Source organism: Pseudomonas sp. Tun-23181, from assembly GCF_057415455.1.
In genome coordinates this window covers 5,458,855-5,515,957 of the sequence record NZ_CM171630.1, presented here as the reverse complement: position 1 = coordinate 5,515,957, position 57,103 = coordinate 5,458,855, and the positions used below count along the sequence as shown (strand labels likewise).

50 protein-coding genes and 1 other RNA gene (2 of these 51 running past the window's edge) are annotated in these 57,103 nt (G+C 64.9%); 35 read left to right on the top strand and 16 right to left on the bottom strand.

The window, feature by feature from the left end:
• Positions 1 to 281 carry the 5' end (the start) of an alpha/beta family hydrolase gene (locus ACDI39_RS26115; protein WP_225789877.1) on the bottom strand. Its footprint begins 418 nt before the window's first position, so only the first 281 of its 699 coding nucleotides appear in the window; it begins with the start codon at positions 279 to 281; its stop codon lies off the left edge, out of view.
• 49 nt (positions 282 to 330) lie between these two features.
• On the opposite strand from ACDI39_RS26115, the gene ccoN (ACDI39_RS26110) reads away from it, so the two are divergent.
• The 16 genes from ccoN (ACDI39_RS26110) (at position 331) to ACDI39_RS26035 (ending at position 15,968) form a co-directional block, all read left to right on the top strand.
• Positions 331 to 1,755, top strand: a complete 1,425-nt coding sequence (ccoN, locus tag ACDI39_RS26110) for a cytochrome-c oxidase, cbb3-type subunit I (RefSeq protein WP_225789878.1) — start codon at positions 331 to 333, stop codon at positions 1,753 to 1,755.
• A gap of 13 nt (positions 1,756 to 1,768) precedes the next feature.
• Positions 1,769 to 2,377: a cytochrome-c oxidase, cbb3-type subunit II gene (gene ccoO / locus ACDI39_RS26105; RefSeq protein WP_023381403.1), complete on the top strand. Its 609-nt coding sequence runs from the start codon at positions 1,769 to 1,771 to the stop codon at positions 2,375 to 2,377.
• A 3-nt stretch (positions 2,378 to 2,380) separates the two neighbouring features.
• Positions 2,381 to 2,578: a cbb3-type cytochrome oxidase subunit 3 gene (locus tag ACDI39_RS26100; RefSeq protein ID WP_410045696.1), complete on the top strand. Its 198-nt coding sequence runs from the start codon at positions 2,381 to 2,383 to the stop codon at positions 2,576 to 2,578.
• A complete protein-coding gene (ccoP, locus tag ACDI39_RS26095; protein WP_225789879.1) occupies positions 2,575 to 3,516 on the top strand; it encodes a cytochrome-c oxidase, cbb3-type subunit III in 942 nt (313 codons plus the stop codon). The genes ACDI39_RS26100 and ccoP (ACDI39_RS26095) overlap by 4 nt, the downstream gene beginning before the upstream one ends.
• Positions 3,517 to 3,939: 423 nt before the next feature.
• Positions 3,940 to 5,382, top strand: coding sequence for a cytochrome-c oxidase, cbb3-type subunit I (gene ccoN / locus ACDI39_RS26090; RefSeq protein WP_225789880.1), 1,443 nt, complete (start codon positions 3,940 to 3,942; stop codon positions 5,380 to 5,382).
• Positions 5,382 to 5,990 carry a cytochrome-c oxidase, cbb3-type subunit II gene (gene ccoO, locus ACDI39_RS26085; protein ID WP_225789881.1) on the top strand — a complete coding sequence of 203 codons (609 nt, stop codon included), beginning with the start codon at positions 5,382 to 5,384 and terminating at the stop codon, positions 5,988 to 5,990. Before ccoN (ACDI39_RS26090) ends, ccoO (ACDI39_RS26085) begins: the two co-directional genes overlap by 1 nt.
• A 5-nt stretch (positions 5,991 to 5,995) precedes the next feature.
• On the top strand, positions 5,996 to 6,193 hold the full coding sequence (locus tag ACDI39_RS26080) for a cbb3-type cytochrome oxidase subunit 3 (protein WP_225789882.1): 198 nt from the start codon (positions 5,996 to 5,998) through the stop codon (positions 6,191 to 6,193).
• The gene (gene ccoP / locus ACDI39_RS26075) at positions 6,190 to 7,173 is read left to right on the top strand and encodes a cytochrome-c oxidase, cbb3-type subunit III (RefSeq protein WP_225789883.1); all 984 of its coding nucleotides are present in this window, start codon (positions 6,190 to 6,192) and stop codon (positions 7,171 to 7,173) included. The genes ACDI39_RS26080 and ccoP (ACDI39_RS26075) overlap by 4 nt, the downstream gene beginning before the upstream one ends.
• 270 nt (positions 7,174 to 7,443) lie before the next feature.
• Positions 7,444 to 8,859 carry a cytochrome c oxidase accessory protein CcoG gene (ccoG, locus tag ACDI39_RS26070; protein WP_225789884.1) on the top strand — a complete coding sequence of 472 codons (1,416 nt, stop codon included), beginning with the start codon at positions 7,444 to 7,446 and terminating at the stop codon, positions 8,857 to 8,859.
• Between the two features lie 14 nt (positions 8,860 to 8,873).
• Positions 8,874 to 9,404, top strand: a complete 531-nt coding sequence (locus tag ACDI39_RS26065; protein ID WP_225789885.1) for a FixH family protein — start codon at positions 8,874 to 8,876, stop codon at positions 9,402 to 9,404.
• Positions 9,405 to 9,414: 10 nt separating this feature from the next.
• On the top strand, positions 9,415 to 11,889 hold the full coding sequence (locus tag ACDI39_RS26060) for a heavy metal translocating P-type ATPase (RefSeq protein WP_486537165.1): 2,475 nt from the start codon (positions 9,415 to 9,417) through the stop codon (positions 11,887 to 11,889).
• Positions 11,868 to 12,092, top strand: a complete 225-nt coding sequence (ccoS, locus tag ACDI39_RS26055; protein ID WP_225789887.1) for a cbb3-type cytochrome oxidase assembly protein CcoS — start codon at positions 11,868 to 11,870, stop codon at positions 12,090 to 12,092. The genes ACDI39_RS26060 and ccoS overlap by 22 nt, the downstream gene beginning before the upstream one ends.
• On the top strand, positions 12,085 to 12,768 hold the full coding sequence (locus tag ACDI39_RS26050) for a sulfite exporter TauE/SafE family protein (protein WP_225789888.1): 684 nt from the start codon (positions 12,085 to 12,087) through the stop codon (positions 12,766 to 12,768). The genes ccoS and ACDI39_RS26050 overlap by 8 nt, the downstream gene beginning before the upstream one ends.
• 298 nt (positions 12,769 to 13,066) lie before the next feature.
• On the top strand, positions 13,067 to 14,449 hold the full coding sequence (gene hemN / locus ACDI39_RS26045) for an oxygen-independent coproporphyrinogen III oxidase (RefSeq protein ID WP_225789889.1): 1,383 nt from the start codon (positions 13,067 to 13,069) through the stop codon (positions 14,447 to 14,449).
• Between the two features lie 183 nt (positions 14,450 to 14,632).
• On the top strand, positions 14,633 to 15,367 hold the full coding sequence (fnrA, locus tag ACDI39_RS26040) for a Crp/Fnr family transcriptional regulator FnrA (protein WP_225789890.1): 735 nt from the start codon (positions 14,633 to 14,635) through the stop codon (positions 15,365 to 15,367).
• A gap of 52 nt (positions 15,368 to 15,419) precedes the next feature.
• Positions 15,420 to 15,968: an adenine phosphoribosyltransferase gene (locus ACDI39_RS26035; protein ID WP_225789891.1), complete on the top strand. Its 549-nt coding sequence runs from the start codon at positions 15,420 to 15,422 to the stop codon at positions 15,966 to 15,968.
• Positions 15,969 to 16,183: 215 nt separating this feature from the next.
• Here the strand turns inward: ACDI39_RS26035 and recR are convergent, their stop codons facing one another.
• The 3 genes from recR to dnaX form a co-directional block, all read right to left on the bottom strand.
• A complete protein-coding gene (gene recR / locus ACDI39_RS26030) occupies positions 16,184 to 16,786 on the bottom strand; it encodes a recombination mediator RecR (RefSeq protein WP_225789892.1) in 603 nt (200 codons plus the stop codon).
• 491 nt (positions 16,787 to 17,277) lie between these two features.
• Positions 17,278 to 17,604, bottom strand: coding sequence for a YbaB/EbfC family nucleoid-associated protein (locus tag ACDI39_RS26025; protein ID WP_225789893.1), 327 nt, complete (start codon positions 17,602 to 17,604; stop codon positions 17,278 to 17,280).
• 64 nt (positions 17,605 to 17,668) lie between these two features.
• Complete coding sequence (dnaX, locus tag ACDI39_RS26020) at positions 17,669 to 19,747, bottom strand: DNA polymerase III subunit gamma/tau (RefSeq protein ID WP_253167910.1); 2,079 nt, start codon at positions 19,745 to 19,747, stop codon at positions 17,669 to 17,671.
• Positions 19,748 to 19,878: 131 nt separating this feature from the next.
• On the opposite strand from dnaX, the gene ACDI39_RS26015 reads away from it, so the two are divergent.
• The gene (locus ACDI39_RS26015) at positions 19,879 to 20,667 is read left to right on the top strand and encodes a substrate-binding periplasmic protein (RefSeq protein WP_225789895.1); all 789 of its coding nucleotides are present in this window, start codon (positions 19,879 to 19,881) and stop codon (positions 20,665 to 20,667) included.
• Between the two features lie 76 nt (positions 20,668 to 20,743).
• Here ACDI39_RS26015 and ACDI39_RS26010 read toward each other — a convergent pair whose 3' ends face one another.
• The 7 genes from ACDI39_RS26010 to ACDI39_RS25980 form a co-directional block, all read right to left on the bottom strand.
• Positions 20,744 to 22,705, bottom strand: a complete 1,962-nt coding sequence (locus tag ACDI39_RS26010) for a DEAD/DEAH box helicase family protein (protein WP_486537164.1) — start codon at positions 22,703 to 22,705, stop codon at positions 20,744 to 20,746.
• A 30-nt stretch (positions 22,706 to 22,735) separates the two neighbouring features.
• Positions 22,736 to 23,170: a hypothetical protein gene (locus tag ACDI39_RS26005; RefSeq protein WP_225789897.1), complete on the bottom strand. Its 435-nt coding sequence runs from the start codon at positions 23,168 to 23,170 to the stop codon at positions 22,736 to 22,738.
• A gap of 172 nt (positions 23,171 to 23,342) precedes the next feature.
• An RNA gene (gene ffs, locus ACDI39_RS26000) (signal recognition particle sRNA small type) lies at positions 23,343 to 23,439 on the bottom strand.
• A 121-nt stretch (positions 23,440 to 23,560) separates the two neighbouring features.
• Positions 23,561 to 25,891: an NAD-dependent DNA ligase LigA gene (gene ligA / locus ACDI39_RS25995; protein WP_253167911.1), complete on the bottom strand. Its 2,331-nt coding sequence runs from the start codon at positions 25,889 to 25,891 to the stop codon at positions 23,561 to 23,563.
• 269 nt (positions 25,892 to 26,160) lie between these two features.
• Positions 26,161 to 27,033 carry a cell division protein ZipA gene (gene zipA / locus ACDI39_RS25990; protein ID WP_225789899.1) on the bottom strand — a complete coding sequence of 291 codons (873 nt, stop codon included), beginning with the start codon at positions 27,031 to 27,033 and terminating at the stop codon, positions 26,161 to 26,163.
• A 204-nt stretch (positions 27,034 to 27,237) separates the two neighbouring features.
• Positions 27,238 to 30,726 carry a chromosome segregation protein SMC gene (gene smc, locus ACDI39_RS25985; RefSeq protein WP_486537163.1) on the bottom strand — a complete coding sequence of 1,163 codons (3,489 nt, stop codon included), beginning with the start codon at positions 30,724 to 30,726 and terminating at the stop codon, positions 27,238 to 27,240.
• A gap of 3 nt (positions 30,727 to 30,729) precedes the next feature.
• Positions 30,730 to 31,389: a GntR family transcriptional regulator gene (locus tag ACDI39_RS25980; RefSeq protein ID WP_225789901.1), complete on the bottom strand. Its 660-nt coding sequence runs from the start codon at positions 31,387 to 31,389 to the stop codon at positions 30,730 to 30,732.
• A gap of 269 nt (positions 31,390 to 31,658) precedes the next feature.
• Between ACDI39_RS25980 and xdhA the strand changes: the two genes are divergently transcribed.
• From xdhA to guaD, 4 genes are all read left to right on the top strand, one after another.
• Entirely contained in the window at positions 31,659 to 33,113 is a 1,455-nt protein-coding gene (xdhA, locus tag ACDI39_RS25975) for a xanthine dehydrogenase small subunit (protein ID WP_225789902.1), read from the top strand.
• The gene (gene xdhB / locus ACDI39_RS25970; RefSeq protein ID WP_253167914.1) at positions 33,106 to 35,505 is read left to right on the top strand and encodes a xanthine dehydrogenase molybdopterin binding subunit; all 2,400 of its coding nucleotides are present in this window, start codon (positions 33,106 to 33,108) and stop codon (positions 35,503 to 35,505) included. Before xdhA ends, xdhB begins: the two co-directional genes overlap by 8 nt.
• A 74-nt stretch (positions 35,506 to 35,579) precedes the next feature.
• Entirely contained in the window at positions 35,580 to 36,425 is an 846-nt protein-coding gene (gene xdhC / locus ACDI39_RS25965; protein WP_253167915.1) for a xanthine dehydrogenase accessory protein XdhC, read from the top strand.
• A 10-nt stretch (positions 36,426 to 36,435) separates the two neighbouring features.
• A complete protein-coding gene (gene guaD, locus ACDI39_RS25960) occupies positions 36,436 to 37,740 on the top strand; it encodes a guanine deaminase (protein ID WP_225789905.1) in 1,305 nt (434 codons plus the stop codon).
• Positions 37,741 to 37,791: 51 nt separating this feature from the next.
• Here the strand turns inward: guaD and aqpZ are convergent, their stop codons facing one another.
• Together aqpZ and ACDI39_RS25950 are read right to left on the bottom strand one after the other, a co-directional pair.
• A complete protein-coding gene (aqpZ, locus tag ACDI39_RS25955; protein WP_225789906.1) occupies positions 37,792 to 38,496 on the bottom strand; it encodes an aquaporin Z in 705 nt (234 codons plus the stop codon).
• Positions 38,497 to 38,640: 144 nt separating this feature from the next.
• Positions 38,641 to 39,399 carry a GntR family transcriptional regulator gene (locus ACDI39_RS25950; protein WP_225789907.1) on the bottom strand — a complete coding sequence of 253 codons (759 nt, stop codon included), beginning with the start codon at positions 39,397 to 39,399 and terminating at the stop codon, positions 38,641 to 38,643.
• A 357-nt stretch (positions 39,400 to 39,756) separates the two neighbouring features.
• Here ACDI39_RS25950 and ACDI39_RS25945 point away from each other — a divergent pair, with 357 nt between their 5' ends.
• Entirely contained in the window at positions 39,757 to 41,106 is a 1,350-nt protein-coding gene (locus ACDI39_RS25945; protein WP_410045707.1) for an NCS2 family permease, read from the top strand.
• A gap of 471 nt (positions 41,107 to 41,577) precedes the next feature.
• Here the strand turns inward: ACDI39_RS25945 and uraH are convergent, their stop codons facing one another.
• Positions 41,578 to 41,931 carry a hydroxyisourate hydrolase gene (uraH, locus tag ACDI39_RS25940; protein WP_225789908.1) on the bottom strand — a complete coding sequence of 118 codons (354 nt, stop codon included), beginning with the start codon at positions 41,929 to 41,931 and terminating at the stop codon, positions 41,578 to 41,580.
• 391 nt (positions 41,932 to 42,322) lie between these two features.
• On the opposite strand from uraH, the gene puuE reads away from it, so the two are divergent.
• From puuE to ACDI39_RS25905, 7 genes are all read left to right on the top strand, one after another.
• Positions 42,323 to 43,249, top strand: a complete 927-nt coding sequence (gene puuE, locus ACDI39_RS25935; RefSeq protein WP_253081599.1) for an allantoinase PuuE — start codon at positions 42,323 to 42,325, stop codon at positions 43,247 to 43,249.
• Positions 43,249 to 43,764, top strand: coding sequence for a 2-oxo-4-hydroxy-4-carboxy-5-ureidoimidazoline decarboxylase (gene uraD / locus ACDI39_RS25930; protein ID WP_225789910.1), 516 nt, complete (start codon positions 43,249 to 43,251; stop codon positions 43,762 to 43,764). The genes puuE and uraD overlap by 1 nt, the downstream gene beginning before the upstream one ends.
• Positions 43,765 to 43,857: 93 nt before the next feature.
• The gene (locus ACDI39_RS25925) at positions 43,858 to 44,361 is read left to right on the top strand and encodes an ureidoglycolate lyase (RefSeq protein ID WP_133331566.1); all 504 of its coding nucleotides are present in this window, start codon (positions 43,858 to 43,860) and stop codon (positions 44,359 to 44,361) included.
• A gap of 45 nt (positions 44,362 to 44,406) precedes the next feature.
• Positions 44,407 to 45,723 carry a urate hydroxylase PuuD gene (locus ACDI39_RS25920; protein ID WP_225789912.1) on the top strand — a complete coding sequence of 439 codons (1,317 nt, stop codon included), beginning with the start codon at positions 44,407 to 44,409 and terminating at the stop codon, positions 45,721 to 45,723.
• A gap of 165 nt (positions 45,724 to 45,888) precedes the next feature.
• Entirely contained in the window at positions 45,889 to 47,244 is a 1,356-nt protein-coding gene (locus ACDI39_RS25915; RefSeq protein ID WP_253081600.1) for a nucleobase:cation symporter-2 family protein, read from the top strand.
• A 141-nt stretch (positions 47,245 to 47,385) separates the two neighbouring features.
• Positions 47,386 to 48,171, top strand: a complete 786-nt coding sequence (locus ACDI39_RS25910; RefSeq protein WP_486537162.1) for an outer membrane protein OmpK — start codon at positions 47,386 to 47,388, stop codon at positions 48,169 to 48,171.
• A 353-nt stretch (positions 48,172 to 48,524) separates the two neighbouring features.
• A complete protein-coding gene (locus ACDI39_RS25905) occupies positions 48,525 to 49,307 on the top strand; it encodes an outer membrane protein OmpK (RefSeq protein WP_225789915.1) in 783 nt (260 codons plus the stop codon).
• A 210-nt stretch (positions 49,308 to 49,517) separates the two neighbouring features.
• Here the strand turns inward: ACDI39_RS25905 and ACDI39_RS25900 are convergent, their stop codons facing one another.
• Positions 49,518 to 50,432 (bottom strand): DUF808 domain-containing protein, encoded by a 915-nt coding sequence (locus ACDI39_RS25900; protein WP_486537161.1) that lies wholly within the window; start codon positions 50,430 to 50,432, stop codon positions 49,518 to 49,520.
• 132 nt (positions 50,433 to 50,564) lie between these two features.
• Between ACDI39_RS25900 and ACDI39_RS25895 the strand changes: the two genes are divergently transcribed.
• Positions 50,565 to 51,176 carry a TetR/AcrR family transcriptional regulator gene (locus ACDI39_RS25895; RefSeq protein ID WP_225789917.1) on the top strand — a complete coding sequence of 204 codons (612 nt, stop codon included), beginning with the start codon at positions 50,565 to 50,567 and terminating at the stop codon, positions 51,174 to 51,176.
• A gap of 144 nt (positions 51,177 to 51,320) precedes the next feature.
• Here the strand turns inward: ACDI39_RS25895 and ACDI39_RS25890 are convergent, their stop codons facing one another.
• The gene (locus tag ACDI39_RS25890) at positions 51,321 to 51,761 is read right to left on the bottom strand and encodes a GlcG/HbpS family heme-binding protein (RefSeq protein ID WP_225789918.1); all 441 of its coding nucleotides are present in this window, start codon (positions 51,759 to 51,761) and stop codon (positions 51,321 to 51,323) included.
• Positions 51,762 to 52,017: 256 nt separating this feature from the next.
• On the opposite strand from ACDI39_RS25890, the gene gcl reads away from it, so the two are divergent.
• From gcl to pyk, 5 genes are all read left to right on the top strand, one after another.
• Entirely contained in the window at positions 52,018 to 53,793 is a 1,776-nt protein-coding gene (gene gcl, locus ACDI39_RS25885; RefSeq protein ID WP_486537160.1) for a glyoxylate carboligase, read from the top strand.
• 57 nt (positions 53,794 to 53,850) lie between these two features.
• Entirely contained in the window at positions 53,851 to 54,633 is a 783-nt protein-coding gene (gene hyi / locus ACDI39_RS25880) for a hydroxypyruvate isomerase (protein WP_253081823.1), read from the top strand.
• A 93-nt stretch (positions 54,634 to 54,726) separates the two neighbouring features.
• On the top strand, positions 54,727 to 55,620 hold the full coding sequence (locus ACDI39_RS25875; RefSeq protein WP_486537159.1) for a 2-hydroxy-3-oxopropionate reductase: 894 nt from the start codon (positions 54,727 to 54,729) through the stop codon (positions 55,618 to 55,620).
• 166 nt (positions 55,621 to 55,786) lie between these two features.
• Positions 55,787 to 57,061: a glycerate kinase type-2 family protein gene (locus tag ACDI39_RS25870; RefSeq protein ID WP_253081461.1), complete on the top strand. Its 1,275-nt coding sequence runs from the start codon at positions 55,787 to 55,789 to the stop codon at positions 57,059 to 57,061.
• Positions 57,058 to 57,103: the 5' portion of a pyruvate kinase gene (gene pyk, locus ACDI39_RS25865; protein ID WP_225789247.1), read on the top strand. 1,370 nt of this gene lie beyond the right edge of the window; 46 of the gene's 1,416 nt are visible here — the first part of the coding sequence; the start codon lies at positions 57,058 to 57,060; its stop codon lies beyond the right edge, outside the window. Before ACDI39_RS25870 ends, pyk begins: the two co-directional genes overlap by 4 nt.

Below are 57,103 nucleotides of genomic sequence, written 5' to 3'. Positions count from 1 at the left end.
ACCTTCTGCGGATTGGGCGGCCGCTTGCCGCCGCCCTGGCGCCGCTGGGCCATGTAGGGAAACTCGAAGCGCACCACGCCTACCCCTTGCGCCGCCAGCCTTTGCGCCATGTCCTGCATGAAATCGCTGTCCATCGGCGCCCCCGCGCCATGGGCCAGGACCAGGCAGCCAGCATAGCCCTGGTCCCCCCGGATGCGTGGGGGATCGCAGCGCAAGCCTGGGACATTTCCCACTTGCGCCCATTGATCCCCGTCAATACCGGCCATTTGCCCATTACTCATGCTTGCCTCGCTGTCTAGCCTGCCTATAACCGTGGATGGGAACCCATACATGAACACAACCAGCAGTACCGCCTACAACTACAAGGTGGTCCGCCAATTCGCCATCATGACGGTGGTGTGGGGAATCGTCGGGATGGGGCTCGGCGTTTTCATCGCCGCGCAACTCGTCTGGCCTTCCCTGAACTTCGACCTTCCCTGGACCAGCTTCGGTCGCCTGCGCCCGCTGCATACCAATGCGGTGATCTTCGCCTTCGGCGGTTGCGCCCTGTTCGCCACCTCCTATTATTCGGTGCAACGCACCTGCCAGACCACCCTGTTCGCACCGGGCCTGGCCGCGTTCACCTTCTGGGGCTGGCAACTGGTGATCCTGCTGGCGGCGATCAGCCTGCCGCTGGGCTACACCAGCTCCAAGGAATACGCCGAACTGGAATGGCCGATCGACATCCTGATCACCATCGTCTGGGTCTGCTACGCCATCGTGTTCTTCGGCACGCTGATGAAACGCAACACCAAGCACATCTATGTGGGCAACTGGTTCTTCGGCGGCTTCATCCTCACCGTGGCGATGCTGCACATCGTCAACAACCTGGAACTGCCGGTCAGCCTGACCAAGTCGTACTCGGTCTACGCCGGTGCCACCGACGCCATGGTCCAGTGGTGGTACGGCCACAACGCCGTGGGCTTCTTCCTGACTGCGGGCTTCCTGGGGATGATGTACTACTACGTGCCCAAGCAGGCCGAGCGCCCGGTGTATTCCTACCGGCTGTCGATCGTCCACTTCTGGGCGCTGATCACCCTGTACATCTGGGCCGGCCCGCACCACCTGCACTACACCGCCCTGCCCGACTGGGCCCAGTCGCTGGGCATGATCATGTCGCTGATCCTCCTGGCACCGAGCTGGGGCGGCATGATCAACGGCATGATGACCCTCTCCGGTGCCTGGCACAAACTGCGTAGCGATCCGATCCTGCGCTTTCTGGTGGTGTCCCTGGCGTTCTACGGCATGTCCACCTTCGAAGGCCCGATGATGGCCATCAAGACGGTCAACGCCCTGTCCCACTACACCGACTGGACCATCGGCCACGTGCATGCCGGTGCCCTCGGCTGGGTGGCGATGATCTCCATCGGCGCGCTGTACCACACCATCCCGAAAGTGTTCGGCAAGGAGCGCATGTACAGCATCGGCCTGATCAACGCGCACTTCTGGCTGGCGACCATCGGCACCGTGCTGTACATCGCCTCGATGTGGGTCAACGGCATCGCCCAGGGCTTGATGTGGCGCGCGGTCAATGCCGACGGCACGCTCACCTACTCCTTCGTCGAGACCCTGGTGGCCAGCCACCCTGGCTTCATCGTGCGCTTCGTCGGTGGCGCGATCTTCCTCAGCGGCATGCTGCTGATGGCCTGGAACACCTGGCGCACCGTGCGTGCCCCGGCCGCCGAGGCCGCCCCTGCGACCGCCCAGCTGGCCTGAGGAGACAAGCCTGATGAAACACGAAGTCATCGAGAAAAACGTAGGCCTGCTGGCCCTGCTGATGGTCTTCGCCGTCAGTATCGGCGGCCTGACCCAGATCGTCCCGCTGTTCTTCCAGGACGTCACCAACAAGCCGGTCGAAGGCATGAAGCCCTACACCGCCCTGCAGCTCGAAGGCCGCGACATCTACATCCGCGAAGGCTGCGTCGGTTGCCACTCGCAGATGATCCGCCCGTTCCGCGCCGAGACCGAGCGCTACGGCCACTACTCGGTGGCCGGCGAGAGCGTCTGGGACCACCCCTTCCTCTGGGGCTCCAAGCGCACCGGCCCGGACCTGGCCCGCGTCGGCGGCCGTTACTCCGACGACTGGCACCGCGCGCACCTGTACAACCCGCGCAACGTGGTACCGGAATCGAAGATGCCGTCCTACCCGTGGCTGGTCGCCCAGCAGGTCGACAACAGCCACACCGACACCAAGATGCGCACCCTGCGCACCCTGGGTGTGCCCTACACCGACGAGGACATCGCCGGCGCCCGCGACGCGGTCAAGGGCAAGACCGAGATGGACGCCCTGGTGGCCTACCTGCAGGTGCTGGGCACCGCGATCAAGAACAAGAGGTAAGCGATGGAACTGTCACTGGACATCGGCCTGATCCGTGGCCTGGGCACCCTGGTGGTGATGATCGCCTTCCTGGGCCTGTGCCTCTGGGTATTCAACCGTCGCCGCGACCGTGATTTCGCCGAAGCGCGCCTGCTGCCCTTCGTCGACGACCGCCTGCCCCCTGCTGGGCAGGAACCTGCCATGAGGAATAACCGGCAATGACCACCTTCTGGAGTACCTACATCAGCGTACTGACCATCGGCAGCCTGATCGGCCTGACCTGGCTGCTGCTCGCCACGCGCAAGGGCCAGAGCCACAACACCACCGACCAGACCATGGGCCACAGCTTCGACGGCATCGAGGAGTACGACAACCCGCTGCCCAAGTGGTGGTTCTGGCTGTTCGTCGGCACCCTGGCCTTCGGCGTGGGCTACCTGATCCTCTACCCGGGCCTGGGCAACTGGAAAGGCATCCTGCCGGGTTACGAGAACGGCTGGACCCAGGTCAACGAGTGGCAGAAGGAAATGGACAAGGCCGATGCACGCTTTGGCCCGATCTTCGCCAAGTACGCCGCCATGCCGGTGGAGGAAGTGGCCAAGGACCCGCAGGCGCTGAAGATGGGCAGCCGCCTGTTCGCCTCCAACTGCTCGGTGTGCCATGGCTCCGATGCCAAGGGCGCCTACGGCTTCCCCAACCTGACCGACAAGGACTGGCGCTGGGGCGGCGAGCCGGAGACCATCAAGGCCTCGATCATGGATGGCCGCCACGGCGTGATGCCGGCCTGGGCCGAGGTGATCGGCGAACAGGGCGTGGCCGACGTCGCCGCCTTTATCCTGACCAACCTGGACGGTCGCAGCCTGCCCGAGGGGGTCAAGGCCGATGCCGCCAAGGGCCAGGAGATCTTCGCCGCCAACTGCGTGGCCTGCCACGGCCCCGAAGGCAAGGGCACCCCGGCCATGGGCGCGCCTGACCTGACCCACCCGCAGGCGTTCATCTACGGTTCGAGCTTCGCCCAACTGCAACAGACCATCCGCTACGGTCGCCAGGGCCAGATGCCGGCCCAGCGCGACATCCAGGGCAACGACAAGGTCCACCTGCTGGCGGCCTATGTGTACAGCCTGTCGCAAGATGAAGCGGGCGACAACCTGACTGCCCGTTGATCTTTCGGGGCCGCAGTGCGGCCCCAACTCCCCGCCACACCTCCCTTCCTTGCACCCCCTCCGAACGGAACTAAGCTTGTTTGCCTAAGAGAGGCTTCGCTCGCAGCGACCGAAGCAGACGCGGTGCATGGCCTGACACCGCGCAACGACTTCGACATCGTTCGCCCATAGCGTCGGGAGGGGAGCCTTGCCTGCCCACCCTGAAAAAAAGCTTGACCGATCGATCAGAAAAAGGCGAAAAACGGTACACATTACAAACATTTATTTGTGTACAATCATCCAGCCCCCAAACCGCGGGACGGTGGTGGAAAGGGCCTGGACACGGGTCGGCGAGAGGTCTTGCGTTGCGATAACCCTGGTGGTTACCGATACTGGCGCCGATTTTCCAACCAACAAGAACACCCAAACCGTGGAACCTTAGCAATGAGCACTGCAATCAGTCCGACTGCTTATAACTATAAGGTCGTCCGCCAGTTCGCCATCATGACGGTGGTCTGGGGGATCCTTGGCATGGGGCTAGGCGTGTACATCGCCTCGCAACTGGTATGGCCCGAGCTGAACCTGGACCTGCCATGGACGAGCTTCGGCCGCCTTCGCCCGCTGCACACCAACCTGGTGATCTTCGCCTTCGGAGGTTGCGCGCTGTTCGCCACCTCCTACTACGTCGTGCAGCGCACCTGCCAGACCCGGCTGATCTCCGATGGCATGGCCGCCTTCAGCTTCTGGGGCTGGCAAGCGGTCATCGTCGGCGCGCTGATCACCCTGCCGATGGGCTACACCACCACCAAGGAGTACGCCGAGCTCGAGTGGCCGCTGGCGATCCTCCTGGCCATCGTCTGGGTCACCTACGCCCTGGTGTTCTTCGGCACCATCGTCAAGCGCAAGACCAAGCACATCTACGTCGGCAACTGGTTCTACGGTGGCTTCATCGTGGTCACGGCGATGCTGCACATCGTCAACCACATCTCCCTGCCGGTCAGCCTGTTCAAGTCGTACTCGGCCTATGCCGGGGCCACCGACGCCATGATCCAGTGGTGGTACGGCCACAACGCCGTGGGCTTCTTCCTGACCACGGGCTTCCTGGGGATGATGTACTACTTCGTACCCAAGCAGGCCGAGCGCCCGATCTACTCCTATCGCCTGTCGATCGTCCACTTCTGGGCACTGATCACCCTGTACATCTGGGCCGGCCCGCACCACCTGCACTACACCGCCCTGCCCGACTGGGCCCAGTCGCTGGGCATGGTGATGTCGATCATCCTCCTGGCACCGAGCTGGGGCGGCATGATCAACGGCATGATGACCCTCTCCGGGGCCTGGCACAAACTGCGCACCGACCCGATCCTGCGCTTTCTGGTGGTGTCCCTGGCGTTCTACGGCATGTCCACCTTCGAAGGCCCGATGATGGCCATCAAGACGGTCAACTCGCTGTCGCACTACACCGACTGGACCATCGGCCACGTGCATGCCGGCGCCCTCGGCTGGGTGGCGATGATCTCCATCGGCTCGCTGTACCACCTGATCCCGAAGGTCTATGGCCGCGAACAGATGCACAGCGTGGGCCTGATCAACGCGCACTTCTGGCTGGCGACCATCGGCACCGTGCTGTACATCGCCTCGATGTGGGTCAACGGCATCACCCAGGGCCTGATGTGGCGCGCCATCAACGACGACGGCACGCTCACCTACTCCTTCGTCGAAGCCCTGCAGGCCAGCCACCCGGGCTACATCGTCCGCGCCCTGGGCGGTGCGTTCTTCGCCTCCGGCATGTTGCTGATGGCCTACAACGTCTACCGCACCGTACGCGCCTCGAAGCCGGCCGACGCTGAAGAAGCCGCCAAGATCGTCGTCGTGGGAGCTCACTGATGAAGCATGAAGCAGTCGAGAAGAACATCGGCCTGTTGGCCTTCTTCATGGTCATCGCCGTCAGCATCGGCGGCCTGACCCAGATCGTCCCGCTGTTCTTCCAGGACGTCACCAACAAACCGGTCGAAGGCATGAAGCCGCGCACCGCACTGGAGCTCGAAGGGCGCGACATCTACATCCGCGAGGGCTGCGTCGGCTGCCACTCGCAGATGATCCGCCCGTTCCGTGCCGAGACCGAGCGCTACGGCCACTACTCGGTGGCCGGCGAGAGCGTCTGGGACCACCCCTTCCTCTGGGGCTCCAAGCGCACCGGCCCGGACCTGGCCCGCGTCGGCGGCCGCTACTCCGACGACTGGCACCGCGCGCACCTGTACAACCCGCGCAACGTGGTACCGGAATCGAAGATGCCGTCCTACCCGTGGCTGGTCGAGAACACGCTCGACGGCAAGGACACCGCGAAAAAGATGGAGGTGCTGCGCACCCTGGGCGTGCCCTACACCGACGAGGACATCGCCGGCGCCCGCGACGCGGTCAAGGGCAAGACCGAGATGGACGCCATCGTGGCGTACCTGCAAGGCCTGGGCACCATCATCAAGAGCAAACGGTGACGCTGATGGATATCGGGATGATTCGTGGCCTGGGCACCGTCGTGGTGATGGTGGCCTTCGTGGGCCTGGCGCTGTGGGTGTTCAACCCACGGCGCAAGAAGGAATTCGACGAGGCGACCCGGTTGCCCTTCGCCGACGACCCCGAGGCCAGCAAGCACGTCGAGCAAGCGCAAGCGAAAGCTTCTAGGAGCAAAGAACAATGACAACCTTCTGGAGTCTGTACGTCACCGTCCTGACCCTGGGCACCATCTTCGCCTTGACCTGGCTGCTGCTGTCGACCCGCAAGGGCCAGCGCGAAGAGGTCACCGACGAGACCGTCGGCCATGCCTTCGACGGTATCGAGGAGTACGATAACCCCTTGCCGAAATGGTGGTTCTGGCTGTTCGTCGGCACCATCGTGTTCGCCCTGGGTTACCTGGTGCTGTACCCGGGCCTGGGCAACTGGAAAGGCATCCTGCCCGGCTACCAGTACCTGGATAACGAGAAGAAGACCGAGTTCTCCAACGGCCAGCCCGGCTGGACCGGCGTGCACGAGTGGGAAAAGGAGATGGCCAAGGCCGACGCCCGCTTCGGCCCGATCTTCGCCAAGTACGCCGCCATGCCCATCGAGGACGTGGCCAAGGACCCGCAAGCGCTGAAGATGGGCAGCCGCCTGTTCGCCTCCAACTGCTCGGTGTGCCACGGCTCCGATGCCCGTGGCTCCTACGGCTTCCCCAACCTCACCGACAACGACTGGCGTTGGGGCGGCGAGCCGGAGACCATCAAGGCCTCGATCATGAACGGTCGCCACGGCGTGATGCCGGCCTGGGCCGAGGTGATCGGCGAACAGGGCGTGGCCGACGTCGCCGCCTTCGTCCTGACCAACCTGGACGGTCGTAGCCTGCCCGAAGGGATCAAGGCCGATGCCGCCAAGGGCAAGGAGATCTTCGCCGCCAACTGCGTGGCTTGCCACGGCCCCGAGGGCAAGGGCACCCCGGCCATGGGCGCGCCTGACCTGACCCACCCGCAGGCGTTCATCTACGGCTCAAGCTTCGCCCAGTTGCAGCAGACCATCCGCTACGGCCGCCAGGGCCAGATGCCGGCCCAGGCCGAGTTGCAGGGCAACGACAAGGTCCACCTGCTGGCAGCCTATGTCTATAGCCTGTCGCACCAGCAGCAGTCGGAAACCGCCAAGGCCGAGTGAGCCCATCCATGGCCCTGCCATCGCTGGCAGGGCCATGCTCCCCCAGGTTACGGCGCAACGCCGGACATTTCGCCTCCCGCCATGACCTGGATCAATTGACAGCCGCCATAACACGATTCAAACCACCAACCCAATGCGACTAAAGGTCGCAACGCGCTCCCAGCCTGCCAGCAGCGGCGTATCATGGGCCGCAGAGCGCTAGCAGAATGCGTACGACCGCGGCCGGCACGTACTGGCCGCGGCACTTCTCCACTGCCGTGGGACTTGATGATGAGCAAGCAGATTCCGGTACATGACGTCACCCCGCCTGCCAAGAAGGGAAAGGACTCCGTCGACCTCTACGCCTCCCGGGAAAAGATCTACACCCGCGCCTTCACCGGCGTGTTCCGCCGGCTGCGAATGGTCGGCGGGGCGTTCCTGTTCCTGCTGTACTTCGGTACCGTGTGGCTGAACTGGGGCGGGCACCAGGCCGTCTGGTGGAACCTGCCCGAGCGCAAGTTCTACATCTTCGGCGCCACCATCTGGCCCCAGGACTTCATCCTGCTCTCGGGCATCCTCATCGTCTCTGCCTTCGGCCTGTTCTTCATCACCGTGTTCGCCGGCCGGGTCTGGTGCGGCTACACCTGCCCGCAGAGCGTCTGGACCTGGATCTTCATGTGGTGCGAGAAGGTCACCGAGGGCGACCGCAACCAGCGCATGAAGCTGGACAAGGCGCCGATGAGCGCCAACAAGTTCCTGCGCAAGGCGGCCAAGCACAGCCTGTGGCTATTGATCGGCTTCGTCACCGGCATGACCTTCGTCGGCTACTTCTCGCCGATCCGCGAGCTGGTCATCGAGTTCTTCACCGGGCAAGCCGATGGCTGGGCCTATTTCTGGGTGGCGTTCTTCACCCTCGCCACCTACGGCAACGCCGGCTGGCTGCGCGAGCAGGTGTGCGTGTACATGTGCCCCTACGCGCGCTTCCAGAGCGTGATGTTCGACAAGGACACCCTGATCGTCTCCTACGACCCGCGCCGCGGCGAGACCCGCGGCCCGCGCAAGAAGGACATGGACTACAAGGCCAAGGGCCTGGGCGACTGCATCGACTGCACCATGTGCGTGCAGGTCTGCCCCACCGGCATCGACATCCGCGATGGTCTGCAGATCGAGTGCATCGGCTGCGCTGCCTGCATCGACGCCTGCGACAGCATCATGGAGAAGATGAACTATCCCAAGGGCCTGATCAGCTACACCACCGAGCACAACCTCTCCGGGCAGAAGACCCACATGCTGCGCCCACGGCTGATCGGCTACGCCCTGGTGCTGCTGCTGATGATCGGTATCCTGGTCACCGCCTTCGCCACCCGTTCGCTGGTCGGTTTCGACGTCAGCAAGGACCGGGTGCTGTACCGCGAGAACGCGCAAGGGCGGATCGAGAACGTCTACAGCCTCAAGGTCATGAACAAGGACCAACGCGACCACGTCTACGTGCTCGACGCCAGCGGCCTGCCAGGCCTGCAGCTCGAGGGGCATCGCGAGATCCGGGTCGCCGCCGGCGATATCGTCAGCCTGCCGGTGCAGTTGTCGGTCGCGCCCGAGCAATTGCCCTCGACCACCAATGAAATCACCTTCATCCTCAAGGACGCCGACGACAGCGCCACCCAGGTTGAAGCCAAGAGCCGCTTCATCGGCCCGCAAATCCGTTGAGAGAGAAGTCGACAATGCCTGCCGCAACCGCCGCCAGCCCGTGGTACAAGCACCTCTGGCCCTGGATCATCATCGGCATCCTCGCCACCTCGGTGTGCCTGAGCCTGACGATGGTCAGCATCGCCGTGAACAACCCGGACAACCTGGTCAACGACAACTACTACGAGGCCGGCAAGGGCATCAACCGCTCGCTGGACCGCGAGCTGCTGGCCCAGGACCTCAAGCTCAAGGCCAGCGTGCACCTGGACGAGCTGACCGGCGAGGTGGACGTGCGCCTGACCGGCAATAGCGATCCGCAAGCCCTGGAACTGAACCTGATCTCACCGACCCAGCCGGACAAGGACCGCAAGGTCGAGCTGGCCCGCAGCGAGCCGGGCCGCTATGTCGGCCAGCTGGACGACCGGGTCGAGGGGCGGCGCTTCGTCGAGCTGCTGGGCAGCCAGGACGGGCAGGTATGGCGATTGTTCGAGGAGGAGAAGGTTGCCCACGGCGTCACCCTGGAGCTGGGCGACGAGGCCTTGCAAGGGGCCGAGCATCACGAATGACTGCATCACGATGACCGAGCCAACCCCCTGCTACCACTGCGCCCTGCCCGTCCCCGCCGGCAGCCGTTTCACCGCGGTGGTCCTCGGCGAACCCCGGCAGTTCTGCTGCCCTGGCTGCCAGGCAGTGGCCGAGTCCATCGTCGCCGGCGGCCTGGAGAGCTACTACCAGCACCGCAGCGACGCCAGCGCCAACCCCGAGGCCCTGCCCCGGCAGTTGCAGGATGAGCTGGCACTCTACGACCGCGTCGACGTGCAGCAGGCCTTCGTCCACCACCAGGGCGAACTGGCCGAGGCCACCCTGCTGGTCGAGGGCATCAGCTGCGCAGCGTGCGGCTGGCTGATCGAGAAACACCTGCGCAACCTGCCGGGCGTGGCCGAGGCACGCCTGAACCTGTCCAACCACCGCCTGCTGCTCAACTGGGACGACCACCGAACGCCCCTCTCGCGCCTGCTCGCCGAGCTGCGCCGGATCGGCTATGCCGCGCACCCCTACCAACCTGACCAGGCCGCCGAGCAACTGGCCCGGGAAAACCGCAGCGCCCTGCGCCGCCTGGGCGTGGCCGGCCTGCTGTGGTTCCAGGCGATGATGGCGACCATGGCCACCTGGCCGGAATTCAACATCGACCTGAGCCCCGAGCTGCACACCATCCTGCGCTGGGTGGCGCTGTTCCTGACCACGCCGATCGTGTTCTACAGTTGCGCCCCCTTCTTCAAGGGCGCCGCCCGCGACCTGCGCACCCGCCACCTGACCATGGACGTCTCGGTGTCGCTGGCCATCGCCCTGGCCTACGGCGCCGGGATCTGGACCGCGATCACCGGCAGTGGCGAGCTGTACTTCGACACCGTGGGCATGTTCGCCCTGTTCCTGCTCACCGGCCGCTACCTGGAGCGCCGCGCCCGCGAGCGCACGGCGGCGGCCACCGCGCAACTAGTCAACCTGCTGCCGGCCTCCTGCCTGCGCCTGGATGACCAGGGGCACAGCGAGCGCATCCTGCTCGGCGAGCTGCAGCGCGGCGACCGGGTGCAAGTGCTGCCCGGCGCGGTGATCCCGGCCGATGGCCGCATCCTCGACGGCCGCTCCAGCGTCGATGAGTCGCTGCTGACTGGCGAGTACCTGCCCCAGGCCCGCCATGCCGGCGACCGGGTCACCGGCGGCACCTTGAATGTCGAGAGCAGCCTGACCGTGCAGGTCGAGGCCCTGGGCCAGGACACCCGCCTGTCGGCGATCGTCCGGCTGCTGGAGCGCGCCCAGTCGGAAAAACCCCGCCTGGCCGAGATCGCCGACCGCGCCTCGCAGTGGTTCCTGCTGTTCACCCTGCTCGCCGCCGCCGCCATCGGCCTGCTGTGGTGGCAGCTGGATGCCTCGCGGGCGTTCTGGATCGTCCTGGCCATGCTGGTGGCGACCTGCCCCTGCGCCCTGTCCCTGGCCACCCCGACGGCCCTCACCGCCGCCACCGGCACCCTGCACAAGCTCGGCCTGCTGGTCACCCGCGGGCATGTGCTGGAAGGGCTGAACCAGATCGACACGGTGATCTTCGACAAGACCGGCACCCTCACCGAGGGCCGCCTGGCCCTACGCAGCATCCGCCCACTGGGCCTGCTCGCCGCCGACCGCTGCCTGGCCCTGGCCGCAGCCCTGGAGAACCGCTCGGAACACCCCATCGCCCGTGCCTTCGGCCGCACCGCCACTCCCGCCGAGCAGGTGCAGGCCATACCTGGCCTGGGCCTGGCGGGCGTGGTCGACGGCCAAAGCCTGCGCATCGGCCAGGCCACGTTCGTCTGCGCCCTGAGCGGCGCCGCAGTGCCCGCCGTGCCCGAACCCCGTGGCCAGTGGCTGTTGCTGGGCGACCGTCAGGGGCCGCTGGCCTGGTTCGGCCTCGACGATCGCCTGCGCGAGGATGCCCCCGCCCTGCTCGCCGCTTGCAAGGCCCGTGGCTGGCGTACTTTGCTGCTGTCCGGCGACAGCTCGCCGATGGTCGGCGAAGTGGCCGCGCAACTGGGCATCGACCAGGCCGTCGGCGGCCTGCGCCCGGACGACAAGCTCGCCCGCCTCAAGGCCCTGCAGGCCGAAGGCCGCAAGGTGCTGATGCTGGGCGACGGGGTCAACGACGTACCGGTGCTGGCGGCGGCCGACATCAGCATCGCCATGGGTTCGGCCACCGACCTGGCCAAGACCAGCGCCGATGCGGTGCTGCTGTCCAACCGCCTGCAGGCGCTGGTGCAGGCCTTCGACCTGGCCCGGCGCACGCGGCGCAACATCCTCGAGAACCTGCTGTGGGCGACCCTGTATAATGGCCTGATGCTGCCGTTCGCCGCCCTGGGCTGGATCACGCCGGTCTGGGCGGCCATCGGCATGTCGGTCAGTTCGCTGATCGTGGTGCTCAACGCCCTGCGCCTGACCCGCCTGGCCAAGGGCGCGGGCATACCCGCACACCAGACGCCGTCGCCCGCAAGGAAACCGCTATGCCCGCCCTCTACGTCATGATCCCCGCGGCCCTGCTGATCGTCGGCGTGGCCGTGTACATCTTCTTCTGGGCGGTGGACAGCGGCCAGTACGACGACCTCGACAGCCCGGCCCACAGCATCCTGTTCGACGACCAGGACCCTCGCCACCAGGCTGCCGTCAAGCCAGAGCCAGAACAAACGCCAGGGCAGCCCGACGACAAGGATCCTCAGCCTCGTGCCTGACCTGTTTCCCCTGCTCGGCTCGGCATTGGTCCTGGGCCTGCTCGGCGGCGGCCATTGCCTGGGCATGTGCGGCGGTCTGATGGGCGCCCTGACCTTGGCCATCCCGCCAGAGCAACGCGCCCGCCGCCTGCGCCTGTTGCTGGCCTACAACCTCGGACGCATCCTCAGCTATGCCTGCGCCGGCCTGCTCCTGGGCCTGGCCGGCTGGGCCCTGGCCAACAGCCCGGCGGCCCAGGGGCTGCGGGTGGTGGCGGCCCTGCTGCTGATCGCCATGGGCCTGTACCTGGCCGGCTGGTGGAGTGGCCTGACCCGTATCGAGGCGCTCGGCCGCGGCGTGTGGCGGCACATCCAACCTTTGGCCACACGCCTGCTGCCGGTCTCCAGCCTGCCCCGCGCCCTGCTGCTCGGCGCCCTGTGGGGTTGGCTGCCGTGCGGCCTGGTCTACAGCACCCTGCTGTGGGCCGCCAGCCAGGGCAATGCCGGCTACAGCGCAGCCCTGATGCTGGCCTTCGGCCTCGGCACCTGGCCCGTACTCCTGGCCACCGGCCTTGCCGCCGAGCGTGTCGGCGCCCTGTTGCGCCGCCGCAGCGTGCGCCTGGCCGGCGGCCTACTGGTGATCCTGTTCGGTCTGTGGACTTTGCCTGGTCCGCACCAGCATTGGCTCATGGGGCACTGATCCGGCGGCAAGCTGCAAGACAAAGCAGTTTTCGGCGAGCCAGGGCTTTGCTGCCATTTGGGGTCGCTTCGCGCCCCATCGCCGGCAAGCCGGCTCCCACAGGTTCACTGCCAGCCTCAAGAATGACGCCAATCTGTGGGATTAGGCTTAATCGCTGGGGTTGGCACTGCGCAAGACTGCTTTTTCTTGCCGCTTGCCGCCCGGCGCTAGCTCCGCCCCCCTTGATACAAATCAACACAGATTCCTACAGACGCCCCTAGACTCCGGACACTGCCGCTTCTTCCGGGGATTGACCCACATGCTCGACGACCTACGTTGGGATGCCGACCTGATACGTCGCTACGACCTGGCCGGCCCCCGCTATACCTCCTACCCGACCGCCGTCCAACTGCACGGCGAAGTGGGTTCGTTCGACCTGCTCCACGCCCTGCGCGAGAGCCGCCGCGCGGTACGGCCGCTGTCGCTGTACGTGCATGTGCCGTTCTGCGCCAACATCTGCTACTACTGCGCGTGCAACAAGGTCATCACCAAGGATCGCGGCCGCGCCCAGCCGTACCTCAAGCGCCTGGAGCAGGAAATCCAGCTCATCGCCTGCCACCTGGCCCCTAAACAACGCGTTGAACAGCTGCATTTCGGTGGCGGCACGCCGACGTTCCTCAGCCATGTGGAACTGCGCCAGCTGATGGCCTGCCTGCGCCAGCACTTCAACCTGCTGGACGACGATTCGGGCGACTACGGCATCGAGATCGACCCGCGCGAAGCCGACTGGTCGACCATGGGCCTGCTCCGCGAGCTGGGCTTCAACCGCGTCAGCCTCGGCGTGCAGGACCTGGATCCGGCCGTGCAGCGTGCGATCAATCGCCTGCAGAGCCTGGAACAGACCCGCACACTGATCGAGGCAGCACGGACCCTGCAGTTCCGCTCGGTCAACCTCGACCTGATCTACGGCCTGCCCCGGCAGACCCCGGAAGGCTTCGCCCGCACCGTCGAGGAAGTGATCCGCCTGCAACCAGACCGCCTCTCGGTCTTCAACTATGCCCACCTGCCCGAACGCTTCATGCCCCAACGGCGCATCGACAGCAACGAACTGCCTGCGCCAGCCGCCAAGCTGGAGATGCTCCGCGCCACCATCGAGCAACTGACCGCGGCCGGCTACCGCTACATCGGCATGGACCATTTCGCCCTGCCCGACGACGAGTTGGCCATCGCCCAGGAGGAAGGCACCCTGCAGCGCAACTTCCAGGGCTACACCACCCATGGACATTGCGACCTGATCGGCCTGGGCGTCTCGGCCATCAGCCAGATCGGCGACCTCTACTGCCAGAACAGCAGCGACCTCGCCACCTACCAGGACACCCTCTCCACCGCCCAACTGGCGACCCAGCGCGGGCTGCTGTGCGATCAGGACGACCGCCTGCGCCGCGCGGTGATCCAGCAGTTGATCTGCCATTTCGAGCTGGACTTCGAAGCGATCGAGCAGGCGTTCACCATCGATTTCCGGGGGTACTTCAAGGACCAATGGCCCCAGTTGCAGGCCATGCAGCGGGACGGCCTGATCAGCCTGGACGGCAAGGGCATCAGGGTACTGCCCGCCGGGCGCCTGCTGGTGCGCTCGGTGTGCATGGTGTTCGACGCCTACCTGGCCCTGCAGGACCGCCAGCGCTTCTCGCGGGTGATCTGACGAGCGAGTCGATCGACCGCATGGACTTATTTCCTTGCCAGGCACACTATTGGCCATCATCGGCCTTGACCCGCTGCGGACAAGGCCTCGCCAGGTCGCAACACCATAGCGCCCGCTGGCCTACAACCTTGCTGTGAGTTACCCTTACAGCTTATGTGTGCTTTCCCACAAGGATCGATTGAAATGTCCGAGCCAGTCAAACTGCGCCCACACAACCAGGCCCACTGCAAGGATTGCAGCCTGGCCCCCCTGTGCCTGCCTCTGTCGCTCAACCTGGAAGACATGGATGCACTGGATGAAATCGTCAAACGCGGCCGCCCGCTGAAGAAAGGCGAGTTCCTGTTCCGCCAAGGTGACAATTTCGGCTCGGTCTATGCCGTACGTTCCGGCGCCCTGAAAACCTTCAGCCTCAGCGACGCCGGCGAGGAGCAGATCACCGGTTTCCACCTGCCCAGCGAGCTGGTGGGCCTGTCGGGCATGGACACCGAAACCTACCCGGTGTCGGCCCAGGCCCAGGAAACCACCTCGGTATGCGAGATCCCCTTCGAGCGCCTGGACGAACTCTCGGTCCAACTGCCGCAACTGCGCCGCCAGCTGATGCGGGTGATGAGCCGGGAGATCCGCGACGACCAGCAGATGATGCTGCTGTTGTCGAAGAAGACCGCCGACGAGCGCATCGCCACCTTCCTGGTCAACCTCTCCGCGCGCTTCCGTGCCCGTGGTTATTCGGCCAACCAGTTCCGCCTGAGCATGTCGCGCAACGAGATAGGCAACTACCTGGGCCTGGCGGTGGAGACCGTGTCGCGGGTGTTCACCCGCTTCCAGCAGAACGGCCTGATCAAGGCCGAAGGCAAGGAAGTGCACATCCTCGACCCGATCCAGCTGTGCGCGCTGGCGGGCGGGGCGATGGAAGCCTGAAGCCCTTCGCGCGGCGGGGTATACTGGCGCATTCGTTTTCCAGGAAAGCAGCATGCACAGCGATACTTTCGACCTCAAGGCCTTGATCCGCCCAGTGCCGGACTTCCCCAAGCCGGGCGTGATCTTCCGCGACATCACCCCGCTGTTCCAGTCGCCACGTGGGTTGCGCTACGTCGCCGACCAGTTCATCGAGCGCTATGTGGAGGCCGAATTCAGCCATATCGGCGCCATGGATGCGCGGGGCTTCCTGATCGGCTCGATCATCGCCCATCAGTTGAACAAGCCGCTGATCCTGTTCCGCAAGCAGGGCAAGCTGCCGGCCGAGGTGTTGGCCGAGGCCTACCAGACCGAGTACGGCGAAGCCTTCCTGGAGGTGCATGCCGACAGCCTGTGCGAAGGCGATTCGGTGCTGATTTTCGATGACCTGATCGCCACTGGCGGCACCCTGCTGGCCGCTACCAACCTGGTGCGTCGCACCGGTGCCGAGGTATTCGAGGCCGCGGCGATCATCGACTTGCCGCAGCTGGAGGGTTCCCGTCGCCTGCAGGCGGTTGGTGTGCCGACCTTCTGCCTGACCGAGTTTTCGCTCAGCGAGTATTGAGTCGCCTGCTGGGGCCGCTCGGCGGCCCATTCGCGGGCAAGCCCGCTCCCACAGGGCCCTTCGCCAGCCGTATGTTCTCTGCGCGACAGCGCAACCCAAAAAGGCTGGGTTATCTCCCACAGGGCCCCTGCAAGCCATATCACTTGTGATCGACGCTCACCCTGTGGGAGCCGGCTTGCCGGTGATGGGGCGCGAAGCGGCCCCCGATCACCGTTTCACAGCGAAATCGGTCTGCGCCCGGCAAAGGCATGGGCCAGGGTCCCGCCATCCACCAGCTCCAGCTCCCCGCCCAGCGGCACGCCATGGGCGATGCGCGAGGCGGTCAGGCCTTTCTCGGCCAGCAGTTGGGCAATGTAGTGGGCAGTCGCCTCCCCTTCCACCGTGGGGTTGGTCGCGAGGATCACCTCGGTGAAGGTGCCCTGCTCCTCGATCCGTGCCATCAGCTGCGGGATACCGATCGCCTCGGGTCCCAGGCCGTCCAGTGGCGACAGATGCCCCTTGAGCACGAAGTAGCGGCCGCGATAGCCGGTCTGCTCCACCGCATATACGTCCACGGGGCCTTCCACGACGCACAGCTGGGTGTCGTCCCGGCGTGGGTCGGCGCACTGGGGGCAGAGTTCCTGTTCGGTCAGGGTGCGACACTGGCGGCAGTGGCCGACACCCTCCATGGCCTGGGTCAGGGCCTGGGCCAGGCGCAGGCCGCCGCTGCGGTCGCGTTCGAGCAACTGCAGGGCCATGCGCTGGGCAGATTTCTGGCCGACGCCGGGGAGCGTGCGCAGGGCGTCGATCAGTTGGCGGATCAGGGGGCTGAAGCTCATGGGGAAGGCCTGACAGATCAATAGGAGGCGGTTTATACCGAGCGGTGGCATCCACGTCAAATCAGCGGAAGCAGGTCCTCTCCTGAGAATAGCCATCACGGCGTATGCGATGCTGTTGCTGTTGCTGTTGCTGTTGCTGTTGCTGTTGCTGTTGCTGTTGATCTTGGTGCGCGATAGCTCAGTCGCCGCGAATCGCGACTTCAGGAGGCCGAGTGGAGGCGCCTGGAGGGGCCTGGCGCGCAGCGCCCTTCGGCGTAGCCGAAGTCGCGAGATGTAGACTTGCGCAGCAAGTCGGAGGCCGCGAAGCCCCGGAAGGCGCCGGAGCGAGGGGACCCCGGAGCGCAGCGTAGGGGCCGTATGATGGAGCAGGCGGTTTTTGGTTACTGAATGGGCTTTACTCAACGTACTTATTTTGCAGCACAATAAAAAAGCCGCTCCGGCAATCGGAAGCGGCTTTCGATATGCAGCCAGCTCTACCTGGCAACACAGCCTCAGAACGGCAGCTTGAAACCCGGTGGCAGTTGCATGCCAGCCGTCATGCTCCCCATCTTCTCCTGACTGTTCTGCTCGACCTTGCGCACCGCGTCGTTAACCGCAGCGGCAATCAGGTCCTCGAGCACTTCCTTGTCTTCCTGCATCAGGCTGTCATCGATGCTGATGCGCTTGACGTCGTGGCGACCGGTCATCACCACGCTGACCAGGCCAGCACCGGATTGGCCAGTCACTTCGGCATTGGCCAGCTCTTCCTGCATCTTGGCCATCTTTTCCTGCATCTGCTGAGCCTGCTTCATCAGGCCGGCCATGCCACCTTTCATCATGGGGTACACCTCGATTGGGTCATGTGATACGGCCCAGCACAAGGCCGGCCGCACGGTTATCCGTTCATTGGCCCTGGCTGGCCAGGGCGTCTACAGGCTCAATAGTATCCTGTCGCACCGTCGCACCGAACTGCCGGATCATCTGCTGGATGAGTGGGTCCTGCTCGATCGACGCCTCCGCATCACGCTGGCGCTCGGCACGCTTGCGGGCGGCAGCCTGGGCCGGGGTCTCCTGCTCGGGGCGGATCAGCTCGATCTTCAGCCGCAGGGTACGCCCCAGGTGCTGGTTGAGCGCCTCGTTCAGGCGACGCTGCTGGGTCGCATTGAACAGCGCCCCCTGGCCAGGGTCCAGGTGCAGCAGCCAGTCGTCACCCTCAGCAGCGATCAACGTACAGTTCGCCGCGATGTTGCCCGTCATACCGGAGACAGGCAACTGTGGGAATAATTCCAGCCATTGCAGGGCAAGGCCCGTGGCCGGCTGGGCCGCCGGCAGCGGCTCCACTACCGGGGCCGGCTCGGCTTCGTGGACATGCTCGGCCAACTCGTCCAGGTAGCTGAAACCCGCCGGATCGCTGTCCGGGGTGTAGTAGTCCTCGTCCAACGGCGGCTCGTCGTCGCGGTCCATGCCGGCCGAGTCATAGGCAGACGGGTCGAATGGCGGCTCGTCGTAGGCCGGCTGGCTGGCTCGCGGCTCGGGTGCCGGGGCCGCTGGCACAGGGTCGACGGTCACAGGGGCCGGGCTGGGGTCTTCCCACGGCAGGTCGACGACCTCTTCCTCGACCGTGTCCGGCTCCGGCGCAGCGGCTTCAGCCTGGGGCTCAGGCTCGGGCGTAGGCTCCGGCAGGGGTTCGGCCACAGGCTCGGGCAACACGGCCTGCTCCACCACGGGCGCAGCGGGCACGACCGGTGCGGCCTCTGCCGGTGCAACGGCGTGCACAGGAGTATTGGCGACAGCTGGCTCGGCGGCAGGCGCCGCAGCTGCCACCGGGCTTGCAGGATCAGCTGTGGCCTGGCTGATCCCCACCGGCTTTAGTACCGGCCTCGGGGCATCGTCGCTGTCGGCCGGCCGAAAGGCCAGCATCCGCAGCAGGACCATTTCGAAACCGCCGCGCGGGTCCGGTGCCAGCGGCAGGTCACGACGGCCGATCAGGCCCATCTGGTAATAGAACTGCACATCCTCGGCCGGCAGGGCCGAAGCCAGCGCCAGGACCCGCTCGCGGTCACCCTGGCCGTTGTCGACCGCCTCCGGTAGCGCCTGGGCGATGGCCACCCGGTGCAACACGTTGAGCATCTCGGCCAGCACGCCGTTCCAGTCCGGCCCCTGTTCGGCGAGGTTGCGCACCGCCTCCAGCAGCGCCCGGGCATCGCCTTCCAGCAGCGCCTGGAGCACCCCATACACCTGGCCGTGGTCGAGGCTGCCGAGCATCGCCCGGACATCGGCGGCCAGCACCTTGCCCTCGCCGAAGGCGATGGCCTGGTCGGTCAGGCTCATGGCATCGCGCATCGAACCGTCGGCGGCGCGGCCGAGCAGCCACAGGGCATCTTCCTCGAACGGCACGTTCTCGGCGCCGAGCACATGGCTCAGGTGCTCGACCACCCGCTCCGGGCTCATGTTCTTCAGGGAGAACTGCAGGCAGCGCGAGAGAATGGTCGCCGGCAGCTTCTGCGGGTCGGTGGTGGCGAGGATGAACTTGACGTAGGGTGGCGGCTCTTCCAGCGTCTTGAGCAAGGCGTTGAACGAGTGGGTCGAGAGCATGTGCACTTCGTCGATCAGGTAGACCTTGAAGCGCCCACGGCTCGGCGCGTACTGCACGTTGTCGAGCAACTCGCGGGTATCCTCGACCTTGGTACGGCTCGCGGCATCGATCTCGATCAGGTCGACGAAACGGCCTTCGTCGATCTCCCGACACACCGAACAGGTGCCGCAGGGCGTCGAGGTGATACCGGTTTCGCAGTTCAGGCACTTGGCGATGATTCGCGCGATGGTGGTCTTGCCCACCCCACGGGTACCGGTGAACAGGTAGGCATGATGCAGGCGCTGGTTGTCCAGGGCGTTGATCAAAGCCTTGAGCACATGGGTCTGGCCGACCATTTCGCGGAACGAGCGCGGACGCCATTTACGTGCAAGAACCTGATAACTCATCAAAAACCATCGCAACCTGAACGAGCGGAAGATCGCTAATGCTAGCGGAGCGGGGGCAAAATTGCACCCTGCCGAACTCGTCTAAGCTAACGATCAGGCGCACGCCTGGGCAACGATCAAGGAGGATTGACGTGCGGCGAGTCCTGGCCATCTTGATGCTGTGGGCGAGCCACGGCCTGGCGGAGCAACCGACGCTGCGCTTTTCCGTGGCCGAAAGCTGGAGCATGCCGCTGATCCGCATCGAGCACGAGCAGCCGGTGGACGGTATCCTCTTCGACCTCATGCAGGCCCTGGCCCGCGAGGCGGGCGTGCGCCCGGAATACCACCTGCTGGCCCGCCTGCGCCTGCAGCAGGCCGTCGACGAGGGCGACATCGATGTGCGCTGCTACGTCGCCAGCCACTGGCTCAACGATCACGCCGGCAATTTCCTGTGGAGCGTACCGTTGATCCGCCAGCGCGACCTGCTGGTCGGCAGGGCCGATGACCGTAGCCCTGTCCTGCCTGAACAGCTCCCGCCCCAGGCCATCGGCACCGTGCTGGGCTACACCTACCCCACCCTCGCCCCACTCTTCAAGCAGGGCCGCCTGCGTCGCGAGGACAGCCGCAACCAGTTGCTCGCCCTGCAGAAGCTGCAGGCTGGCCGCTATCGCCATGCGGTGAGCAACCAGTTGTCGCTGCAATGGTTCAACCACGCCTTGCCAGCGCAGGAACGCCTGCAGCCCCTGGCAGTGTTGGAGGAACAGGAACTGGGGTGCATGGTACGCAACGACCCGGCGCTACCGACGCAGCGCGTGCTCAGGGCGCTGGTGCGGATGAAGCAGTCCGGGGAGATCGAGGCCATCGTCCAGCGCTACGGCACCTTGGCCCATCAACCCGAGAACGATCAACTGGCCGTGCCCAGCCAGATCTCCGGTCGATGACGGTGCTAGCAAGACTGCGACCGTGAAAATCCGAACCTTTTCATAAACGAGTGCGCGTTGCTGGCTGCATCCCCCGTCAATAACCATGCGATTCGCGGAACGACTTGCCCTTGTGGTAGGCGATCCACTCCTCCACATCGTAGGGCAGGTAGAGCTGTCGGCGGGCGCGGGACAGGGCGATGTACACGGCGCAAATCCGCGCATCGAACTCATAGGCATCCTTGAAGGTGCCAAGCGACATCAACCCCGGGGTCAGCAACACCTGGTCGAACTCCAGCCCCCCCGCGTCCTGCGCCATCATCAGCATCAGGTTGTCGGGATGATCGCTGACCCGGCTCTCCAGCCGGGTCAGGTCGCCGACCCGGAACCCTTCCCTCAGCCTGTTCTCCACCCACAGGAACGATTCGTCATGCTGGTTGGCATGGCGTACCTGCTGCCAGTCGGTCATATGGGCAAAGTACGGGTGCGCCGTCTGCGCGTCTTGCTCGTAGTAGTTGTGGGCATACAGGGCCGCCCTGGACAGCTGGGTGGCCGAGCGCATGAAATGCTGCATGTCCTGGGCATCGGGAAAACCGATCCCACGGTCGCGCTCGGTCATTTCCATGGCCCACTTCATCGTGTCCCAACGTGAAGCGGTCAATACCACGCAACCGGCCGGCGGCACGAACCCCTCGGGATAGCGCTTGACGCTCACGTCCACGGGGCTGGCGCCGGCGAAGGCGAGCTTGGACTTGTACGAGTGGACGTTGATCAATGGATTGATCAAGCGCTCGACCTTGGCGCCGGAGCGCACCGACAACGCGACATCACGCTGGCGCACCTCGCGCCGCTGCTGGAAGCCAGGCCCCTTGGCCCGCTGGTATTCATCGCCCAGGGTGATCAGCGCCTGCCTGCCTCGCTCGATGATCTGCAGCAACGACTCCGGCACATCCTGGCTCTCGTCGATGATGACGTGGCTGTAGTACGCCGGCACGCTGAAGCCCGCCAAGCTGGCCCGCTTGATGGCCAGCAGCGCCGGGAAGCCGGTCTGCGAATCCCAGGCGGGCTCTATCTGCAGGTACGACCAAAGGCGGCTCGAGTACTCCAGCAGGACCTGGCTGTCCTGGCGAGACAAGGGCATCTCGAAGAATGGCAGGTGTCGCGAGGTCAGGCTGTGGCTACGGGACTCGCAGTAGTTCTTCAGCAACTCCAGGCAGATATCCAGTGTTTGCCGTGCACCGTACTGGCGAAAACCGACGATCCCCAGTTGCTCGGCCAGCTCGCGCTTGTCCGTATGCCTGGCAGTCGCATTAAGCGGCCTGGGTCGGGGCCCCGACAACAGCATGTGGGCGAAGGCCTCGAACGTCTTGCCCAGCGCCTTGTGGGCCTGGGGGCCGATGCGCTTGCGCAAGGCATCGAGTTTTCCAGGGGTACGGGCAAGCGCCAGCACCCTGCCCGACGGTAGGCAGTCCATCAGGGCCCCCAGCAGGTAGCTCTTGCCGATGCCTGCATAGCCTTGGATATGCAGGTCCTCTCCTGGGTCGGCGCGTACGATCCTGAGCAGCTTGTCCTGCTCCCGGGTCAGCCAGCGCTCCTTGTCGTAACCGGTGAAAACCTGCTGGGAAAACGGATTGGCGGCCTGGTACTTGTGGCCGCTGAAGGTGAAATCCCAAGTGCCGTCTTCATGCAGGTAATCGCGGGCGGCCACCTCGTCGGCCTTCATCAGGCGCAGGTTCGCCTTCTTCAGCAGCCTCAGGCCATGATGCAGGCTTTGCGCATCGAACAAGCGCCGGGCCTCCGTAAGCAGCCCGACGCCGGGCGCGTGACGGCTGTCGGCCGCCCAGGCCAGAAGTTTCGCCAGCAGCTTCTCCGCCGCGGCCGGTCGCAGGTCCTGCCCTGCCCCCTTGGCCAGGTGCTGAATGACCAGCACCGCCGCCAGTTCCGCCTCGCTCAAGGCTTCGAGCGCCGCATCGCCCTGGGCGTCGAGCAGCCCCTGGCACACCTCGGCGGTGACGGGAAGAAACACAGGGTGGGAAAAGTCGTGGTGTTCAGGTTGCATACGCGCTCACGGCAAGATGGCGAAGATCGTTCAGGACTTGGAGGTTTCAGGATCGCCCGCGACCTCGAGCGCATACTCGTAAGCCCCCAGGCTGCCCGACATCCCTCCCGGATACACCCTGCCCCGCCCGTCGACAGGCACCTGCCGAGCATCGGCCTCGAGCAGGCCATCGAGTTCGTGGAGGGCCATTTCCAGGAGTTTGCGCAAGTCCCTCGCATTACTGGCCGAGACCCGCAGCTGGAAGTCCAGGCCATCGAGCAGAGCCCCTTCCGGCTTATCGGACGGCGCGTCGCTGGCCAGGCTGGCCTGGCTCAGGATCCGCTCATGCTCCTCTTCCATCTGGTCCAGCACCTTCGTCAGTTCCAGGACCTTCTCGGGATGGGCCGCCATCTCGTTCTTGATCTCCAGGCGGCGCAGCTGCCATTCGCGGATCCTCTGGCGGGTCTGCTCGTCAACTTGATCCATGGTCGCTACCTCACGGCCGAAATGCACTGACAGGAATGCCGTGCATGATAAAGCGCCTGGGGCAAAGGTGCAGGGAAAAGAACGAAGGCGTGCATGAGCACCGCCAGGGGGCTGGCGACACGACGAGGACAGGAGGGTGAAACGAGGTGGCGGACGCCAGAAATGGAGGCGGCCCCACCAGCCACACCCCGGCACACGATGTCACCGCTGCGGCTGCTCCCTTCCAGGCCTGACCGGGTTCACGGCTGATCGTTGCGGGGGGACCGATGGGGCCACCACGACGCGGCTCGTCAAGCGACGAGCCGCGCCATTGTACCGGTCTGGGGCGAAGTTACAAGCGCTGGCTCAAGAAAAAACCATCATTTCTCAATAACTTGCCCCACCGCCCAGTCACACGGCGATGCCGTGCCCGTCGAGAAACGCGACGAATGCGTCCTCGTCCAGCACCTTGACCCCCAGTTCGTTGGCCTTGGCCAGCTTGGAACCGGCACCGGGGCCGGCGACCACGCAGTGGGTCTTGCCCGACACGGAACCGGCGACCTTGGCCCCCAGGCTCTCCAGCTTGTCCTTGGCGATGTCGCGGCTCATGCGCTCCAGGGTGCCGGTCAGCACCCAGGTCTGCCCGGCCAGGGGCAGCCCTTCGGCGGCCTTCTTCTCGCTGGCCCAGTGCATGCCGAAGGCCTGCAGTTGCGCCTCGATGTCGCGGGCCAGCCGTTGGTTGGCCTCGGCCTTGAAGAACTCGCGCACGGCGTCGGCCTGCTTGGTGTTCAACGCCTGGCGCAGGTCGATGCCGTCGGCCGCGATGATCTTGTCCAGCGTGCCGAGCTTGTCCACCAGCTTCTCGGCACCGGTCGGGCCGACCGAGGGGATGTCGAGCTTGGCGATCATTCCGGCCAGGGTGGTGCTGGCAGCGAACTCGGCGGCCAGGTCGCCTTCGTCCTGCAGGTGCAGGCCGCTGGCGAGCAGTTGCTCGATGACCTCGCGGTTGTGGGCGTCTTCGAAGAAGTTGCGGATCTCGTAGGCGACCTCCAGGCCGATGTCCGGCAGGTAGGTCAGCACCTGCGGCAGGGCCTGCCGCACCCGTGCCAGGCTGCCCAGGGAGCGAGCCAGCACCTTGGCGGTTTCCTCGCCCACGTCGGGGATGCCCAAGGCATAGATGAAGCGTGCGAGGCTCGGGCGCTTGCTCGCCTCGATGGCCGCCAGCAACTTGTTGCTGGACACCTCGGCGAAGCCTTCCAGGGCGACCACCTGCTCGAAGGTCAGGCGGTACAGGTCGGCCGGCGAGCGGACCAGACCTTCGTCCACCAGTTGCTCGACGCTCTTCTCACCCAGGCCGTCGATGTCCATGGCGCGGCGCGACACATAGTGGATGATCGCCTGCTTGAGCTGGGCGGCACAGGCCAGGCGGCCGACGCAACGATACACCGCGCCTTCGCTGGTGGTTTCCCGGCCCTTGCTGCGCTTGACCAGCTGGGTGCGCTCGACCTGCGAACCGCACACCGGGCACTGGCTGGGCACCTGCACCGGGCGGGCATCCTCGGGGCGGCGTTCGGGCACCACCTGCATGACCTGGGGAATCACGTCACCGGCACGACGGATGATCACGGTGTCGCCGATCATCAAGCCCAGGCGGGCGATCTCGTCCATGTTGTGCAGGGTGGCGTTGGAGACGGTGACACCGGCCACCTTGACCGGCTTCAGGCGCGCCACAGGCGTGACTGCGCCCGTGCGACCGACCTGGAATTCGACGTCGAGCACCTCGGTGAGCTCTTCCATGGCCGGGAACTTGTGGGCGATGGCCCAGCGCGGCTCACGGGCACGGAAACCCAGCTCGCGCTGGGCGGCCAGGCTGTTGACCTTGAACACCACGCCGTCGATCTCGTAGGGCAGCTCGTTGCGCCGGGCGCCGATGTCGCGGTAGTAGGCCAGGCACTGCTCGACGCCGGCGGCATGCTTGAGTTCGCGGCTGATGGGCAGCCCCCAGGCCTTGAGCTGCTCGAGGATGCCGATATGGCTGTCGGCGATGTCCTCGGACACCTGGCCCAGTCCATAGCAGCAGAACTCCAGCGGGCGGCTGGCGGTGATCCTCGGGTCCAACTGGCGCAGGCTGCCGGCGGCGGCGTTGCGCGGGTTGGCGAAGGTCTTGCCGCCGCTCTCGGCCTGGGCGGCATTGAGCCGATCGAAGCCGGCCTTGCTCATGTACACCTCGCCCCGCACCTCCAGCACCGCAGGCCAGCCGCTGCCCTGCAGCCGGAGCGGGATGTTGCGCACGGTGCGCACGTTGGCGCTGATGTCCTCGCCGGTGCTGCCGTCGCCACGGGTGGCGCCCTGCACCAGCTGGCCGTCGCGGTACAGCAGGCTCACCGCCAGGCCGTCGAGCTTGGGTTCGCAGCTGTAGTCGACCGCATCGGCCTGGTCGAGGCCTTCGACCACCCGGCGATCGAACTCGCGCAGGTCGGTTTCCTCGAAGGCGTTGCCCAGGCTGAGCATGGGGATCTCGTGGCGCACCTGGCTGAAGGCTGCCAGCGCCGCACCGCCGACACGCTGGGTCGGGGAGTCCGGCGTGACCAGGTGCGGATACTCGGCCTCCAGGGCCTTGAGTTCATTGAACAGACGATCGTATTCGGCGTCGGGTACGCTCGGCTCGTCCAGCACGTAGTAGCGGTAATTGTGCTGGTCGAGTTCGGCACGCAATTCGTGGATTCGGTTTTCGGCGTTCATTTCATCTTCTCTTGCAAAGCGAAAGAGCAGCCAAGGGACGATGACGTTCACGTCAGGCCTGCGCCTGCGGGCCGCTTCGCGCCCCATCGCGACACAAGGCCGCTGCCACAGATTCAACGCCGCTCTAGGGAAACGCGTCATGACCTGTGGCAGCGGCCTTGCGATGGGCTGTGAAGCAGCCCCGAGTGAACGACATCCAGCCCCAGGGCTGCTCTTGCGTTTGTATCAGGGCGGACAGGATCGAGGCCGGGCCTGCCCGCTGGGGTACCTCAACGCTTCTGGGTCAGTGCGCGGCGCTCGAACTCGACGATGCGCTGGCGGTAGTGCTCGATGGTCTGGGCGGTCAGCACGCTGCGCTGGTCGTCCTTGAGCTCGCCGTTGAGCTCGTGGGCCAGCTTGCGCGCGGCGGCGACCATCACGTCGAAGGCCTGCTTCGGGTGACGCGGACCGGGCAGGCCGAGGAAGAAGCTCACCGCGCGGGTGCTGAAGTGGTCGATGTCGTCCAGGTCGAACACGCCGGGCTTGACCGCGTTGGCCATGGAGAACAGCACCTCGCCGTGGCCAGCCATGCTCTCGTGGCGGTGGAAGATGTCCATCTCGCCGAAACGCAGGCCGCTCTCGAGGATGTTCTGCAGCAGGGCCGGGCCCTTGAAACCGCCCTCGTCGCGGGAGATGACGCTGATCACCAGCACTTCCTCGACCGGCGGCAGCTCCTTGGCGGCGTTGTTGCCGGTGGCGAAGCCATTGTTGCGATTGCTGTCGGCGGCGTAGTCGTCGTCGGCATCGGCGAACAGGTCGGGCTCACGGGGCTCGGCGGCCAGGTTCAGGTCGCCCTGCTGTGGATCACCGCGCTTGCCACGCTTGGCGGCCTTGGCCGGCTTGGGTTCGCGCTCGCGCGCCGGGGCACTGAGCGACGGCAGGTCGCTTTCGTCCAGCTCAGGCTCCTTATGGGTGTCGAGGACACGCGCAGGGCCGAGCACCTCGGCGCCGCCCTCGTCGTCCGGCAGGTTCGAATAGCTGCGATCCAGGCGGAACTTCAACTTGCCCTTGCCGCCGCGCATGCGGCGCCAGCCGTCGAAAAGAATACCGGCGATGACAATGATGCCGATGACGATCAGCCACTCGCGCAGACCGATTTCCATGTAATCCCGTGCCTCTATAAAAATATGCTTGAAAACAAAGGCTTCAAAGCCCTTTAACACGTGGCGCCAACTCTATGTTCTGACAGGCGTTTTACCCACGCAAAAAACAAGTGACATTAAGCTAGCACGACCAAAGACAACTTTACACCGTCTCTCGCACATGTCAGGGGCATTTACCCACTAATCCTGCCCTATCTTCGCTCATCAGGCGTCGACCATGGCCAGTGCCTCCTCCACATCAACTGCAACAAGACGTGAACAGCCCGGTTCGTGCATGGTCACCCCCATCAGTTGATCGGCCATTTCCATGGCGATCTTGTTATGGGTGATGTAGATGAACTGCACACTCTCGCTCATTTCCTTGACCAACCTGGCGTAACGCCCGACGTTGGCATCGTCCAGCGGCGCATCGACCTCGTCGAGCATGCAGAACGGTGCCGGGTTCAGCTTGAAGATGGCGAACACCAGCGCCAGGGCGGTCAACGCCTTCTCGCCACCGGACAACAGGTGGATGGTGCTGTTCTTCTTGCCCGGCGGGCGCGCCATGATCGTCACCCCTGTATCGAGTAAATCTTCGCCCGTCAGTTCCAGATAAGCACTGCCGCCACCGAAAACTTTTGGAAAAAGTGCCTGTAATCCGGCATTTATCTGATCAAAGGTATCCTTGAAGCGGTTGCGGGTTTCCTTGTCGATCTTGCGGATGACGTTCTCCAGCGTCTCCAGGGCCTCCACCAGGTCGGCGTCCTGGGCGTCCAGGTAGCGCTTGCGCTCGGACTGCTGCTGATATTCCTCGATGGCCGCCAGGTTGATCGCGCCCAGACGCTGGATGCGCCCCTCGAGCTGTTCCAGCTCCTGTTCGGTGCCCTGCTCGCTGGCCTCGGGCTCGAGCGTGGCGAGCACGCCCTGCAGATCGTAGCCATCGGCCAGCAGTTGCTCCTGCAGCGTCTTGCGGCGTACGTCCAGGCCCTGGGACTCCAGGCGCGACTGCTCCAGCTGGCCACGCAGCAGCTGGGCCTGCTGCTCGGCCTGGGTGCGGCGGCGCTCGGCGTCGCGCAGTTCGCGGTCGGCCTCGTCCATGTGCAGGCGGGCCTGGCGCATTTCCTCGTCGACGCTCATGCGCCGCTCCAACAGCTCCTCCAGCTTCAGGCGCAGCTCCTCCAGCGGCGCTTCGCCCTCTTCCAGGTTCAGGCTCAACTGTTCCTGGCGCTCGCTCAGGCGCGCAGCCTGCAACTCCAGGCGCTCCAGGGCCTGGCGCGTGGAGTCGTGCTGGGCCCGCAGCGAGCCCAGGCGCACGGCCAACTGGTGGGCGTGATCCTTGTGCTGTCGGGCCTCCTGGCGGATGCGGTCGAGGCCCTCGCGCAAGCGATCGCGACGGGCCAGCAGTTGTTCGCGCTGCTCGGTGTCCTGGGCCATCAGCTCCAAGGACTCCTGCAACAGCAGGCGCGCTTCGCCCAACTGCTCGTGCTCCAGGGCGCGCTGCTCCAGCAGCTCGGCCAATTCTTCCTGGAGCCGACGACGGCGCAGTTCCAGTTGCTCGGCGCGGGCGCGGCCAGCCGACAGCCGTGCCTTGAGCTCACCCTGCCGGCGGTTTTCGTCCTGGCTGCGCTGGCGCAGTTGCTCACGCTGCGCCTCCAGGTCGCGCTGCTGCCCGCGCAGCGCCTGGAGTTGCTGCTCGTGCTGCTCCAACTGCGCGGCCAGTTCCAGTTGTTCCTGGCCCAGGCGCTCGATTTCCTGACCTCGGGCCAGGACGCCCCCCTCGGACTCGCCCCCCCGGCTCACCCGCAGGAAATGCCGGCCGACCCAGTAGCCGTCGCGGCTGACCAGGCTCTGGCCGTCGCTCAACTGCTCGCGCAGCGCCAAGGCCTGCTCCAGGCTGTCCACCGGCCTGACCTGGCCAAGCCAGGGCGCCAGGTCGGTGCGCCCCTCGACCTTGTCCAGCAGGCTGCCCGGCCACCGCGCGCCCTCTTCGCCCGCCAGCAGCAGGCGCAGCTCGCCTTGCTCCAGGGCGGTGAAATCGAGGCGGGAGAAATCCTCCACCAGCACCGCCTGCAGGTCGGCACCGAGCACGGTTTCCACCGCCAGTTCCCAACCCGGCTCGACCCGCAACCCCTCGGCCAGGCGTGGACGCTGCTCCAGGCCCTGCCCACGCAGCCAGTCGGCGGCGCCGGCAGCGGGCTCCAGGGCGGCCTGCTGCAGCGCCTCCAGGGAGGCCAGGCGCCCCCCCAGGCGTTGCAGCTCGCCCTGCTGTTGCTGGTGGGCCTCGCCGGCCTGCTGCAGCTGTTCGCGCACCGCTTCGAGACGCTCGAGCACCGCCTGTTCGGCAAGCTGCAGCTCCTCGAGCAGCAGGTCGCTGCTGGCCACCTGCTCCGCCAGCTCCAGCATGGCGGCATCCTGCGGGTCGGCGCCGAGCTGGTCACGCTCCTCTCCCAGCTTGCGCTGGCGCTCGGCCAGGCGCTCCAGGCTGGACTCGAGCTGCTGCAGGCGCGCCTGTTGCACCTCGGCCTGGCGCCGCGGCTCGGCCGAACGGGTGTTGAAGCCGTCCCACTGCTCCTGCCAGCCGTGCATGCCCAGCTCGGCTTCCTCCAGGGCCGCCGCGGCTTCCTCGGCGGCGGCCAGGGTCAGTTCCTGCTCGGGCTCGAGCATGGCCAGCTCCTCGCCCAGGGTGGTTAGCAAGGTTCGGTCATGGCCCAGATGCGACTCGGTCTCAAGACGCGTGCGCTCGGCTTCCTTGAGGTCGTCCTGCAACTGGCGCAGGCGCTGCTGACCATGCTGGATGCTCTGCTCGACCCGGGCGATGTCGCCAGCCACCGAGTAGAAGCGCCCTTGTACCTGGTTGAAGCGCTCGGACAGCTCATGGTGCCCGTCACGCAGGCGCTCGATGCTGGCATCGGCGTTGCGCTGTTCGGCCACCAGGGCCTCGAAGGCCACTTCCTGGTCGCCGATGATCGTCTCGCGCTGGCGCACGCGCTCGTCCAGGTCACGCCAGCGCAGGGCCGACAGGCGCGCCTTGAGCTGGCGCTCATGGGCCTTGTACTCGCGGTACTTCTCGGCCGCCTGGGCCTGGCGGTGCAGGCGCTCGAGCTGGCGCTCGAGTTCCTCGCGCAGGTCGGTCAGGCGCGCCAGGTTCTCCTGGGTACGGCGGATACGGTTCTCGGTCTCGCGGCGGCGCTCCTTGTACTTGGAGATGCCCGCCGCCTCCTCGATGAAGTTGCGCAGCTCCTCGGGCTTGGCCTCGATCAGCTTGGAGATCATGCCCTGCTCGATGATCGAGTAGCTGCGCGGGCCGAGGCCGGTACCGAGGAAGATGTCGGTGATGTCGCGGCGCCGGCACTTGGTGCCGTTGAGGTAATAGGTGTTCTGCCCGTCGCGGGTGACCTTGCGGCGGATGGAGATCTCGGCGTAGGCGGCGTATTCGCCGACCAGGGTGGTTTCGCTGTTGTCGAACACCAGTTCGATGCTGGCCTGGCTCACCGGCTTGCGGCTGGTGGAGCCGTTGAAGATGACATCGGTCATCGACTCGCCGCGCAGGTTCTTGGCCGAACTCTCGCCCATCACCCAGCGCACCGCGTCGATGATGTTGGACTTGCCGCAGCCGTTGGGCCCCACCACTGCGGCCATGTTGCTGGGGAAGTTGACCGTGGTCGGGTCGACGAACGACTTGAACCCGGCCAGGCGAATGCACTTCAGGCGCATCGGTCAGGTCCGCGCCAAGGCCGCCAGCACCAGTTCGCAACTGCGCTGGCAATAGGCGACGAGCACCTCGCGGATGCGCGGCAGGTCGCGGGCGACCACGGCTTCGAGCAGGCGGGCGAACAGTTCGAGGTAGTCGTCCATGTTGGCCTGGCGCTGGTCCAGGGCCAGGTAGTAGGCACGGCTCATGGCCGGTTGCAGGTTCTCCACGGTTTCCTGCAGGTAAGGGTTGTCGGCGAACGGATAGGCCGCGCGCATCACCGCGAAGCTGTCGGCGACGAAGGTCTTGATGTCCTGGTCGGCATGGGCCTGCTGCAGGCGTTGCTGGATCGCCAGGAAGGGCTGCAGGTCGGTTTCACTGCGCCAGTTCTGCGCCACCGCGTTGCCCAACAGGATGTAGAACTCGCCCATCAGGGTGCACAGGCTGCGCACGCTGCGCTCGTCCAGTTCGGTCACATGGGCGCCACGACGCGGCAGGATCGCGACCAGATGGCGACGTTCGAGGATCAGCAATGCCTCGCGCACCGAGCCGCGGCTGACGTTCAGTGCCTGGGTGACCTTCTGCTCCTGGATGCGCTCGCCCGGCGCGAGCTCACCGCGGATGATCCGTTCGGCCAGGTAGTGGGCAATCTGCTCGGAGAGGCTGTCCGGCGCCTTGAACGTCATGGTTTTCCTTCAAACTCTTTGAACTGGGCACAAGGGCGCGATTGTAGCGCACTTGCCCACCGCTCGCGCAGCGCAACGTGGCGCTTTATTCGACCTGCGCAGCGACCGGCAAGTCGGCGCGAACTATGCTTGCAAGAGAGGCAGTGTGTGCGGCCGGGCAAGGACACAGATAATTTCTTGACCTTTGGGTCAGAAAAATATTGACCAAGAGGTCAAGCGTTGCTTAGAGTCCGTCCGAACAACAATAAAACCATTGCGAGGCCTTCCCCGTGATCCAGTTTCTCGTCAACCAGGAGCTGCAGAGTGAGCACGCCCTGGACCCGAACATGACGGTGCTGCAGTACTTGCGTGAGCACCTGGGCAAACCCGGCACCAAGGAAGGCTGCGCCAGCGGCGACTGCGGCGCCTGTACCGTGGTGGTGGGCGAGCTGGCCCAGGACGACCAGGGCCGCGACACCCTGCGCTACCGCAGCCTCAACTCGTGCCTGACCTTCGTCTCGTCGCTGCACGGCAAGCAACTGATCAGCGTCGAAGGCCTCAAGCACAAGGGCGAGCTGCACAGCGTGCAGCAGGCCATGGCCGACTGCCATGGCTCCCAGTGCGGCTTCTGCACCCCCGGCTTCGTCATGTCGCTGTTCGCCCTGCAGAAGAACAGCGACGGCCACGACCTGCACCATGCCCAGGAAGCCCTGGCCGGCAACCTGTGCCGCTGCACCGGCTACCGGCCGATCCTCGCCGCCGCCGAACAGAGCTGCGCCCGCCCCTGCCGCGACCAGTTCGACGAACAGCAGGCCCAAACCATCGCCCGCCTCAAGGCCATCGCCCCAAGCGAGACCGGCGAGCTCAACAGCGGCGACAAGCGCTGCCTGGTGCCGCTGACCGTGGCCGACCTGGCCGAGCTGTACAGCTCCCATCCCGAGGCACGCCTGCTGGCTGGCGGTACCGACCTGGCCCTGGAGGTCACCCAGTTCCACAAGACCTTGCCGGTGATGATCTACGTCGGTGGCGTGGCCGAGCTCAAGCGTATCGACAAGACCGCGACCCACCTGGAAATCGGTGCCGCCACCCCGCTGACCGACTGCTATACCGCGCTCAACGAGGAATACCCCGACTTCGGTGCCCTGCTGCACCGCTTCGCCTCGCTGCAGATCCGCAACCAGGGCACCCTGGGCGGGAACATCGGCAACGCCTCGCCGATCGGCGACTCGCCACCCCTGCTGATCGCCCTGGATACGCAGATCGTCCTGCGCCAGGGCGAGAACCAGCGCGTGCTGGCGCTGGAGGACTACTTCATCGACTACCGCATCACCGCGCGCCAGGACAGCGAGTTCATCGAGAAGGTCATCGTGCCGCGCGCCAGCAGCGACTGGACGTTCCGCGCCTACAAAGTGTCCAAGCGCCTGGACGACGACATCTCGGCGGTGTGCGCGGCGTTCAACCTGCGCATCGAGGACGGCGTGGTCAGCGGTGCACGGATCGCCTTCGGCGGCATGGCGGCGATCCCCAAGCGCGCCCGTGCCTGCGAGGCCGCGCTGCTCGGCAAGCCGTGGAACCAGGCGAGCGTCGAGCGTGCCTGCCAGGCCCTGGCCGAAGACTTCACCCCGCTCACGGATTTTCGCGCCAGCAAGGAATACCGCCTGCTGACCGCGCAGAACCTGCTGCGCAAGTATTTCATCGAACTGCAAACGCCGTACATCGAGACCCGGGTGACCGCATATGTCTAACCATCACTCAGCCAAGAGCCAGGCCGAGATGGCCGAACTGTTCCGCCAGGGCCTGACCACCGGTGTCGGCCGTAGCGTCAAGCACGACAGCGCCGACAAGCATGTGTCCGGTGAAGCGGTGTACATCGATGACCGCCTGGAATTCCCCAACCAGTTGCACGTCTATGCGCGCACCTCCGACCGCGCCCATGCACGCATCCTGCGCATCGACACCACGCCCTGCTATGCCTTCGAGGGCGTGCGCATCGCCATCACCCACGAGGACATCCCGGGCCTGAAGGACATTGGCCCGGTGGTCGCCGGCGACCCGCTGCTGGCCATCGACAAGGTCGAGTTCTTCGGCCAACCGGTGCTCGCCGTGGCCGCCCGCGACCTCGACACCGCACGCCGCGCAGCGATGGCGGCGATCGTCGAGTACGAGGACCTGGAGCCTGTGCTGGACGTGGTCGAGGCGTTTCGCAAGCAGCACTTCGTGCTCGACAGCCACACCCACCGGCGCGGTGATTCGAGCACGGCCCTGGCCAGCGCCCCGCACCGCCTGCAAGGCACCCTGCACATCGGTGGCCAGGAGCACTTCTACCTGGAGACGCAGATCTCTTCGGTGATGCCCACCGAGGATGGCGGCATGATCGTCTACTGCTCGACCCAGAACCCCACCGAGGTGCAGAAGCTGGTCGCCGAGGTGCTGGACGTGCCGATGAACAAGATCGTCGTCGACATGCGCCGCATGGGCGGTGGCTTCGGTGGCAAGGAGACCCAAGCCGCCAGCCCCGCCTGCCTGTGCGCGGTGATCGCCCGCCTGACCGGCCAGCCGACCAAGATGCGCCTGCCGCGCATGGAAGACATGACCATGACCGGCAAGCGTCACCCGTTCTACGTCGAATACGACGTGGGCTTCGACGACCAGGGCCGCCTGCATGGCATCAACCTGGACCTGGCCGGCAACTGCGGTTATTCGCCGGACCTCTCCGGCTCGATCGTCGACCGCGCCATGTTCCATTCCGACAACGCCTACTACCTGGGCGACGCCACGGTGCACGGCCACCGCTGCAAGACCAACACCGCCTCCAACACCGCCTACCGCGGCTTCGGCGGCCCCCAGGGCATGGTCGCCATCGAGCAGGTGATGGACCACATCGCCCGCCACCTGGCCCTCGACCCGCTGGCAGTGCGCAAGGCCAACTACTACGGCAAGACCGAGCGCAACGTCACCCACTACTACCAGACCGTCGAGCACAACATGCTCGAGGAAATGACCGCCGAACTCGAGGCCAGCGCCGACTATGCCGAGCGCCGCGAATCGATCCGGCGTTTCAACGAACACAGCCCGGTGCTCAAGAAGGGCCTGGCGCTGACCCCGGTCAAGTTCGGCATTTCGTTCACCGCTACCTTCCTCAACCAGGCCGGTGCGCTGATCCATATCTACACCGACGGCAGCATCCACCTGAACCACGGTGGCACCGAGATGGGCCAGGGCTTGAACACCAAGGTCGCCCAAGTGGTGGCGCAGGTGTTCCAGGTCGACTTCGGGCGCATCCAGATCACCGCCACCAACACCGACAAAGTGCCCAACACCTCGCCGACCGCGGCCTCCAGCGGCGCCGACCTCAACGGCAAGGCGGCGCAGAACGCCGCCGAGATTCTCAAGAAGCGCCTGACCGAATTCGCCGCCCGCCACTACAAGGTCACCGAGGAGGATGTGGAGTTCCGCAACGGCCATGTGCGCGTGCGCGACGAAATCATCAGCTTCGAGACCCTGGTGCAGCAGGCCTATTTCGCCCAGGTGTCGCTGTCGAGCACCGGCTTCTACCGCACGCCGAAGATCTACTACGACCGCGACCAGGCACGCGGCCGGCCGTTCTACTACTTCGCCTTCGGCGCCGCCTGCGTCGAGGTGATCGTCGACACCCTGACCGGCGAATACCGCATGCTGCGCGCCGACATCCTGCACGACGTCGGCGACTCGCTGAACCCGGCCATCGACATCGGCCAGGTGGAAGGTGGCTTCATCCAGGGCATGGGCTGGCTGACCACCGAGGAGCTGGTGTGGAACGCCAAGGGCAAGCTGATGACCAACGGCCCGGCCAGCTACAAGATCCCGGCCGTGGCCGACATGCCCCTGGACCTGCGGGTCAAGCTAGTGGAGAACCGCAAGAACCCCGAGGACACGGTGTTCCACTCCAAGGCCGTGGGCGAGCCGCCATTCATGCTCGGCATCGCCGCCTGGTGCGCACTCAAGGATGCGGTGGCGAGCATCGCCGACTACCGCGTGCAACCGGACATCGATGCCCCGGCAACGCCGGAGCGGGTGCTGTGGGGCTGCGAGCAGATGCGCAAGGCGGTGGCCCAGCGGCAATCTGTCGAACAGGAACTGGAAACCGTCACCCACTGACAGCGAAGAAACCCTGTGGGAGCGGGCAAGCCCGCTCCCACAGGGTCCGCGGCGCAACTTAGAGAGGTTGCATCATGCACCAATGGATCAACGCCCTCGCCGACCATCAAGCCCGCGGCGAACCCTGCGTTCTGGTGACCATCATCGAGGAGCGCGGCTCCACCCCGCGCAACGCCGGCTCGAAAATGGTGGTCAGTGCCACCGGCCTGTACGACACCATCGGCGGCGGCCACCTGGAGTACAAGGCCCTGCACATCGCCCGGCAGATGCTCCAGGAACAACGCGGCACGCCCCACCTGGAGCGCTTCAGCCTGGGCGCGAGCCTCGGCCAGTGCTGCGGCGGCGTCACCGTGCTGCTGTTCGAGCCCATGGCTGCGGTGCAGGCGCAGATCGCCGTGTTCGGCGCGGGCCATGTCGGCCGCGCTCTGGTACCCTTGCTCGCCGCGCTGCCCTGCCGGGTGCGCTGGATCGATTCGCGCGAGCAGGAATTCCCCCAGAGCATCCCCGCCGGGGTGACCAAGGTCGTCAGCGAGGAACCGGTCGACGAAGTCGCCGAGCTGCCCGCAGGCTGCTACTGCATCGTCATGACTCACAACCACCAGCTCGACCTGGAACTGACCGCGGCCATCCTCAAGCGCAACGACTTCACCTGGTTCGGCCTGATCGGCTCGAAGACCAAGCGGGTCAAGTTCGAGCACCGCCTGCGCGAGCGCGGCTACGACGACGCCGTGGTGGCGCGCATGCGCTGCCCGATGGGCCTGGCCGAGGTCAAGGGCAAGCTGCCGATCGAGATCGCCGTGTCCATCGCCGCGGAAATCATTGCCACCTACAACGCCTGCTTCGGCCAGCACGACGCTGCCGCCAATTCAGGCCCCATTGCCCAGTTGCTGCCGCCCTCCCGGCGCAGCCAAGCCATTTGACGAGACTGCCATGAGCGCAACCCGCAAAGCCTACCGAGCCGCCATCCTGCACAGCATCGACGACCCGGCCGAGGTGGGCCTCGACGCTTCCCACGAATATTTCGAAGACGGCCTGCTGGTGGTCGACGATGGCCGTATCAGTGCCATCGGCCATGCCAGCGAACTGCTGCCGACCCTGGAGGCCGGCATCGAGGTGGTGCACCACCGCGATGCCCTGATCACCCCGGGCTTCATCGACACCCACATCCACTTCCCGCAGACCGGCATGATCGGCTCCTACGGCGAGCAGTTGCTGGACTGGCTGAACACCTACACCTTCCCCTGCGAGAAGCAGTTCGCCGACAAGGATCACGCCGACAAGGTGGCGAAGATCTTCCTCAAGGAACTGCTGCGCAACGGCACCACCACCGCCCTGGTGTTCGGCAGCGTACACCCCGAGTCGGTCAATGCCTTGTTCGAGGAAGCCGAGCGCCTCGACCTGCGCATGATCGCCGGCAAGGTGATGATGGACCGCAATGCCCCCGACTACCTGACCGATACCGCCGAGTCGAGCTATACCCAGAGCAAGGCGCTGATCGAACGCTGGCACGGCAAGGGCCGCCTGCACTATGCGGTGACCCCGCGCTTCGCCCCGACCAGCACCCCGGAACAGTTGGCTCTGGCGGGCCAGTTGCTCAAGGAATACCCAGGCCTCTACCTGCACACCCACTTGTCCGAGAACCTCAAGGAGATCGACTGGGTCAAGGCGTTGTTCCCGGAGCAGAAGGGCTACCTGGACGTCTACGACCACTACCAACTGCTCGGCGAGCGCTCGGTGTTCGCCCATGGCGTGCACCTGTGCGACGAAGAGTGCCAGCGCCTGGCCGAGACCGGCTCGGCCGTGGCCTTCTGCCCGACCTCCAACCTGTTCCTCGGCAGCGGCCTGTTCAACCTGCCCCAGGCCGAGCGCTTCAAGGTCAACGTGGGCCTGGGCACCGACGTCGGCGCTGGCACCAGCTTCTCGTTGCTCAATACCCTGAACGAGGCGTACAAGGTCATGCAGCTGCAAGGCGCGCGCCTGCACCCGTACAAGTCCCTGTACCTGGCCACCCTCGGCGGCGCCCGCGCGCTGCGCCTGGACGATCGCATCGGCAGCCTGCGCCCGGGCCTGGATGCCGACTTCGTGGTGCTCGACTACAAGGCCACGCCGCTGCTGGACTACCGTATCCAGCAGTCCAGCAGCATCGAGGAAACCCTGTTCGTGCTCACCACCCTGGGCGACGACCGCACCGTGCGCCAGACCTACGCGGCAGGGCGCTGCGTGCACCAGCGCTAAGGGTCGCGTGCCCTTTGGGGGCGCTTCGCGCGCCCCACTGCCGCTAGGCCCTCAACGATCAGGTGCTGGCGCAAGCCCTCGGTACAGGGCCCCACCGATCGCCGCGCCAATCAGCGGCGCCAGCCAGAACAACCACAGCTGCTGCAGCGCCCAGCCACCGACGAACAGCGCCGGCCCAGTGCTACGCGCCGGGTTCACCGAGGTGTTGGTCACCGGGATGGAGATCAGGTGGATGAGGGTCAGGGCCAGGCCGATGGCAATCGGCGCGAAACCCGCCGGCGCCCGCGAGTCGGTGGCCCCCATGATGATCACCAGGAACATCGCGGTCATCACCACCTCGCTGGTGAACCCCGCCGCCAGCGAGTAGCCGCCCGGCGAATGCTCGGCATAGCCATTGGAAGCAAGCCCCGACGACAGCTCGAAGCCGGCCTTGCCGCTGGCGATGAAATAGATCACCGCCGCCGCCAGGATCGCGCCGATCACCTGGGCGACGATGTATGGCAGCAGTTCCTTGGCCGGAAACCGCCCGCCCACCACCAGCCCCAGCGACACCGCGGGGTTGAGATGACAACCGGAGATATGGCCGATGGCGAAGGCCATGGTCAGGACCGTGAGGCCGAATGCCAAGGCGACGCCGAGCACACCGATGCCGGTGGGAAAGCTGGCAGCCAGCACGGCACTGCCGCAGCCACCCAGGACCAGCCAGAAGGTGCCGACCAGCTCGGCACCCATGCGCTTACCCAGAGAAATAGTCATGGATCCTTCCTCAAGTAGTTGATGCGACACAGGCGCAAGCCCAACTGCTCGATGAAGGTTTGCAGAAATGAATCTAGCAGAGCCTTGGCCAAGGGCCAGTAGGTTGGCTATCAGCGGCCCCAATGCGCCAGCCCAGGCAAACGATCAACCCTTGGCCGACACCTTGGGCTTTTTCTGCAGCAGGTGCGAGAACACCGCATGCAGGTCGTCCGAGGCGCTCTCCTCGTCCAGGTTCAGCTTGCTGTCGATATGGTCCATGTGGTGCATCATCAGGCTCACCGCTTGGTCCAGGTCACGGGCCTCGATGGCGTCGATCAACTGCATGTGCTCGTCGTAGGAACAGTGCGAGCGGTTGCCGCTCTCGTACTGGGCGATGATCAGCGAGGTCTGCGACACCAGGCTGCGCTGGAAGCTGATCAGCGGCGCGTTGCCGGCCGCCTCGGCCAGCTTGAGGTGGAATTCGCCAGAGAGGCGAATCCCGGCACCCCGATCGCCACGGGAGAAACTGTCGCGCTCCTCGCGGACCATCTGGCGCAGTTCGTTCAATTGCTCGGCAGTGGCGTGCTGCACCGCCAGTTCGGTGATGGCGCGTTCGACCATGCGCCGGGAGAAGAACACCTGGCGCGCCTCCTCCACCGTCGGGCTGGCCACCACCGCGCCCCGGTTGGGTCGCAGCAGCACCACGCTTTCATGGGCCAGGCGCGACAAGGCGCGGCGGATGATGGTGCGGCTGACGCCGAAGATCTCGCCCAACGCTTCCTCGCTCAACTTGGTGCCCGGCGCCAGACGCTGCTCGAGGATGGCATCGAATACATGGGCGTAGACGATGTCGTCCTGGGTACCGCTGCGGCCGGCCTTGCCGTTGCGCGCAGGTTTCTTCAGAGGTTGCAGCTGTTCGTTCATGGGCACTCGAGCACGGGGATCCGCCAGTCGGACCTTGACTGTAATACCTGTCAGAGGGTGGCTGGCAAGTCCTGGAAAGAAAAATAAGGGATCAAGGTATCGGCCTATTGTACACAGGCATATCGATTTCTGCAGGTGGCCTTTGCCTATATAGCCACTGTGCGCCAGATCGTGCGAACAAAAGATAAAACATTATTTGCATTATTTGTACACAAAAGCATAATCCACCGAGCGACTTCTTGACCCGAAAGTCAACAAACCGGTCAGACGTCTGCCAATCCCCCTCGCGGAGCCGCCAAGTGCACGACGCAGGACCAAGGCTCCAGAACAACAAGAAAGACTTGAGGAGTACTCGCTGTGGAAAGCCGCAAATCCGACGCCCCTACGCTGGATCTCGCCCCACCGCTCGAAACGAGCTGGCTGGAGCGGATTTTCAAACTCAAGCAACATGGCAGCACCGTCAGGACCGAGCTGATCGCCGGGGTGACCACCTTCATCACCATGGCCTACATCATCTTCGTCAACCCCAACATCATGGCCGACGCCGGCATCGACCACGGTGCGGCATTCGTCGCCACCTGCATCTCCGCCGCCCTCGGTTGCCTGCTGATGGGCCTGTACGCCAACTGGCCGGTGGGCCTGGCACCGGGCATGGGGCTCAACGCCTTCTTCACCTATACCGTGGTCGCCACCATGGGCTACACCTGGGAGGCGGCGCTGGGTGCGGTATTCGTCTCCGGCGTGCTGTTCATGTTCCTGACCTTGTCGAGGGTGCGCGAGTGGCTGCTCAACAGCATCCCGGTGAGCCTGCGGCACGCGATGGGGGCCGGCGTCGGATTGTTTCTCGGACTGATCGGCCTCAAGACCGCGGGTATCATCGTCGACAGCCCGGCCACCCTGATCAAGCTCGGCTCGCTGCATGAGCCAGGCCCACTGCTGGCGGCGCTGTGCTTCCTGTCGATCGCCATCCTCAGCTACAAGCGCGTGTTCGGCGCGATCCTGATCAGCATCATCGGTGTCACCCTGGCCGGTTGGGGTCTGGGGCTGGTGAAGTTTGGCGGGGTCATGTCGATGCCGCCGAGCCTGGCGCCGACCTGGATGGCGATGGACGTGGCTGGCGTGTTCAACGTCAGCATGATCAGCGTGGTGCTGGCGTTCCTGTTCGTGCACATGTTCGATACCGCCGGCACCCTGATGGGCGTGGCGCAACGGGCCAACCTGGTGGCGCCGGACGGGCGTATCGAGAACCTGTCGCGGGCGTTGAAGGCAGACAGTTCCTCGAGCGTGTTCGGTGCCGTGGTAGGCGTACCGCCAGTGACCAGCTACGTCGAGAGTGCCGCAGGCGTCGCCGCCGGTGGTCGCACCGGCCTGACCGCCGTGGTGGTCGGCCTGCTGTTCGTCGCCGCCATGTTCTTCGCCCCGCTGGCCGGCATGATCCCGGCCTATGCCACCGCCGGTGCGCTGATCTACGTGGCCATGCTGATGATGGGCAGCATGGCGCACATCCACTGGGACGAAGCCACCGACAGCATTCCGGCGATCGTCACGGTAATCATGATGCCGCTGACCTTCTCGGTGGCCGACGGCATCGCCCTGGGCTTCATCAGCTACGTGGCGCTCAAGGCGGGGACCGGCAAGTACAAGGAAATCTCGGCCAGCCTGTGGGTGCTGTGCGCGATCTTCATTGCCAAGTTCGTGTTTCTTTGATTGCCAGGGGGTGGGCATTCGTTTACCCCTTTCCACCTGAAGTCGCCTGGGGCTGCATTTGCAGCCCTTTCGCGACACAAGGCCGCTCCCACAGGCATTGCGCTGAATGACCGAACAGCGCGGTGTCTGTGGGAGCGGCCTTGCCGGGGCGCCGTACCGGTCGGAAAGGGGCGCGCAGCGGCCCCAGCATTCTTTGACCTATCCGCGGACAAGCTGCTCCCAGAAACCCTGCCAGCCGAACTGTTCATGGTGCGACAGTGCAGCCCAGGGGACCGAACAGGCTTGCAAGTCGATCGCAGGCGAGGTGGTTTGCAGGCTTATCAGCGCGCCGAATCGCCGCGAAGGCCAACCCTGGCAACACACGTGGAATGCCCCCCGTCGAACAGGCTGCAAGCCCCAAATTCCAGACGAAAAAAAGCCCGCCAGTGTGAGAGCGGGCCAAGGACCTACGAAGATTCTTCTAGCGACCAACTAGCTTCCACGATAGGTCGAGTAACTGTAAGGCGAGATCAACAGCGGTACATGGTAGTGCTCCTGCTGCTCGTCGATGCCAAAGCGCAGCACCACGACATCCAGGAAGGCCGGCTCCGGCAGCTTCACACCGCGAGCACGGTAGTAATCGCCAGCGCTGAACTGCAGCTGGTACACGCCGGTACGGTAGTCGTCACCCTGCAACAGCGGCGCGTCGACGCGGCCATCGCTGTTGGTCAGGGCAGTGTTCACCAGCTCCAGTTGCTGGCCTTCGACACGGTACAGCTCGACCTTGATCGAGCTGCCCGGGCAGCCGTGAGCGGCATCCAGTACGTGTGTGGTCAAACGTCCCATTTGCTTGTCGCCTCTTGTTCAATCTGTGGGCAAAAAATACACGGCTAGCACCACGCCCAGGGGCCTGTGGTGTGCGGGAGTAACGCCATTAAGACATTTTCTCGATAAATTGTACACAATTTTCTATCACCCTCTTCCAGCGCGCGCCTTCCCTCCCCACAACAGAGCCCATCAGTCGCAAAGACAGGCTCCGTGCCGACGTCGGCGTCATTAGCTGACCGATCAGGCAGGTTTCTTGCAACGTATTCCCAACCGACAAATGGGAAGAAATGCGGAAAAACGGGCTTACAAAAGGATTCAGAAGTTGTATACAATCACCTCATCCGGTGAGTGCGACATCCCGACGCGGCCCGCCCACCACCCGCACTAACGTACAAGAAGGAAGACTGCAGTGAGCGCTGACTATCCTCGCGACCTGATCGGTTACGGCAACACTCCACCTCACCCGCGCTGGCCGGGGAATGCCCGCATCGCCCTGTCTTTCGTGCTCAACTATGAAGAAGGCGGCGAGCGCAACATCCTGCACGGCGACAAGGAATCCGAAGCCTTCCTTTCCGAGATGGTCGCCGCCCAGCCCCTGCAGGGCCAGCGCAACATGTGCATGGAGTCGCTCTACGAGTATGGCAGCCGTGCCGGCGTATGGCGCCTGCTCAAGCTGTTCAAGGACAGCGGCGTCCCGCTCACCGTCTTCGCCGTGGCCATGGCCGCCCAGCGCCACCCCGACGTGATCCGCGCCATGGTCGAGGCCGGCCACGAGATCTGCAGCCACGGCTACCGCTGGATCGACTACCAGAACATGGACGAGGCCCAGGAGCGCGAGCACATGCTCGAAGCCATCCGCATCCTCACCGAACTGACCGGCGAGCGCCCGCTGGGCTGGTACACCGGCCGCACCGGCCCGAACACCCGTCGCCTGGTGATGGAGGAAGGCGGTTTTCTCTATGACAGCGACACCTACGACGACGACCTGCCCTACTGGGAGCCGAACAACCCGACCGGCAAGCCGCACCTGGTGATCCCCTACACCCTGGACACCAACGACATGCGTTTCACCCAGGTCCAGGGCTTCAACTGCGGCGAGCAGTTCTTCCAGTACCTCAAGGACGCCTTCGACGTGCTCTACGAAGAAGGCGCCGAGACACCGAAAATGCTGTCGATCGGCCTGCATTGCCGCCTGGTCGGCCGCCCGGCACGCCTGGCCGCGCTCAAGCGCTTCATCGACTACGCCAAGAGCCACGAGCAGGTCTGGTTCGCCCGTCGCGTGGACATCGCCCGCCACTGGCACGCCACCCACCCGTACAAGAAAGAGAACGCCTGATGACCGCCTTCAAGACCCTCAAGCCATCGACCCTGGAGCGTGACGCCTTCGTCAAGGCCTTCGCCGACATCTACGAGCACTCGCCGTGGGTCGCCGAAAAAGCCTACGATCTCGGCCAACTGGGCGAGCTGGACGAGATCGAGGCGCTGCACCAGCGCATGAGCGACATCCTGCTCAGCGCCAGCCACGACGAGCAACTGGCGCTGATCAATGCGCACCCGGACCTGGCAGGTAAAGCGGCCATCCAGGGCGAACTGACCGAATCGAGCACCAACGAACAGGCTGGCGCCGGCATCCACCAGTGCACGCCCGAGGAATTCGCCCGCTTCACCGAACTCAACGATGCCTACAAGGCCAAGTTCAAGTTCCCGTTCATCATGGCGGTCAAGGGCAGCAACCGGCACCAGATCCTCGCCGCCTTCGAGAAGCGTATCCACAACGACGTCGATACCGAGTTCAAGGAAGCGCTGGCGCAGATCAACCTGATCGCCCTGTTCCGCCTGCTGCAACTTTAAGAGACGGTGCCCGGCCGGCCCCGAGCGCGCGACGCGATCGCCCCGGGGCCGGCCTCTCACCCTGAATAGAACACAGAACAAAGAGATAACCGCATGCGCACACTCATGATCGAGCCCCTGACCAAAGAAGCCTTCGCCCCCTTCGGTGACGTGATCGAAACCGACGGCAGCGACCACTTCATGATCAACAACGGTTCGACCATGCGCTTCCACAAGCTCGCCACGGTCGAGACCGCCGAGCCCGAGGACAAGGCGATCATCAGCATCTTCCGCGCCGACGCCCTGGAGATGCCTTTGACCGTGCGCATGCTGGAACGCCATCCGCTGGGCAGCCAGGCTTTCATCCCGCTGCTCGGCAACCCCTTTCTGATCGTGGTCGCGCCCGTTGGCGATGCACCTGTATCAGGCTTGGTCCGAGCCTTCCGCAGTAATGGCAGGCAGGGCGTTAATTACCATCGCGGCGTCTGGCACCACCCGGTGCTGACGATCGAAAAGCGGGATGACTTCCTGGTGGTTGATCGCAGTGGTTCTGGCAACAACTGCGACGAGCATTACTTCACCGAGGAACAGATGCTGATCCTCAATCCCCACCAATAAGAAAAGGTCGGTCATCGCGTCGGTGACCGGCATGAGGTACATACTGTGGAAGCACACCTTCACGAATGGCTGAACCTGAGCATTCGCTGGGTTCACATGATCACCGGTATCGCCTGGATCGGTGCGTCGTTCTACTTCGTCTGGTTGGAGAACAACCTCAACCGCAGCAGCCCGCGCGAAGGGCTGTCGGGTGACCTCTGGGCCATCCACGGCGGCGGTATCTACCACCTGGAGAAGTACAAGCTCGCCCCGCCGAAGATGCCGGAGAACCTGCACTGGTTCAAATGGGAAGCCTACTTCACCTGGCTGTCCGGTATCGCCCTGCTGTGCGTGGTGTTCTACTGGAACCCGACCCTCTACCTGCTGGCACCCGGCAGCACCCTGAGCGGTGCCGAGGGCGTGGCCATCGGTATCGGCTCGCTGATCGCCGGCTGGTTCATCTACGACTTCCTCTGCGACTCGCCCCTGGGCAAGCGCCCCGCCCTGCTCGGCGGCGTGCTGTTCGTGCTGATCATCGCCGCCTGCTGGGGCTTCAGCCTGGTGTTCAGCGGCCGCGGTGCCTACCTGCACACCGGCGCGATCATCGGCACCATCATGGTCGGCAACGTGTTCCGCATCATCATGCCGGCCCAGCGCCAGCTGGTGGCGGCGATCGAGAAGAACGAAACCCCTGACCCGGTACTGCCGGCCAAGGGCCTGCTGCGTTCGCGCCACAACAACTACTTCACCCTGCCGGTGCTGTTCATCATGATCAGCAACCACTTCCCGAGCACTTACGGCAGCCAGTACAACTGGTTGATCCTGGCCGGGATCGCAGTGGCCGCGGTACTGATCCGTCACTACTTCAACACCCGCCACGACAGCAACAAGTACGCCTGGACCCTGCCCGTCGGCGCCCTGGCGATGATCTGCCTGGCCTATGTGACCGGTCCCAAGCCGATGTCGGTAGCCCCTGAGCAGGCCGCGATCGAGTACCAGCCGCTGCCAGCCACTGCCGTCGGTGGCAAGACCGCCGCCGAGCGGCGCGCCGAGGAAGCCGCCAAGGCCGCCGAGGCTCCAGCCGCTGCAGCCGAGGCCCCGGCCACCGCACAGGTCGCCCCGGGTGGTTTCGAGAAGATCCACACCGTCATCCAGGAACGCTGCACCGTGTGCCACTCGGCCAAGCCGACCAGCCCGCTGTTCAGCACCGCCCCTGGCGGCGTGGTGTTCGACACCCCGCAGCAGATCCAGGCCCAGGCCGCGCGCATCCAAGCGCAGGCTGTCGCCAGCCAGATCATGCCGCTGGGCAACATCACCCAGATGACCCAGGAAGAACGCAACCTGGTCGGTGCCTGGATCGCCAAAGGCGCTCCGGTCAACTGACCCAGGCAACAGCTGCGAGCCACAAGCTCCACGCTGCACGTAGTACGTAACAAGCAAGCATCGAGCGTCAGGCTTCAACGCGGGAACCCCAGGCTTTTTCTTGAAGCCTGCCGCCTGAAGCCTGGCGCTTGGATCCGAGAATAAAAACAAAACTCGAGGTGCTGCATGTCCGAGTCACGCAAGGCGTACATCCCCGTTGCGCCCCCACGACAACCCCTACCCCTGTTCCAACTGATTCTGGTGGGCCTGCAACATGTACTGCTGATGTATGGCGGCGCGATCGCCGTGCCCCTGATCATCGGCCAGGCCGCTGGGCTGTCTCGTGAAGAAGTCGCTTTCCTGATCAACGCCGACCTGCTGGTCGCCGGCGTCGCCACCATCGTCCAGTCGTTCGGCATCGGCCCGGTGGGTATCCGCATGCCAGTGATGATGGGTGCCAGCTTCGCCGCCGTCGGCAGCATGGTGGCCATGGCTGGCATGCCGGGCGTGGGCCTGCAGGGGATCTTCGGCGCGACCATCGCCGCCGGGTTCTTCGGCATGCTGATCGCGCCGTTCATGTCCAAGGTGGTGCGCTTCTTCCCACCGCTGGTCACCGGCACGGTGATCACCTCGATCGGCCTGTCGCTGTTCCCGGTCGCGGTCAACTGGGCCGGTGGTGGCCATGAGGCCGAGACCTTCGGCTCGCCCATCTACCTGCTGGTGGCCGGCCTGGTGCTGTCGGTGATCCTGCTGATCAACCGCTTCATGCGCGGCTTCTGGGTCAATGTCTCGGTGCTGGTAGGCATGGGCCTGGGCTACGTCCTGGCCGGCTCGATCGGCATGGTCGACCTCTCCGGCCTCTCCCAGGCGCCGTGGCTGCAGGTGGTCACCCCGCTGCACTTCGGCATGCCGACCTTCAGCCTGGCGCCGATCCTGTCCATGTGCCTGGTGGTGGTGATCATCTTCGTCGAGTCCACCGGCATGTTCCTCGCCCTGGGCAAGGTCACCGACCGCGAAGTCACCCCGGGCATGCTGCGTCGCGGCCTGATGTGCGACGCCGGCGCCTCGTTCGTCGCCGGTTTCTTCAACACCTTCACCCACTCCTCCTTCGCCCAGAACATCGGCCTGGTGCAGATGACCGGGGTGCGCTGCCGCTACGTCACCGTGGTCGCGGGCGCCTTGCTGATCCTGCTCAGCCTGCTGCCGAAGGCGGCCTTCCTGATCGCCTCGATCCCGCCCGCGGTCCTCGGTGGCGCGTCCATCGCCATGTTCGGCATGGTCACCGCCACGGGGATCAAGATCCTCCAGGAAGCGGACATCTCCGATCGGCGCAACCAGTTGCTGGTGGCGGTCAGCGTCGGCCTCGGCCTGATCCCCGTGGTCCGACCGGAGTTCTTCGCGCAGTTGCCCCAGTGGATGGAGCCCATCACCCACAGCGGCATCGCCATGGCCACGGTCAGTGCACTGGTGCTGAACCTGCTGTTCAACATCCTCGGTGGCGCTGACCGCGCGGCGCACAACGACGCCTGTCACCAGCACTGAGCCAGACGGGGGGGCGGCCTGCGCCGCCCCCTCGTTCCCCCCGTCGTAACCGCTGGACCGTCGGCCCGCCGGAATGGGCCGTCCGGGGCGCCTGCGCGCCAAAAAAACGCCAACAAAAACAATAAGTCCGGGAATCACGACATGAAGCGCATCACCTCGTCCCTGCTGCTGGGCAGCAGCCTCTTGGCCACCCTCCCCGCGTTCGCGGGCGACCTGCTGGAGTGGCATGGCGAAAGCCTGACCTACCTGTACGGCAAGGACTTCAAGATCAACCCCCGCATCCAGCAAACGCTGACGTTCGAGCACGCCAACCGCTGGAAGTATGGCGACACCTTCCTGTTCATCGACAAGATCTTCTACAACGGCCAGGCCGACCCGAACAAAGGCGTCACCACCTATTACGGCGAGTTCAGTCCGCGCCTGTCGTTCGGCAAGATCTTCGACCGCAAGCTCGAGTTCGGCCCGGTCAAGGACGTGCTGCTGGCCATGACCTACGAGAGCGGCGAAGGCGACAACGAGGCCTACCTGATCGGCCCCGGTTTCAGCCTGGCGATCCCCGGCTTCAACTACTTCAACCTGAACTTCTACTGGCGCAACACCGAAGGCAGCCGACCGGGCGACAATGTCTGGCAGATCACCCCGAGCTGGTCCTACACCATCCCCGTGGGCAACTCCGACCTGCTCATCGACGGCTACATCGACTGGGTGGTGGACAACGACGAGACCCGCCGAGGCACCTACCACGCCAACCTGCAGTTCAACCCACAGGTCAAGTACGACCTGGGCAAGGCCCTGAACCTGGGCGCCAAGCAGCTCTACGTGGGTATCGAATACAGCTATTGGAAGGACAAGTACGGCATCGACAGCCGCGGCAACCTGGACAGCAACCAGAGCGTGACCAGTGCCTTGGTGAAGGTACACTTCTAAAAGTTGACTCATAAATCAGGTTTTATGACATAGTGCGCCAGGACGGAGCACTTGAGGCAAGGCGCGCAAGTGAGTAATCTGCGCGCCCCCTCGATCGGGGCAGGACGGACCCTGCCCGCGTTTACTGACCGCTCAGTCAATGAATTCGGGCGGTTGGCCAACGTGTTGCCAGCCTGAAATACCCATTTTCATCCGTTCAGAACGAAGTCGAGCAGGATGGTTGTGACTAACCCGGAAAGGTTGGCGCAGCTCTTGCCAAACAGCTGTGGCCAATCGAAAAAAGCTGACCCAAAAGACAAAAATAGCGCCGCAGAGCGCTGACAACAGATCCAATCAAGGGAGCGACCCACGCAATGCGTACCCTCAACAGCCTGATCCTCGCCGGCGGCCTGCTGGCTTGCGGTACCAGTTTCGCCGGCGACCTGCTGCAATGGCAGAACAACAGCCTCACCTACCTGTGGGGCAAGAACTTCAAGGTGAACCCTGACATCCAGCAGACCTTCACCTTCGAGCACGCCGACGGCTGGAAGTACGGCGACAACTTCATCTTCATCGACAAGATCTTCTACCAAGGCAAGAAAGACGCCAACAACGGCCCGAACACCTACTACGGCGAGATCAGCCCGCGCCTGTCGTTCGGCAAGATCTTCGACCAGCAGCTGGCGTTCGGCCCGGTCAAGGACGTGCTCCTGGCGATGACCTACGAGTTCGGCGAAGGTGACACCGAGGCCTACCTGATCGGCCCCGGCTTCGACCTGGACATCCCAGGCTTCGACTACTTCCAGCTGAACTTCTACCAGCGCACCACCGATGGCAGCCGCCCGGGTGACAATGTCTGGCAGATCACCCCGGTGTGGTCGTACACCATTCCCGTGGGTTCGTCCGACCTGCTCATCGACGGCTTCATGGACTGGGTGGTGGACAACGACGAGAACCGCCGCGGCACCTACCAGGCCAACCTGCACTTCAACCCGCAGGTCAAGTACGACCTGGGCAAGGCGCTCAAGCTTGGCGAGAAGCAGTTGTACGTGGGTATCGAGTACGACTACTGGAAGAACAAGTACGGCATCAAGGACAGCGATGCGTTCACGACCGACCAGAACACCATGAGCTTCCTGCTCAAGGTGCACTTCTGACCTGAGCATGCGGGAGCGGGCTTGTCTGCGAATGCGCCTGTCCCGGTATCACCGGAGCATGGCAAGGGCGGCGCCCTTGTTCGCGGGCAAGCCCGCTCCCACAAGGCCCCTGCACACCGCGCCACTCGTGATCGGCTCGCAACCCTGGGAGCGAGCCTGCCAAGGCACCGAACCGCCGCGATCCGGGGCATCGCCCCAGCCATCCTCCGCTCAAGCCGCTGGCCGCAGCGCCCGCCACAGCTTGCCCACCACACTGACTACCGCCAGCACCACGGCCCCGGCCACGACTCCAGCCACACCATTGAGCAACGCGCCGGTCAATGCCCCACCCCGCCCGTCGCTGAACGCCTCGATGGCATGGTGCAGCGGCGCGATGCCATGCACCAGGATCCCGCCACCGACCAGGAACATCGCCGCAGTGCCGATCACCGACAGGCTCTTCATCATGTACGGCGCCGCGCGCAGGATGCCATTGCCCACCGCGCGGGCAATCGGCGAGGCTTTCTGGGTCATCCACAGCCCCAGGTCGTCGAGCTTGACGATCCCACCCACCAAGCCATAGACACCGATGGTCATGACGATGGCGATACCCGACAGCACGATGATCTGCTGGCTCAGCGGCGCATCGGCCACGGTGCCCAGGGTGATGGCGATGATTTCCGCCGAGAGGATGAAGTCGGTGCGCACCGCTCCCTTGATCTTGGTTTTCTCGTAGGCCACCAGGTCGATCTCGGGGTCGGCCACCGCCTCCTTGCGCGCACTGTGCTCGGCCTCATCCTCGGCCTTGCTGTGCAGGAACCGGTGCGCCAGCTTCTCGAAGCCCTCGAAGCACAGGTAGGCACCGCCGAGCATCAACAGCGGCGTCACCGCCCAGGGGATGAAGGCACTGATCAGCAGCGCCGCCGGCACCAGGATCGCCTTGTTCACCAACGAGCCCTTGGCCACCGCCCAGACCACCGGGATCTCCCGCTCGGCCCGTACGCCCGTGACCTGCTGGGCATTGAGTGCCAGGTCGTCGCCCAGCACGCCTGCGGTCTTCTTCGCCGCGACCTTGGTCATCACCGAGACATCGTCCAGTACCGTGGCGATGTCGTCGATCAACACCAGTAGACTGCTTCCTGCCATGTTCACCTGCTTCCGAGGGGTTGTGAGAAGCTCGAATTCTAGCCCAGGGATGCTGCCTTGAGCGCCCGGCGAAGCGGGTGCTACCATGCCGGACCCTCCTAGAGGTGGCCAGACAAAGGAAGATTCCCGACAATGAGCACCATTCGCGAGCGCAACAAGGAACTGATCCTGCGCGCAGCCAGCGAGGAATTCGCCGACAAGGGCTTCGCCGCCACCAAGACCAGCGACATCGCCGCCAAGGCCGGGCTGCCCAAGCCGAACGTCTACTACTACTTCAAGTCCAAGGAAAACCTCTACCGCGAAGTGCTGGAAAGCATCATCGCGCCGATCATGCAGGCCTCCACGCCGTTCAATGCCGACGGCGACCCCAGGGAAGTGCTGAGCGCGTATATCCGCTCGAAGATCCGCATTTCCCGCGACCTGCCCCATGCCTCCAAGGTGTTCGCCAGCGAAATCATGCATGGCGCCCCGCACCTTTCACCGAAGCAGGTGGAGCAGCTCAACGAACAGGCACGGCACAACATCGAGTGCATCCAGCGCTGGATCGAGCGCAAGCAGATCGCCCCGGTCGACCCTCACCACCTGATGTTCAGCATCTGGGCGGCGACCCAGACCTATGCCGACTTCGACTGGCAGATCGCGGTGGTGACCGGCAAGGCCAAGCTCGCCGACAGTGACTACGACGCGGCGGCGCAGACCATCATTCGCTTGGTGCTCAAGGGCTGCGAGCCCGAGGCCGCCTGAACCTCACTGGGGCCGCTTCGCGCCCCTCGCGGCACGAGGCCGCTCCCACGGGCCATGCGCTCTTCTCAAGCACAGCGCCGAACCTGTGGGAGCGGCCTCGTGCCGCGAATGGGCTGCCAAGCAGCCCCTTGCACCGTCAACGGATCACGCCACTACACCGGCATCCGCCGTCAACCCCACCTCCTCGATCGCACTGATCGCGCACTGCTCGTCAATATCCGAGGTATCGCCGCTGATCCCCACCGCTCCCAGCACCTTGCCGTCCTGATCGCGCACCAGCACACCACCCGGCGCCGGCACCACCGGGCGCTCGCCCAGGCCATTGAGCGCGGCGAAGAACGCCGGGCGCTGCTGGGCATCCAGCGCCAGCAGGCGCGACCCCTTGCCCACGGCGACAGCTCCCCAGGCCTTGCCTATCGCCACCTGCGGACGCAGCAGGCTGGCGCCATCCTCGCGTTGCAGCGCCAATAGATGCCCGCCGGCATCCAGCACCGCCACCGTCAACGGTGCGGCGTCGATCTTGCGGCCAGCGGCCAGCGCGGCGTTCACCAGGCTGACAGCGACTTTCAGGGTCAATGCGTTCATGGAAAGGTCCTCTTCTTGTTGTGAGAAGCCCTGAGGGCAGTTGAAAACCGATAGCTCAATAGAACACAACGCTCATACTTTTTGTATACAATATTTTTAAAATATCGTGCACGACACGGCGAAACCCAGTTTTCAAGGGCATTCCGACGAACGCCACTTCCCGGGATGAAAATGGATTGACCTAAGCCGCTGAGCGTGAATACACTCTACCGCAAAGCAAGTTGTATACAATTACAAAATCGATGAGGCACAAACCATGAGCAAAATGAGAGCAATCGATGCAGCCGTTCTGGTCATGCGCCGTGAAGGTGTAGATACCGCGTTCGGCATCCCGGGGGCTGCCATCAACCCGCTGTACTCGGCCCTGAAGAAAGTCGGTGGCATCGATCACGTCCTCGCTCGTCACGTCGAAGGCGCCTCGCACATGGCCGAGGGCTACACCCGCGCCAACCCCGGCAACATCGGCGTGTGCATCGGCACCTCCGGCCCTGCCGGCACCGACATGGTCACCGGCCTGTACAGTGCCTCGGCCGACTCCATCCCGATCCTCTGCATCACCGGCCAGGCCCCGCGCGCACGCCTGCACAAGGAAGACTTCCAGGCCGTCGACATCACCAACATCGTCAAGCCGGTGACCAAGTGGGCCACCACCGTCCTGGAACCGGGCCAGGTGCCCTACGCCTTCCAGAAAGCCTTCTACGAAATGCGCACCGGCCGCCCGGGCCCCGTGCTGATCGACCTGCCGTTCGACGTGCAGATGGCCGAGATCGAATTCGACATCGACGCCTACGAACCCCTGCCGGTCCACAAGCCAGCGGCCAACCGCGTCCAGGCCGAGAAGGCCCTGGCCATGCTCAATGAAGCCGAGCGCCCGCTGATCGTCGCCGGTGGCGGCATCATCAACGCCGACGCCAGCGACAAGCTGGTCGAGTTCGCCGAACTGACCGGCGTGCCGGTCATCCCGACCCTGATGGGCTGGGGCACCATCCCTGACGACCACCCGCAGATGGTCGGCATGGTCGGCCTGCAAACCTCGCACCGCTACGGCAACGCCACCCTGCTCAAGTCCGACCTGGTGTTCGGCATCGGCAACCGCTGGGCCAACCGCCACACCGGTTCGGTCGACGTCTACACCGAAGGCCGCACCTTCATCCACGTGGACATCGAACCGACCCAGATCGGCCGCGTGTTCACCCCCGACCTGGGGATCGTCTCCGATGCCGGCGCCGCGCTGGATGCCTTCATCGAAGTGGCCCGCGAGTGGAAGGCCGCCGGCAAGCTCAAGAACCGCGGCGAGTGGCTGCAAGACTGCCAGCAGCGCAAGTCGAGCCTGCAGCGCAAGACCCACTTCGACAACGTGCCGGTCAAGCCGCAGCGCGTCTACGAAGAGATGAACCAAGTGTTCGGCAAGGACACCTGCTACGTCAGCACCATCGGCCTGTCGCAGATCGCCGGCGCGCAGTTCCTGCACGTGTACAAGCCGCGTCACTGGATCAACTGCGGCCAGGCCGGCCCGCTGGGCTGGACCATCCCCGCCGCCCTGGGCGTGGTCAAGGCCGATCCCAAGCGCAAGGTCGTCGCGCTGTCGGGTGACTACGACTTCCAGTTCATGATCGAAGAGCTGGCCGTGGGCGCGCAGTTCAACCTGCCCTACGTCCACGTGCTGGTGAACAACGCCTACCTCGGCCTGATCCGCCAGGCCCAGCGTGGCTTCGACATGGATTACTGTGTTCAACTGGCGTTCGAGAACATCAACGCCACCGAAGCCAACAACTACGGCGTGGACCACGTGGCCGTGGTCGAAGGCCTGGGTTGCAAGGCACTGCGCGTGTTCGAGCCGGCCGAGATCGCCCCTGCCCTGCTCAAGGCGCAGAAGATGGCCGAAGAACACAGGGTGCCGGTGGTGGTCGAGGTGATTCTCGAGCGTGTGACCAACATTTCCATGGGTACCGAGATCAACGCGGTCAACGAGTTCGAAGACCTGGCCCTGGTCGGCAACGACGCGCCTACCGCGATCTCGCTGCTGGACTGACCGCCTGACGCCCCCGTGCCGGCTGTGCCGGGGGCTTTCATCTGCAAGGAGACAACCATGCCTCGCTTCGCTGCCAACCTGTCCATGCTGTTCACCGAGCAGGACTTCCTGGCCCGCTTCAAGGCCGCCGCCGACGCTGGCTTCAGCGGTGTCGAATACCTCTTCCCGTACGATTTCAGCGCCGCCGAGATCAAGCAACAGCTCGACGCCCACGGCCTGACCCAGGTGCTGTTCAACCTCCCGGCGGGCGATTGGGCGCAAGGCGAGCGCGGCATCGCCTGCCACCCCGACCGCGTCGAGGAATTCCGCGCCGGGGTCGACAAGGCCATCGAATACGCCAAGGTCCTGGGCAACACCCAGGTCAACTGCCTGGCCGGCATCCGCCCACAAGGCCCGGACTGCGCCACCGTGCGCAAGACCTTCGTCGACAACCTCAAGTACGCCGCCGACAAGCTCGAAGCCGCCGGTATCCGCCTGGTCATGGAAATGATCAACACCCGCGACATCCCCGGCTTCTACCTGAACACCACCAAACAGGCCCTGGAGATCCAGGCCGAAGTCGGCAGCGCCAACCTGTTCCTGCAGTACGACATCTATCACATGCAGATCATGGAAGGTGACCTGGCGCGCACCATGGAAGCCAACCTGAAGTTGATCAACCACATTCAGCTGGCCGACAACCCCGGCCGCAACGAACCTGGCACCGGCGAGATCAACTACCGCTTCCTGTTCGAACACCTGGACCGCATCGGCTACCAGGGCTGGGTGGGCGCGGAGTACAAGCCACTGACCACCACCGAGGCGGGCCTGGGCTGGCTGAAGACCCACAACGCGATCTGAGAATGCTCTCGAAGGGGCAGCCCCGGCTGGCTTCCATATTCCCAGCGTCGCCTGCTCCACCGAGATTCAACAAATACAACGAGGTAATCTCTCATGGCTAAAATCGGTTTCATCGGCACCGGCATCATGGGCAAGCCCATGGCCCAGAACCTGCAAAAAGCAGGTCACAGCCTCTTCGTTTCCACCCACCACGATGCCGCTCCGGCCGACCTGATCGCCGCAGGCGCCGTCGCCCTGGCCAACCCGAAGGAAGTGGCCCAGGAAGCCGAGTTCATCATCGTCATGGTCCCCGACACCCCACAGGTCGAAGCCGTCCTGTTCGGTGAAAACGGCGTGGCCGAAGGCGTTGGCCCGAACAAGATCGTGATCGACATGAGCTCGATCTCGCCCACCGCCACCAAGGTCTTCGCCGAGAAGATCAAGGCCACCGGCGCCGCCTACCTGGACGCCCCGGTCTCCGGCGGTGAAGTCGGCGCCAAGGCCGGCACCCTGAGCATCATGGTCGGCGGCTGCCCGAACGCCTTCGAACGCGCCCTGCCGCTGTTCGAGGCCATGGGCAAGAACATCACCCGCGTCGGCGGCAATGGCGACGGCCAGACCGCCAAGGTGGCCAACCAGATCATCGTCGCCCTGAACATCCAGGCCGTCGGCGAGGCCCTGCTGTTCGCCGCCAAGAACGGCGCCGACCCGGCCAAGGTCCGCGAAGCGCTGATGGGCGGCTTCGCCTCCTCGAAAATCCTCGAAGTGCATGCCGAGCGCATGATCAAGGGCACCTTCGACCCGGGCTTTCGCATCAACCTGCACCAGAAGGACCTGAACCTGGCCCTGCAAGGCGCCAAGGAGCTAGGCATCAACCTGCCCAACACCTCCAACGCCCAGCAAGTGTTCAGCACCTGCGTCGCCCTCGGCGGCGGCAACTGGGACCACTCGGCGCTGATCAAAGGCCTGGAGCACATGGCCAACTTCTCGATCCGCGACGACAAGTGAGCTTCAAGCGGCAAGCTTCAAGCGGCAAGTAGAAGCAGCCCTGCGTTCTCTTGCGGCTTGTAGCTCGAAGCTTGCAGCTGGAAGACCGCCCCTGGTTCGGCCTGCACGGAGGCAGATCCGGGGGCGTTTTCGATTCTGCAGAACAACAATAATTTGGGAGCCTGCCATGTCGGTCGATCCGCAAAAACTACTCCGCGAGCTGTTCGACACAGCCATCGCCGCCGCCCACCCCCGCCAGGTCCTCGAACCCCACCTGCCCACCGACCGCACCGGCCGGGTCATCGTCATCGGTGCCGGCAAGGCCGCCGCGGCCATGGCCGAAGTAGTCGAGAAGAGCTGGCAAGGCGAAGTCTCCGGCCTGGTGGTGACCCGCTACGGCCATGGCGCCAACTGCCAGAAGATCGAGGTGGTCGAAGCCGCCCACCCCGTCCCCGATGCCGCCGGCCTGGCCGTGGCCAAGCGCGTGCTCGAACTGGTCAGCGACCTGAGCGAAGACGACCGGGTGATCTTCCTGCTCTCCGGCGGTGGCTCGGCCCTGCTGGCACTGCCCGCCGAAGGCCTGACCCTGGCCGACAAGCAACAGATCAACAAGGCCCTGCTCAAGTCCGGCGCCACCATCGGCGAGATGAACTGCGTGCGCAAGCACCTCTCGGCGATCAAGGGCGGGCGCCTGGCCAAGGCCTGCTGGCCGGCCACGGTCTACACCTATGCGATTTCCGATGTACCGGGCGACCTGGCCACGGTCATCGCCTCCGGCCCCACCGTGGCCGACCCGAGCACCCGCGCCGATGCCCTGGCCATCCTCAAGCGCTACGCCATCGACGCGCCCAAGGCGGTCATCGACTGGCTCAACGACCCGGCCTCGGAAACCGTCAAGGCCGACGACCCGGCCCTGGCGCGCAGCCACTTCCAACTGATCGCCAAGCCCCAGCAGTCGCTGGAGGCCGCGGCGGTCAAGGCGCGCCAGGCAGGTTTCAGCCCGCTGATCCTCGGCGACCTGGAAGGCGAGTCGCGCGAGGTGGCCAAGGTCCATGCCGGTATCGCCCGTCAGATCGTGCTGCATGGGCAGCCGCTCAAGGCACCGTGCATCATCCTCTCCGGCGGCGAGACCACCGTCACCGTGCGCGGCAACGGCCGCGGCGGGCGCAACGCCGAGTTCCTGCTCAGCCTGACCGAAAGCCTCAAGGGCCTGCCCGGCGTGTACGCCCTGGCCGGTGACACCGACGGCATCGACGGCTCCGAGGAGAACGCCGGCGCCATCATGACCCCGGACAGCTACGCCCGCGCCGAGGCCCTGGGCCTGTCGGCCGCCGACGAGCTGGACAACAACAACGGCTATGGCTACTTCGCGGCGCTGGAGGCGTTGATCGTCACCGAGCCGACCCGCACCAACGTCAACGACTTCCGCGCCATCCTGATCCTCGAGAGCCCGCAATCATGACGCCTGATAAGAAAGTCAAAATCCTCGCCACCCTCGGCCCTG

What these genes read in the sequence shown, in the direction of transcription:
- ccoN (WP_225789878.1), top strand. Translation starts at nt 331, where the DNA reads ATGAACACAACCAGCAGTACCGCCTACAACTACAAGGTGGTCCGCCAA.
- ccoG (WP_225789884.1), top strand. Translation starts at nt 7,444, where the DNA reads ATGAGCAAGCAGATTCCGGTACATGACGTCACCCCGCCTGCCAAGAAG.
- ACDI39_RS25890 (WP_225789918.1), bottom strand. Translation starts at nt 51,761, where the DNA reads ATGAACGCATTGACCCTGAAAGTCGCTGTCAGCCTGGTGAACGCCGCG.
- gcl (WP_486537160.1), top strand. Translation starts at nt 52,018, where the DNA reads ATGAGCAAAATGAGAGCAATCGATGCAGCCGTTCTGGTCATGCGCCGT.
- ACDI39_RS25950 (WP_225789907.1), bottom strand. Translation starts at nt 39,399, where the DNA reads ATGAACGAACAGCTGCAACCTCTGAAGAAACCTGCGCGCAACGGCAAG.
- ccoO (WP_225789881.1), top strand. Translation starts at nt 5,382, where the DNA reads ATGAAGCATGAAGCAGTCGAGAAGAACATCGGCCTGTTGGCCTTCTTC.
- xdhB (WP_253167914.1), top strand. Translation starts at nt 33,106, where the DNA reads ATGTCTAACCATCACTCAGCCAAGAGCCAGGCCGAGATGGCCGAACTG.
- uraH (WP_225789908.1), bottom strand. Translation starts at nt 41,931, where the DNA reads ATGGGACGTTTGACCACACACGTACTGGATGCCGCTCACGGCTGCCCG.
- hyi (WP_253081823.1), top strand. Translation starts at nt 53,851, where the DNA reads ATGCCTCGCTTCGCTGCCAACCTGTCCATGCTGTTCACCGAGCAGGAC.
- ccoO (WP_023381403.1), top strand. Translation starts at nt 1,769, where the DNA reads ATGAAACACGAAGTCATCGAGAAAAACGTAGGCCTGCTGGCCCTGCTG.
- guaD (WP_225789905.1), top strand. Translation starts at nt 36,436, where the DNA reads ATGAGCGCAACCCGCAAAGCCTACCGAGCCGCCATCCTGCACAGCATC.
- ACDI39_RS25980 (WP_225789901.1), bottom strand. Translation starts at nt 31,389, where the DNA reads ATGACGTTCAAGGCGCCGGACAGCCTCTCCGAGCAGATTGCCCACTAC.
- xdhC (WP_253167915.1), top strand. Translation starts at nt 35,580, where the DNA reads ATGCACCAATGGATCAACGCCCTCGCCGACCATCAAGCCCGCGGCGAA.
- zipA (WP_225789899.1), bottom strand. Translation starts at nt 27,033, where the DNA reads ATGGAAATCGGTCTGCGCGAGTGGCTGATCGTCATCGGCATCATTGTC.
- ACDI39_RS25905 (WP_225789915.1), top strand. Translation starts at nt 48,525, where the DNA reads ATGCGTACCCTCAACAGCCTGATCCTCGCCGGCGGCCTGCTGGCTTGC.
- smc (WP_486537163.1), bottom strand. Translation starts at nt 30,726, where the DNA reads ATGCGCCTGAAGTGCATTCGCCTGGCCGGGTTCAAGTCGTTCGTCGAC.
- fnrA (WP_225789890.1), top strand. Translation starts at nt 14,633, where the DNA reads ATGTCCGAGCCAGTCAAACTGCGCCCACACAACCAGGCCCACTGCAAG.
- ACDI39_RS26035 (WP_225789891.1), top strand. Translation starts at nt 15,420, where the DNA reads ATGCACAGCGATACTTTCGACCTCAAGGCCTTGATCCGCCCAGTGCCG.
- aqpZ (WP_225789906.1), bottom strand. Translation starts at nt 38,496, where the DNA reads ATGACTATTTCTCTGGGTAAGCGCATGGGTGCCGAGCTGGTCGGCACC.
- ACDI39_RS25895 (WP_225789917.1), top strand. Translation starts at nt 50,565, where the DNA reads ATGAGCACCATTCGCGAGCGCAACAAGGAACTGATCCTGCGCGCAGCC.
- uraD (WP_225789910.1), top strand. Translation starts at nt 43,249, where the DNA reads ATGACCGCCTTCAAGACCCTCAAGCCATCGACCCTGGAGCGTGACGCC.
- ACDI39_RS25910 (WP_486537162.1), top strand. Translation starts at nt 47,386, where the DNA reads ATGAAGCGCATCACCTCGTCCCTGCTGCTGGGCAGCAGCCTCTTGGCC.
- ligA (WP_253167911.1), bottom strand. Translation starts at nt 25,891, where the DNA reads ATGAACGCCGAAAACCGAATCCACGAATTGCGTGCCGAACTCGACCAG.
- ACDI39_RS26060 (WP_486537165.1), top strand. Translation starts at nt 9,415, where the DNA reads ATGACCGAGCCAACCCCCTGCTACCACTGCGCCCTGCCCGTCCCCGCC.
- ACDI39_RS25915 (WP_253081600.1), top strand. Translation starts at nt 45,889, where the DNA reads ATGTCCGAGTCACGCAAGGCGTACATCCCCGTTGCGCCCCCACGACAA.
- ccoN (WP_225789880.1), top strand. Translation starts at nt 3,940, where the DNA reads ATGAGCACTGCAATCAGTCCGACTGCTTATAACTATAAGGTCGTCCGC.
- ACDI39_RS25870 (WP_253081461.1), top strand. Translation starts at nt 55,787, where the DNA reads ATGTCGGTCGATCCGCAAAAACTACTCCGCGAGCTGTTCGACACAGCC.
- recR (WP_225789892.1), bottom strand. Translation starts at nt 16,786, where the DNA reads ATGAGCTTCAGCCCCCTGATCCGCCAACTGATCGACGCCCTGCGCACG.
- ACDI39_RS26025 (WP_225789893.1), bottom strand. Translation starts at nt 17,604, where the DNA reads ATGATGAAAGGTGGCATGGCCGGCCTGATGAAGCAGGCTCAGCAGATG.
- dnaX (WP_253167910.1), bottom strand. Translation starts at nt 19,747, where the DNA reads ATGAGTTATCAGGTTCTTGCACGTAAATGGCGTCCGCGCTCGTTCCGC.
- ACDI39_RS25875 (WP_486537159.1), top strand. Translation starts at nt 54,727, where the DNA reads ATGGCTAAAATCGGTTTCATCGGCACCGGCATCATGGGCAAGCCCATG.
- ccoP (WP_225789883.1), top strand. Translation starts at nt 6,190, where the DNA reads ATGACAACCTTCTGGAGTCTGTACGTCACCGTCCTGACCCTGGGCACC.
- hemN (WP_225789889.1), top strand. Translation starts at nt 13,067, where the DNA reads ATGCTCGACGACCTACGTTGGGATGCCGACCTGATACGTCGCTACGAC.
- ACDI39_RS26010 (WP_486537164.1), bottom strand. Translation starts at nt 22,705, where the DNA reads ATGCAACCTGAACACCACGACTTTTCCCACCCTGTGTTTCTTCCCGTC.
- ccoS (WP_225789887.1), top strand. Translation starts at nt 11,868, where the DNA reads ATGCCCGCCCTCTACGTCATGATCCCCGCGGCCCTGCTGATCGTCGGC.
- ACDI39_RS25900 (WP_486537161.1), bottom strand. Translation starts at nt 50,432, where the DNA reads ATGGCAGGAAGCAGTCTACTGGTGTTGATCGACGACATCGCCACGGTA.
- ACDI39_RS25925 (WP_133331566.1), top strand. Translation starts at nt 43,858, where the DNA reads ATGCGCACACTCATGATCGAGCCCCTGACCAAAGAAGCCTTCGCCCCC.
- ACDI39_RS26065 (WP_225789885.1), top strand. Translation starts at nt 8,874, where the DNA reads ATGCCTGCCGCAACCGCCGCCAGCCCGTGGTACAAGCACCTCTGGCCC.
- ACDI39_RS26005 (WP_225789897.1), bottom strand. Translation starts at nt 23,170, where the DNA reads ATGGATCAAGTTGACGAGCAGACCCGCCAGAGGATCCGCGAATGGCAG.
- ACDI39_RS26100 (WP_410045696.1), top strand. Translation starts at nt 2,381, where the DNA reads ATGGAACTGTCACTGGACATCGGCCTGATCCGTGGCCTGGGCACCCTG.
- ccoP (WP_225789879.1), top strand. Translation starts at nt 2,575, where the DNA reads ATGACCACCTTCTGGAGTACCTACATCAGCGTACTGACCATCGGCAGC.
- ACDI39_RS26080 (WP_225789882.1), top strand. Translation starts at nt 5,996, where the DNA reads ATGGATATCGGGATGATTCGTGGCCTGGGCACCGTCGTGGTGATGGTG.